Source organism: Propioniciclava flava (assembly GCF_004126535.1).
Classification (GTDB): Bacteria; Actinomycetota; Actinomycetes; order Propionibacteriales; family Propionibacteriaceae; genus Propioniciclava; species Propioniciclava flava.
This window is the reverse complement of record NZ_PPCV01000001.1, coordinates 171,622-229,292: the sequence shown is the minus strand read 5'-3', so window position 1 is coordinate 229,292 and position 57,671 is coordinate 171,622. Positions and strand designations below refer to the sequence as shown.

General features: G+C 66.6%; 53 protein-coding genes and 2 tRNA genes (3 of these 55 cut by a window edge). 16 read left to right on the top strand and 39 right to left on the bottom strand.

The features are described from left to right. On the bottom strand, positions 1–23 hold the 5' portion of the coding sequence (locus C1706_RS01055; protein WP_129457355.1) for a phosphoketolase family protein. 2,359 nt of this gene lie to the left of the window's left edge; only the first 23 of its 2,382 coding nucleotides appear in the window; its start codon is at positions 21–23; its stop codon lies beyond the left edge, outside the window. A gap of 89 nt (positions 24–112) precedes the next feature. Then, positions 113–1,048, bottom strand: coding sequence for an AEC family transporter (locus tag C1706_RS01050; protein ID WP_129457354.1), 936 nt, complete (start codon positions 1,046–1,048; stop codon positions 113–115). A 152-nt stretch (positions 1,049–1,200) separates the two neighbouring features. Between C1706_RS01050 and C1706_RS01045 the strand changes: the two genes are divergently transcribed. Continuing rightward, entirely contained in the window at positions 1,201–2,520 is a 1,320-nt protein-coding gene (locus C1706_RS01045) for an acyltransferase family protein (protein WP_129457353.1), read from the top strand. Next, positions 2,517–3,023 carry a DedA family protein gene (locus C1706_RS01040; protein ID WP_241653354.1) on the top strand — a complete coding sequence of 169 codons (507 nt, stop codon included), beginning with the start codon at positions 2,517–2,519 and terminating at the stop codon, positions 3,021–3,023. Before C1706_RS01045 ends, C1706_RS01040 begins: the two co-directional genes overlap by 4 nt. Positions 3,024–3,080: 57 nt before the next feature. Here C1706_RS01040 and C1706_RS01035 read toward each other — a convergent pair whose 3' ends face one another. From C1706_RS01035 to C1706_RS01025, 3 genes are all read right to left on the bottom strand, one after another. Continuing rightward, on the bottom strand, positions 3,081–3,941 hold the full coding sequence (locus tag C1706_RS01035; RefSeq protein WP_129457352.1) for an amino acid ABC transporter ATP-binding protein: 861 nt from the start codon (positions 3,939–3,941) through the stop codon (positions 3,081–3,083). Between the two features lies 1 nt (position 3,942). After that, entirely contained in the window at positions 3,943–4,761 is an 819-nt protein-coding gene (locus C1706_RS01030) for an amino acid ABC transporter permease (protein WP_129457351.1), read from the bottom strand. A gap of 62 nt (positions 4,762–4,823) precedes the next feature. Beyond that, a complete protein-coding gene (locus tag C1706_RS01025) occupies positions 4,824–5,627 on the bottom strand; it encodes a transporter substrate-binding domain-containing protein (RefSeq protein ID WP_129457350.1) in 804 nt (267 codons plus the stop codon). Between the two features lie 191 nt (positions 5,628–5,818). On the opposite strand from C1706_RS01025, the gene C1706_RS01020 reads away from it, so the two are divergent. Further along, complete coding sequence (locus tag C1706_RS01020) at positions 5,819–6,640, top strand: inositol monophosphatase family protein (RefSeq protein WP_129457349.1); 822 nt, start codon at positions 5,819–5,821, stop codon at positions 6,638–6,640. Positions 6,641–6,645: 5 nt separating this feature from the next. Here C1706_RS01020 and C1706_RS01015 read toward each other — a convergent pair whose 3' ends face one another. Beyond that, positions 6,646–7,503 carry a MurR/RpiR family transcriptional regulator gene (locus C1706_RS01015; protein ID WP_129457348.1) on the bottom strand — a complete coding sequence of 286 codons (858 nt, stop codon included), beginning with the start codon at positions 7,501–7,503 and terminating at the stop codon, positions 6,646–6,648. Between the two features lie 98 nt (positions 7,504–7,601). Between C1706_RS01015 and murQ the strand changes: the two genes are divergently transcribed. From murQ to C1706_RS00995, 4 genes are all read left to right on the top strand, one after another. After that, a complete protein-coding gene (murQ, locus tag C1706_RS01010; protein ID WP_431830680.1) occupies positions 7,602–8,504 on the top strand; it encodes an N-acetylmuramic acid 6-phosphate etherase in 903 nt (300 codons plus the stop codon). Positions 8,505–8,548: 44 nt separating this feature from the next. Beyond that, complete coding sequence (locus tag C1706_RS01005; protein ID WP_129457346.1) at positions 8,549–10,036, top strand: PTS transporter subunit EIIC; 1,488 nt, start codon at positions 8,549–8,551, stop codon at positions 10,034–10,036. Between the two features lie 71 nt (positions 10,037–10,107). Further along, on the top strand, positions 10,108–11,145 hold the full coding sequence (locus C1706_RS01000) for a MupG family TIM beta-alpha barrel fold protein (protein ID WP_164987371.1): 1,038 nt from the start codon (positions 10,108–10,110) through the stop codon (positions 11,143–11,145). Between the two features lie 107 nt (positions 11,146–11,252). Beyond that, a complete protein-coding gene (locus C1706_RS00995) occupies positions 11,253–11,549 on the top strand; it encodes a GNAT family N-acetyltransferase (RefSeq protein WP_129457344.1) in 297 nt (98 codons plus the stop codon). Positions 11,550–11,685: 136 nt separating this feature from the next. On the opposite strand, the gene C1706_RS00990 is transcribed toward C1706_RS00995, so the two are convergent. From C1706_RS00990 to C1706_RS00980, 3 genes are all read right to left on the bottom strand, one after another. Continuing rightward, positions 11,686–14,544, bottom strand: coding sequence for a vitamin B12-dependent ribonucleotide reductase (locus C1706_RS00990; RefSeq protein ID WP_129457343.1), 2,859 nt, complete (start codon positions 14,542–14,544; stop codon positions 11,686–11,688). Between the two features lie 84 nt (positions 14,545–14,628). Next, positions 14,629–15,129 carry a transcriptional regulator NrdR gene (nrdR, locus tag C1706_RS00985; RefSeq protein WP_129457342.1) on the bottom strand — a complete coding sequence of 167 codons (501 nt, stop codon included), beginning with the start codon at positions 15,127–15,129 and terminating at the stop codon, positions 14,629–14,631. A 307-nt stretch (positions 15,130–15,436) separates the two neighbouring features. Then, entirely contained in the window at positions 15,437–15,808 is a 372-nt protein-coding gene (locus C1706_RS00980) for a hypothetical protein (protein ID WP_129457341.1), read from the bottom strand. Positions 15,809–16,017: 209 nt separating this feature from the next. Here C1706_RS00980 and lexA point away from each other — a divergent pair, with 209 nt between their 5' ends. Beyond that, entirely contained in the window at positions 16,018–16,800 is a 783-nt protein-coding gene (lexA, locus tag C1706_RS00975) for a transcriptional repressor LexA (RefSeq protein WP_129457340.1), read from the top strand. Positions 16,801–16,840: 40 nt separating this feature from the next. Here lexA and C1706_RS00970 read toward each other — a convergent pair whose 3' ends face one another. Genes C1706_RS00970 through miaA form a run of 5 tightly spaced genes read right to left on the bottom strand, consistent with a single transcriptional unit; the run spans position 16,841 to position 22,445 of the window. Beyond that, positions 16,841–18,862: an ATP-dependent DNA helicase gene (locus C1706_RS00970; protein ID WP_431830679.1), complete on the bottom strand. Its 2,022-nt coding sequence runs from the start codon at positions 18,860–18,862 to the stop codon at positions 16,841–16,843. After that, positions 18,840–19,223 carry a DUF952 domain-containing protein gene (locus C1706_RS00965; RefSeq protein ID WP_129457339.1) on the bottom strand — a complete coding sequence of 128 codons (384 nt, stop codon included), beginning with the start codon at positions 19,221–19,223 and terminating at the stop codon, positions 18,840–18,842. The genes C1706_RS00970 and C1706_RS00965 overlap by 23 nt, the downstream gene beginning before the upstream one ends. Continuing rightward, positions 19,216–20,649, bottom strand: coding sequence for a GTPase HflX (hflX, locus tag C1706_RS00960; protein WP_129457338.1), 1,434 nt, complete (start codon positions 20,647–20,649; stop codon positions 19,216–19,218). Before hflX ends, C1706_RS00965 begins: the two co-directional genes overlap by 8 nt. Then, entirely contained in the window at positions 20,642–21,502 is an 861-nt protein-coding gene (gene dapF / locus C1706_RS00955; RefSeq protein WP_129457337.1) for a diaminopimelate epimerase, read from the bottom strand. The genes hflX and dapF overlap by 8 nt, the downstream gene beginning before the upstream one ends. A gap of 4 nt (positions 21,503–21,506) precedes the next feature. Continuing rightward, a complete protein-coding gene (gene miaA / locus C1706_RS00950) occupies positions 21,507–22,445 on the bottom strand; it encodes a tRNA (adenosine(37)-N6)-dimethylallyltransferase MiaA (RefSeq protein WP_206660918.1) in 939 nt (312 codons plus the stop codon). Between the two features lie 104 nt (positions 22,446–22,549). Between miaA and C1706_RS00945 the strand changes: the two genes are divergently transcribed. Then, the gene (locus tag C1706_RS00945; RefSeq protein ID WP_129457335.1) at positions 22,550–22,738 is read left to right on the top strand and encodes an antitoxin; all 189 of its coding nucleotides are present in this window, start codon (positions 22,550–22,552) and stop codon (positions 22,736–22,738) included. A 128-nt stretch (positions 22,739–22,866) separates the two neighbouring features. Here the strand turns inward: C1706_RS00945 and miaB are convergent, their stop codons facing one another. The 12 genes from miaB to C1706_RS00885 all read right to left on the bottom strand — a co-directional run bounded on the left by miaB (position 22,867) and on the right by C1706_RS00885 (position 32,308). Beyond that, complete coding sequence (gene miaB / locus C1706_RS00940; protein WP_129457334.1) at positions 22,867–24,360, bottom strand: tRNA (N6-isopentenyl adenosine(37)-C2)-methylthiotransferase MiaB; 1,494 nt, start codon at positions 24,358–24,360, stop codon at positions 22,867–22,869. A 14-nt stretch (positions 24,361–24,374) separates the two neighbouring features. Beyond that, positions 24,375–24,836, bottom strand: coding sequence for a regulatory protein RecX (locus C1706_RS00935; protein WP_431830678.1), 462 nt, complete (start codon positions 24,834–24,836; stop codon positions 24,375–24,377). A gap of 89 nt (positions 24,837–24,925) precedes the next feature. After that, positions 24,926–25,981 (bottom strand): recombinase RecA, encoded by a 1,056-nt coding sequence (gene recA, locus C1706_RS00930; protein ID WP_129457332.1) that lies wholly within the window; start codon positions 25,979–25,981, stop codon positions 24,926–24,928. Positions 25,982–26,188: 207 nt separating this feature from the next. Further along, positions 26,189–26,383, bottom strand: a complete 195-nt coding sequence (locus C1706_RS00925) for a DUF3046 domain-containing protein (protein WP_129457331.1) — start codon at positions 26,381–26,383, stop codon at positions 26,189–26,191. A 2-nt stretch (positions 26,384–26,385) separates the two neighbouring features. After that, positions 26,386–26,679, bottom strand: coding sequence for a helix-turn-helix domain-containing protein (locus tag C1706_RS00920; protein WP_129457330.1), 294 nt, complete (start codon positions 26,677–26,679; stop codon positions 26,386–26,388). Positions 26,680–26,799: 120 nt separating this feature from the next. Next, positions 26,800–27,291: a CinA family protein gene (locus C1706_RS00915; protein ID WP_129457329.1), complete on the bottom strand. Its 492-nt coding sequence runs from the start codon at positions 27,289–27,291 to the stop codon at positions 26,800–26,802. After that, entirely contained in the window at positions 27,284–27,889 is a 606-nt protein-coding gene (gene pgsA / locus C1706_RS00910; protein WP_129457328.1) for a CDP-diacylglycerol--glycerol-3-phosphate 3-phosphatidyltransferase, read from the bottom strand. Before pgsA ends, C1706_RS00915 begins: the two co-directional genes overlap by 8 nt. Continuing rightward, complete coding sequence (gene rimO, locus C1706_RS00905; RefSeq protein ID WP_129457327.1) at positions 27,886–29,331, bottom strand: 30S ribosomal protein S12 methylthiotransferase RimO; 1,446 nt, start codon at positions 29,329–29,331, stop codon at positions 27,886–27,888. Before rimO ends, pgsA begins: the two co-directional genes overlap by 4 nt. Positions 29,332–29,383: 52 nt before the next feature. Beyond that, positions 29,384–29,704, bottom strand: a complete 321-nt coding sequence (locus C1706_RS00900; RefSeq protein ID WP_129457326.1) for a putative quinol monooxygenase — start codon at positions 29,702–29,704, stop codon at positions 29,384–29,386. A gap of 49 nt (positions 29,705–29,753) precedes the next feature. Beyond that, a complete protein-coding gene (locus C1706_RS00895) occupies positions 29,754–30,653 on the bottom strand; it encodes an aldo/keto reductase (protein WP_129457325.1) in 900 nt (299 codons plus the stop codon). 13 nt (positions 30,654–30,666) lie between these two features. Next, positions 30,667–31,635: an NADP-dependent oxidoreductase gene (locus C1706_RS00890; RefSeq protein ID WP_129457324.1), complete on the bottom strand. Its 969-nt coding sequence runs from the start codon at positions 31,633–31,635 to the stop codon at positions 30,667–30,669. Positions 31,636–31,651: 16 nt separating this feature from the next. Continuing rightward, entirely contained in the window at positions 31,652–32,308 is a 657-nt protein-coding gene (locus C1706_RS00885) for a MerR family transcriptional regulator (protein WP_164987370.1), read from the bottom strand. A gap of 114 nt (positions 32,309–32,422) precedes the next feature. Here C1706_RS00885 and C1706_RS00880 point away from each other — a divergent pair, with 114 nt between their 5' ends. From C1706_RS00880 to C1706_RS00865, 4 genes are all read left to right on the top strand, one after another. Next, on the top strand, positions 32,423–33,613 hold the full coding sequence (locus C1706_RS00880) for an aminotransferase class I/II-fold pyridoxal phosphate-dependent enzyme (RefSeq protein ID WP_129457322.1): 1,191 nt from the start codon (positions 32,423–32,425) through the stop codon (positions 33,611–33,613). 1 nt (position 33,614) lies between these two features. Next, entirely contained in the window at positions 33,615–37,946 is a 4,332-nt protein-coding gene (locus C1706_RS00875; protein WP_129457321.1) for an SDR family NAD(P)-dependent oxidoreductase, read from the top strand. A gap of 788 nt (positions 37,947–38,734) precedes the next feature. Further along, entirely contained in the window at positions 38,735–41,434 is a 2,700-nt protein-coding gene (locus C1706_RS00870) for a beta-ketoacyl synthase N-terminal-like domain-containing protein (protein ID WP_129457320.1), read from the top strand. A gap of 41 nt (positions 41,435–41,475) precedes the next feature. Further along, positions 41,476–43,011 (top strand): MFS transporter, encoded by a 1,536-nt coding sequence (locus C1706_RS00865; RefSeq protein WP_129457319.1) that lies wholly within the window; start codon positions 41,476–41,478, stop codon positions 43,009–43,011. A gap of 21 nt (positions 43,012–43,032) precedes the next feature. Here the strand turns inward: C1706_RS00865 and C1706_RS00860 are convergent, their stop codons facing one another. The 6 genes from C1706_RS00860 to leuC all read right to left on the bottom strand — a co-directional run bounded on the left by C1706_RS00860 (position 43,033) and on the right by leuC (position 50,487). After that, positions 43,033–43,707 (bottom strand): SDR family oxidoreductase, encoded by a 675-nt coding sequence (locus C1706_RS00860; RefSeq protein ID WP_129457318.1) that lies wholly within the window; start codon positions 43,705–43,707, stop codon positions 43,033–43,035. A 1-nt stretch (position 43,708) separates the two neighbouring features. Next, positions 43,709–46,183 carry an FtsK/SpoIIIE family DNA translocase gene (locus tag C1706_RS00855; RefSeq protein WP_129457317.1) on the bottom strand — a complete coding sequence of 825 codons (2,475 nt, stop codon included), beginning with the start codon at positions 46,181–46,183 and terminating at the stop codon, positions 43,709–43,711. A 60-nt stretch (positions 46,184–46,243) separates the two neighbouring features. Beyond that, a complete protein-coding gene (locus C1706_RS00850; RefSeq protein WP_129457316.1) occupies positions 46,244–47,203 on the bottom strand; it encodes a thiamine-phosphate kinase in 960 nt (319 codons plus the stop codon). Beyond that, a complete protein-coding gene (locus C1706_RS00845) occupies positions 47,203–48,324 on the bottom strand; it encodes a D-alanine--D-alanine ligase family protein (RefSeq protein ID WP_129457315.1) in 1,122 nt (373 codons plus the stop codon). Before C1706_RS00845 ends, C1706_RS00850 begins: the two co-directional genes overlap by 1 nt. A 148-nt stretch (positions 48,325–48,472) precedes the next feature. Next, positions 48,473–49,078 (bottom strand): 3-isopropylmalate dehydratase small subunit, encoded by a 606-nt coding sequence (gene leuD, locus C1706_RS00840; protein ID WP_129457314.1) that lies wholly within the window; start codon positions 49,076–49,078, stop codon positions 48,473–48,475. Between the two features lie 2 nt (positions 49,079–49,080). Continuing rightward, positions 49,081–50,487 carry a 3-isopropylmalate dehydratase large subunit gene (gene leuC / locus C1706_RS00835; protein WP_129457313.1) on the bottom strand — a complete coding sequence of 469 codons (1,407 nt, stop codon included), beginning with the start codon at positions 50,485–50,487 and terminating at the stop codon, positions 49,081–49,083. A 103-nt stretch (positions 50,488–50,590) separates the two neighbouring features. Here leuC and C1706_RS00830 point away from each other — a divergent pair, with 103 nt between their 5' ends. Next, entirely contained in the window at positions 50,591–51,316 is a 726-nt protein-coding gene (locus tag C1706_RS00830) for an IclR family transcriptional regulator (protein WP_129457312.1), read from the top strand. Between the two features lie 62 nt (positions 51,317–51,378). Here the strand turns inward: C1706_RS00830 and C1706_RS00825 are convergent. From C1706_RS00825 to cimA, 6 genes are all read right to left on the bottom strand, one after another. Continuing rightward, positions 51,379–51,454 (bottom strand) — tRNA-Glu (locus C1706_RS00825). Positions 51,455–51,522: 68 nt separating this feature from the next. After that, positions 51,523–51,594 (bottom strand) — tRNA-Gln (locus tag C1706_RS00820). A 113-nt stretch (positions 51,595–51,707) separates the two neighbouring features. After that, complete coding sequence (locus C1706_RS00815) at positions 51,708–52,751, bottom strand: CPBP family intramembrane glutamic endopeptidase (RefSeq protein WP_129457311.1); 1,044 nt, start codon at positions 52,749–52,751, stop codon at positions 51,708–51,710. Then, positions 52,748–53,563: a fumarylacetoacetate hydrolase family protein gene (locus tag C1706_RS00810; RefSeq protein ID WP_129457310.1), complete on the bottom strand. Its 816-nt coding sequence runs from the start codon at positions 53,561–53,563 to the stop codon at positions 52,748–52,750. The genes C1706_RS00815 and C1706_RS00810 overlap by 4 nt, the downstream gene beginning before the upstream one ends. Positions 53,564–53,619: 56 nt before the next feature. Further along, positions 53,620–54,282: a DUF1707 SHOCT-like domain-containing protein gene (locus C1706_RS00805; RefSeq protein WP_129457309.1), complete on the bottom strand. Its 663-nt coding sequence runs from the start codon at positions 54,280–54,282 to the stop codon at positions 53,620–53,622. A 9-nt stretch (positions 54,283–54,291) separates the two neighbouring features. Continuing rightward, positions 54,292–55,896: a citramalate synthase gene (gene cimA / locus C1706_RS00800; RefSeq protein ID WP_129457308.1), complete on the bottom strand. Its 1,605-nt coding sequence runs from the start codon at positions 55,894–55,896 to the stop codon at positions 54,292–54,294. A 180-nt stretch (positions 55,897–56,076) separates the two neighbouring features. On the opposite strand from cimA, the gene tpx reads away from it, so the two are divergent. Continuing rightward, positions 56,077–56,574: a thiol peroxidase gene (gene tpx, locus C1706_RS00795; RefSeq protein WP_129457307.1), complete on the top strand. Its 498-nt coding sequence runs from the start codon at positions 56,077–56,079 to the stop codon at positions 56,572–56,574. A gap of 67 nt (positions 56,575–56,641) precedes the next feature. Continuing rightward, positions 56,642–57,671 carry the 5' portion of a hypothetical protein gene (locus tag C1706_RS00790; protein ID WP_129457306.1) on the top strand. 56 nt of this gene lie beyond the right edge of the window, so 1,030 of the gene's 1,086 nt are visible here — the first part of the coding sequence; its start codon is at positions 56,642–56,644; the stop codon falls past the right edge of the window. Beyond that, on the bottom strand, positions 57,650–57,671 hold the 3' end of the coding sequence (locus C1706_RS00785) for an N-acetylmuramoyl-L-alanine amidase (protein WP_241653389.1). It continues 920 nt past the right edge of the window; the window shows 22 of its 942 coding nt (coding positions 921–942); its start codon lies off the right edge, out of view; it ends in the stop codon at positions 57,650–57,652. The two genes, C1706_RS00790 and C1706_RS00785, sit on opposite strands and share 78 nt — an antisense overlap.

The window sequence follows — 57,671 nt, the reverse complement described above, 5'->3', positions numbered from 1 at the left end:
AGGCTGGGTAGCTGGACTGCCATGCCGCAAACGATACTGGGACGCCGCCTTGCAGGGCAGGTTCGAGCCCCGGGTTTGTAGGGGTTGCCGCCAAGGGGAAAGCGCTCGCCGGCTACGAGCCGCCGAGCAGGGCCGCGATCACCAGCAAGGTGCCCACCGACGCGATGGTCGACCAGAACACCACGTCGCGGGCCATCAGTTCGCTTTGGTGATAGCGCGTCGCGATGACATGGACGTTCTGGGCCGCCGGCAGAGCACCGAGCACGACGACGGCGTACAAGTCCTGGCCGGTCAGCCCACACGCCACACCGATGAGCCACGCAGCCAGGGGGTGCCCCACCGTCTTCAACGCCACCACCGTCCACGTCTGCCCTTGGTGCTCGCCCTTGCCGGGGAGCGGGTCGAGGCGCAGTGAGACACCGAAGGCGAGCAGCATCAAGGGGACGGAAATATCGCCGATCATGCTCACCGGGCGCATGACCCACTCGGGCAAGGCCAGCCCGGTCAGGTTGCAGACGAGACCCGCCAGGATGCCGAGGGTGATCGGGTTACGAAACGGCAAGATGAGGTACCGGGCAGGAGCCAGGGCCGTCCCCGTCGCGCGGGCAGCCTGCGCGTCCAGCACCGCCAGGCACACCGGCATGAGCACGGCGACCTGCATCAGCAGGATCGGGGCCATCCATGTGGCATCGCCAAGGAGAGCAAGGGCGACCGGCAATCCGAAGTTGGCCGCATTGGTGTAGGCCGACGCCATGAATGTGACCACGTTGTCGCCGACCCCGCCACGAAACACGAAACGTGCCAGCACCAGTGCCACCCCACCGGTCACGAGGATCGCGAGGGCGCTCACGATGACCGTCCCGGAGAACAGATGGTCCAAGGACGCCCGCGACACCATCGCAAACAACAGGGCTGGTGAGCCGACCGAGAAGGCGAGCATGGACATCAAACGCCGACCCCGGGTGTCGACCAGCCCGCGATGAGCGATCAGCCAGCCGACACCGATGACGATCCAGATCGTCGAGATGCCACCCAGTGCGCCTGCCACGCCGTGAGCCTAACCCGCGAGACCCCGCCCAGTTCCCTGGTTGCCAGCCCAGGCGCAGGTTGGCTGTCCGGAGGAAGTTGGGGTCGGCCTCGCTAGGGCATCGGCCCGCAGACGTGTCTTTCGCGTGGCGCGTACTGCCTTAGGATGACGCGGTGAGTACGGGCACACCACGCAACCATGTCATCGACGTGGCGCGCGCCCTGTCCGTCATCGTGGTCGTGGTCTTCCACACCCTCCTCTACCGCATCAGCATCGTCGACGGTGCGGTCACCCTCATCCCCTGGGCCGCGCCGTCGTGGTTGTATCCGCTGACGTGGGTCTTGATGATCATGCCGCTGTTCTTCGTGGCGGGGGGCTTCGCCAACGCACTGACGGTGGACCGGATGCGACGCGAAGGCACCGGCCTTGGTCACTACCTCGCAGGCCGCGGACATCGACTCGTGGGGCCGCTCTCGGTTTTCGTGACCTTCTGCGCGGTCATCTTCACCGCGGCAGCCTGGCTCGGCTGGTTGGGTGCGGCCGTCGAGTTGAGCCGACAACTCATGCAACTGCTGTGGTTCATCACCGTCTACCTGGTGATCGTTGCCCTGGCGCCCTGGCTGGTTCGGCTGCACGACGCCTACGGAGTGTGGCCCATGATCGCCATGGCGGTCGTGGCCGCAGCCGTGGACGCCTGGTCCTTCCACGTGGGGCGTCCAGAGATCCGCAATCTCAACATGATCGTGGTGTGGCCGCTGGTCCACCAGTTCGGCATCGCCTATCAGCGCGGATGGTGGCGCTCCGGTTCCCGGTGGGCGGCACCCACCGCGATCCTGCTCGGCGTGACGGGCGTCGTGTTCCTGGTCTTCGTCGCCGGTTATCCGCCCACCTCGGTCGGCTTTGCGGACATCCCCTTTGCGAACCTGCAACCCCCCACCGTGGCCATGGCGTCACTCGCGCTCGCCCAATGCGGTGTTTTGGCCCTGATCGAGCGAGCGGGCTGGCTGGCCCATCTCTCGGGGCGCACCGAACGGCTCATCGGGGTCCTCAATGCGGTCATGATGAGCGTGTACCTGTGGCACATTCCCTGCATCGCGGTCGCCGGGGCAGGGCTTCTGCTCCTCACGGCGCTCCTGCCCTCCTTGGCGGGCATCATGCTGTCTCCGCCGGTGCTGGCGCTCGCTGCGCTGGCGGTGGTGGCTGCCGTGGTTCCCCTTCTCGGTCAGCTCGAGCTACGAATGATCCCGCCCTTGGGGCCCACACAAGATACGGCCGGGGCGATCATGGCCTACGGCACGCTCGTCTTGGGTACTTTGCTCGTCTGGCAGTATGGCACCGTGCTCCATCCGACCAGGGTGGGGTCATCGCTTGGGGTGGTCCTCATCTGGGTGGGGTCCTGGCTGATGGGACACGCCGCCGATCGCACCCAAGCGGCGCACCGCACGGGCCGGGCCTTCCTCCGGGCCCGCGACGACAGAAACGGCCGCACATGAACCCGATGACCTGGGATGCTCCCTATCTCGTCGTCATCGCTGCGCTCTTCGTCATCGTCATGCTGCGTGCCAACGGCACCTACTGGGTAGGCAGACTCCTGCAACGCGGCGCCCTGCACACCAGGCTCGCGCGCATCATGTCCACCCCTGGCTACGCGCGCGCCGTCGACAAGGTGACGTCCTGGGGGCCACCGCTGGTGACCGTGTCCTTCCTCACCATCGGATTCCAGACCCTGGTCAACCTCGCCTCTGGGGCGACAGCCATGCCGCTGCGCCGCTACCTGCCTGCGGTATCGTTGGGGAGCCTGTTGTGGGCGTTCATCTACGGGACGGTCGGATTTGCTGGCTTCGAAGCCCTCGCCTTGCTGTGGGAACGCAGCCCCGCCGCAGCCGTCACGCTGGGCGTCGTGAGCGTGCTCGCCCTAGCCGGCTTCCTGGGCTGGCGGGTCCGCGTCGCGCGACGGACGCCGCCCCACGAGCCACCCTCGGCCGTCGCGAAGTAGCCCCGCTCCCGGATGATCGGGGTGGCCTCGGCGCCCCGTACACCAGGCGCCGAGAACTCAAAACAACCGTGAACGCCGACGAGGCTCAGCCTCGTGCTCGGCCGGTTCATCGTCGGCCTCGGGCTCTGCGGGCACGTGAGTCGGATCGAGAACGCGCTGCAGGAAGGCGCGGGTCCGTTCATGCTGCGGATTGCCGATCACGAGATCGGGGTGCCCCTCCTCCACGATCACCCCGTCATCCATGAAGATCACCCGGTCGGCCACCTCGCGGGCGAAGGCCATCTCGTGCGTCACGACCATCATCGTCATGCCTTCTTGCGCCAAGGCCCGCATGACGCCCAGCACGTCCCCTACCAGTTCGGGATCCAGCGCCGAGGTGGGCTCGTCGAACAGCACCATCTCGACATCCATGGACAAGGCGCGCGCGATCGCGACGCGCTGCTGCTGCCCGCCCGACAACTGGGCGGGATACGCCGAGCCCCGATCGCCCAGACCGACCTGCTCGAGGTAGCCCTGGGCGATGTTTTCCGCCTGGGCCTTGTCGATCTTCTTCACCACCGTCTGACCGATCGTGCAGTTCTCGAGCACGGTCAGGTGGGGGAAGAGGTTGAACTGCTGGAACACCATGCCCATCTGACTGCGGATCGCGTCCACGTCGGCGTCAAGATCGGTGATCTCCTCGTTCATGATGAAGACTCGCCCCGAAGTTGGGACTTCGAGCAGGTTGACGCAGCGCAACAGGGTCGATTTCCCCGAACCCGAGGGCCCGATGACGCAAACAACCTCGCCTTGATGGACGGTCAGGCTGATGCCCTTGAGGACTTCGCGTTCCCCGAAGCTCTTGTGCAGGTCGTAGACCTGGATCTCATCCTCGCGGCGGCCGGTGGGGATCGCGTCCGTGGTGGGGGTCTGGCTCATGTCAGCGCGCCTTCTTCTGCTTGGATTCCATCCACCGGACGAGGAACGTCAGCGGCAGGGTGATCAAGAGGTAGCAGAACCCGGCCACGACCAGCGGAGTCAGGTTGCCGTTGCTATTGGACAGGTCGCGGCCGAACTTGGTGAGTTCGAAGGCCGCCGTCGTCAACCCGAGCACGTAGACCAGCGAGGAATCCTTGGTCAGCAGGATCAACTCATTGGTCAGCGGCGGGGTGATGATCCGGAACGCCTGCGGCAAAACGATGCGCCGCATGGAGGTGCTCACCGGCATGCCCAGGCTCCGGGCCGCCTCGACCTGCCCCTTGGGAACCGCCTGGATGCCAGCACGGATGGTCTCGGCCATGTAGGCCCCCGAGACCATGCCCAACGCCGCCCACACCGTGCCGTAGGGATCCAGGGGGAAGCGCAGCCCGGGGAAGGCCACGGGGAGCAGCCCAAAGGCCAGTAGGACGATGATCGCGGGGACGCCGCGGAAGAACTCGATGTAGATGCCCGCGAGCCACCGGTAGGGCGCCACCTGGGACAGCCGCATGAGCGCTAGCACGGTCCCCAGCACCAAGCCGACGACAAAGGCGCCCGCGGTGTAGATCAGCGTGTTCAGCAGATGCTGCGGAATCCCCAGCAGCGTCTCCCCCACCAGATCGGGGCGCAGGAACACGGACTGGACTTGTCGGGCGTCCATCGTGACGATGAGCCACACGATCACCGCGAGGAGGACGGCGTATTGAACCAGGCGGACCGTGCGGGCCCGTCTGCGCGGCGACATACGACGACGCGTGGGGGCTGCGGTTGGCGTGCTCATCGACTACCTCACTGGCTGGAAACGGAAAGGTGCCGGGGCAACGCCCCGGCACCCAGGGGATGTCACTCGGCGGGTGCGTCCACCCCGAACCACTTCTTGTAGATGGTGTTGAAGGTGCCATCGGACTTCGCCGTCTTCAGCACGTCATTGATCGTGGACAGCAGCGCGGGGTTGTCCTTGGAGACATTGAAACCGTAGTGCTCGTTGGTGTCGATCTCCTGGACGACCTTGGTCGAGGTGTTCTCGCGAGCAAAATCGAGCAGGACGCCGTTGTCGTTCAACGTCCCGTCGACCGTCCCGGCGAGGACCGCATTGGAGGCGGTCGGCATGTCGTCGAACACCTTGGTGCTGTAGCCGAACTCGCCTTCGTGCCCTTCGGCGTACACCTTGCCGGAGGTGTCGGTCTGCACGCTCAACACCTTGCCCTTCATGTCCGACAGGCTCGTCACCGGGGAGTCAGTCTTGACCAGAAGGGCCTGCTTCGACGCGAAGTAGGGCGTGGAGAACGGAGCAGCCTTGTCCCGCTCGGGGGTGATCGTGATCGCTGCGGCGCCCGCGTCACACTTCTTGGCGGTAAACGCTGCGCCAGAGGTGATCTGACCAAACTCAATGTCGATGACCTCTTGGCGGACGCCCAGCTTCTTCGCCACGAGATCCATCAGGTCAACGTCAAAGCCGACGATCTTGCCGCCTTCGGTGAACTGGAACGGCTTGTAGGCCAGATGCGTGCACACGGTCAACACGCCCGGGGTCACCAAGGAGACGCCGCCCGGGGTCGTGGCGGCCGCGCCTGAATTGTTGGCGCAAGCGCTCATGGTGAGCGCTGCTGCGGCAGCGAGCGCGGCGACGACGTAGGGCTTCTTCATGAATTCCTCCCAGGGATGACGATGGGGAATCTTCTCATCTCCCCAGGTTCGGTGCCCAACGCTAGCGCCGTGGCGTCACCAACGTGTTACATCGTGTCCCGCACCAGCACACCGGCCGTCGTGTCGCGTCGAGCCGTACGGGATCCGAACAGGCGCCCGTCCAGCAGGGTGTGCTGTGCCAGGGTGGTGGCATGGATGTGTCTCGGCTCCCACTGCCCGCCACCACGCCGTTGCTCGACCTTGCCCGCGAGATTGCCGTGGCATGCGGACGGCTGATCACTCAGGAACGCCCCGCTCATGTCGACGTTGCCGCGACCAAGAGCTCGCCGGTCGATGTCGTCACGATCATGGATCGCCGCTCAGAGGAATTGGCCACGTCCTTGCTGCGCGCCGCACGCCCTCATGATGGGCTGTTGGGCGAGGAGGGCACGTTCGAGGAGGGCGACAGCGGCGTGTCGTGGCTCATCGACCCGATCGACGGGACGGTGAACTATCTCTATGGGATCCCCGAGTACAGCGTGAGTGTCGCGGCCGTCATCGGCGACCCTCGTGGCGAGTTTCGGCCCGTCGCCGGGTGCGTGTACCAGCCCGACCACGAGGAACTGTTCTGGGCTACCGCCGACGGTCCGGCCGTCGCGGTGATCGGCGGACGAGAACGGATCTTGCACGCGAACCCGGCGACTGACCTGAGCCTGAGCCTCGTCGCCACAGGGTTCAGCTACCGCGCCGAGGTGCGCGCGGAGCAGGCGCAGATCCTGACGCGCATTCTCCCTGCCGTGCGCGACATCCGCAGGCACGGCTCGGCGGCGCTGGAGTTGTGTTCGGTGGCCGCGGGCAGGCAGGACGCGTACTTCGAGCGGGGGCTCAACGCGTGGGACCTTGCTGCCGGCTGGTTGATTGCCGAGCGCGCGGGAGTCACCGTGCGTGGGCGTGCGGGCGGTGTCCCGAACGCGGATCTGCTCCTGGCAGGACGAGACTCCACCCTCGACAGTCTGGAATCACTCCTGGGCTGAGGCTCTTACAGGCGCTGACCGCGGACGGCGTCGCGGGTCTGGGTGAGCAACGCATCCAGGTCACGCCCTCGGCGCTGCGCGGTGAGGACGAACAGGAAATCGACCACCGCGAGTTGCGCCATCCGGCTGGCCAGTGCCCCGACGCGGAGTTCATCTTCGCGGGCACTGATGGCGAGCACCAGGTCGGCTGCACGGCCGATGGGCGATTCAGGATCCCCCGTGACCGCAACCAGCAGCGACCCTTGCTGCCGGGCCAGTTCCATGCCCCGATGGACCTCAGCGGTCCGCCCGGAGAAGGAGAACGCGATCACCACGGATGCGGGAGCCGCTAGCGCAGCGAGGGAAAGCTGCATGTGCGTGTCAGTGGAAAAGACGCTGACCAGCCCGATGCGCTGGAGTTTTTGATTTAGATCGCTGGCGGCCAGGGCGCTGGCCCCGACGCCCAACAGCAAGGTGGGTCGCCCTTCGGCGATGGCGTCGGCGACGCGCACGAGACCCTCTTCGTCGATGAGGCGTCCGGTCTGCTCGATCGTGCGGGCCTCATGGAAGGCCAACTTGCCGATCAGGTCGCCTGGCGAATCGTCTCCGTCGAGGCGACCGTGGGAGAGCCCTGACTGTTCACGCTCGAGCGTGCGCCGTGTGAGTTCCTGGGTCAAGGAGACCCGAAGGTCGGGGAATCCGGAAAACCCCAGCGAATGGGCCAGGCGGACGACACTGGCCTGGCTCACCTTGGCCTCACGAGCCAGGGAGGCGACCGTGGCGGCGCTCGCCGCGTCCGGGTCCGCGAGGATCGCCGTAGCCACGGCCTGCTCGGCCGGGCGCAGGTGCTCCTTTGTGGTGCTGATGCGGCCCAGGATGTCCATGGCCGTCTCCTTCCTCGGGGGAACTCCAGTGTGTCCCGAAGTCGATTGTGTTACAACGCTTCACACAGGCGTGCAACTGTGTAAGGATGCGTCGCATGATCGATGCAGGCATCACCTCCCCCACGACGGAGGCGCGCAATCCCGGCTCCGCCCATCTCGACGAACTGTCTCCGCTCGCACTGCTCACGCTCATGAACAACGAGGATCGTGGCGTGGCCGACGCCGTCGCCGACGCGCTGCCCGCCATTGCCGAGGTGGTCACGCTGGCCACCGAACGGCTCAGCCAAGGCGGACGGCTGATCTACGCCGGAGCAGGCACCAGCGGACGCCTCGGCGTCCTGGATGCGGCCGAATGCCCGCCCACCTTCGGCACCCCACCCGGTCAGGTCGTCGGCGTCCTCGCGGGCGGTCACCAAGCCATGTTCGAGGCCGTCGAAGGCGCCGAGGACTCCGCAGAACTGGGTGCCAGCGACATGAGGGCCCTTGCCGTGGGGCCCCACGACGTGGTCGTCGGCATCGCCGCGTCCGGTCGCACCCCCTACGTCATCGGCGCGCTCGACCACGCTCGTAGCGTGGGCGCGGCCACGGCGGCACTGTCCTGCAACGCCAACGCTGTCATCAGCAAGCACGCCCAGGTCGCGATCGAGGTCGACAACGGGCCCGAGGTCTTGACCGGATCGACCCGCCTCAAGGCAGGAACCAGCCAAAAAATGGTGCTCAACATGATCTCCACCGCCACGATGGTCGGGTTGGGGAAGGTGTTTGGGAACCTCATGGTCGACGTTGCCCCCACCAATGAGAAACTGCGCGACCGCGCGCAGCGGATCGTCATGGCTGCCACGGACTGCACCCGCGAGACCGCTCGCGACGCCCTAGCCGCCGCCGACAACCACGCCAAAACAGCCATCGTCATGATCTTGTGCGGAATCGACGCCGCGCAGGCCACCCAGCGCCTCACCGACCATCGTGGATTCGTCCGCGGGGCCGTCGGCCGCCCCTGAAACACCTCACCGTCCACCGAGAGAAGAACCTGAAGGAGATCGCCATGGACTACAACGCCCTCAGCCGCGACATTTTGTCCGCGGCCGGGGGGAACGACAACATCGCGTCGTTCACCCACTGCATGACCCGGCTACGGCTCAACGTCGCCGACCCCGATGCCGTCGACGTCGACCGCATCAAGCAACTCGACGGGGTCTTGGGGGTCGTCCCCGGCCAACAGGTCCAGATCGTGGTCGGGCCGGGCCACGCTGACCGCCTCGATCAGGCCTTCGCTGCGGTGAGCAGCGCCTCCCACGTCAGCTTCGATGACGAGGACGAGGACGAAGAGGACGCCGTCGCATCCCTGCTCGGGGGCGGTGATCGCGTCCGTGACGTGGCCTCCGAAACCCGCGCCAAAGTGAAGGCCCGCCAAAACACCGGCGTCCACGCGGTGTTTAGGCACATCGGCAACATCTTCATCCCGGTCATCCCCGGCTTCGTGGCGGGCGGCATCATCGCGTCCATCGCGAACTTCTGGAAACTGGCCGATCCGACCATCGTCAAGAACCCGTGGTTCCTGGCCTTCGCCGCCCTGGGTGCCATCGTGACCGGGGCGCTGAACTTCATCGTCGGCCACAACACGGCCAAGGAGTTCGGCGGGACGCCCGTCCTGGGCTTCATCGCCGGCGGCGTTCCCTACATGACTGCCCTGGCCGGTATCGCAGCCGTCAAGGGTGCCGACGGATCGATCACCACCCCCGCGCAGCCGCTGGTCCTGCCCCTGTTCGGGCAACTCAGCCCCGGGTTGGGTGGTGTCATCGGCGTCATGGTGACGGCCTGGGTGTTCACCCTGATCGAGAAGCAGCTACGCAAGGTGATCCCCGCGTCGCTCGAACTGTTCATCATCCCGGCGCTCACCGTGATGCTCGGCGCCGTCGCGGCCGTCATCATCATCATGCCGCTGTCGGCGCTGCTCATGCAGGGCCTCACGTGGCTGCTGGTGGACTTCGGTCTCAAGCAAGGCGGCGTCATCGGTGGCTTCCTCATGTCGAGCCTGTTCCTCCCGATGGTCATGCTGGGCGTCCACCAGGGCCTGACGCCCCTGCACGCTCAACTCATCGCCGATCACGGGTTCACCGAGCTTTTGCCGATCTTGGCGATGGCCGGTGGCGGTCAAGACGGCATGGCGATCGCCGTGTGGCTGAAGACCAAGAGCAAGAAGCTGCGCACCATCATCAAGAGCGCCCTCCCGTTGGGGTTGCTCGGCATCGGCGAACCGCTGATCTACGGCGTCTCCCTGCCCTTGATCTACCCGTTCATCACCGCCTGCCTCGGGGCAGGCTTCGGCGGGGCTTTCATCGCCTGGGGCATGCAGCAGGGCGGCAGCTTCGGCGCCCAAACCCTGGGCCTGTCCGGGCTGTTCATGACCGGCGTCATCACCCCCGGGCACTGGTTCTGGTACCTGGGCGGTCTGGGGATCGCCATCCTCATGGGCTTCGTGTTGACCTACTTCTTCGGATTCAAGGAGAAGATGGTCGAGCGGCTCGGCTGAGTTCCATCCTCGGGGGTGGGTCGCAAAAGCGGCCCACCCCCTCCGCATCTCTCCCTGTGCCAGGAGGTCCCGTGTTCTTCTCCCTCTACCCCACCGACCCGCCCGACGTTCGCGATGCGGTCGTCGCCGCAGCCCGCGATCACTCGCAGGAGCATGCGGTATTCACCTCGCTGCACATCCCCGAGGCGCAGCGCCTCACGGCCTTCGTGGACGATCTGCGCGACCTGCACAAGCGCGAAGGCCTCACCTTCTGTGCAGACATCTCCCCCGTCACGTTGCAGCGACTGGGTCTGGGGCTAGAGGATCTGGGTCAACTGCGCGACGCCGGGGTCCGCTGGGTTCGCATCGATTTCGGTTTCGCCCCCGACGAGATCGCCCGCATCGCGCTCACCGGTGGATTCCGCGTCGCCGTGAATGCCTCGACCGTGACCGACGCCGAACTAGACGCGCTCAGTGGTGTCGATCTCGTCGGATGGCACAACTTCTACCCCCGCCCAGAGACAGGCCTGACCACCGAGTTCGTTGCGGCGCAGAATGCACTGTTTGCCCAGCGCGGACGAGACGTGTTCGTGTTCCTGCCCGGGGAGCGAACGTTCCGCGCCCCCTTGCATCTGGGATTGCCCATGTTGGAAGAACACCGGCACCGCAACGCCTACGTCACCTACCTGCACCTCGCCGACGCCTTCCCGACGGCCCACCGCGTCTTCGCAGAAGGCGTGCCCCACCCTCAGCACCTGGCGTGGATCGAGCACTTCGAGGCGACCGGGGAGGTCACTGTGCCCCTCACCGGGATCACCCCGGCCGCGTCGACGCTCCTGGAAGGAACCTGGCGCGTTCGCATCGAGCAAACTGGCGTCTCCGAGAGGCTCGAAGGCACCCGTGGGCTCACGCCCCCCACAGAATGGATCAACGCCGACTATCGCGAACGCGGCAGCCTCCAGATGGACCTGGATTCCTACGGGCGCTACGCGGGCGAGGTGCACCTCATGCTGCGGGACGCACCCCTCGACCCACGCCAGGCACGAATCGCCGACATTGCCGCCCCCTACCGCGGTGTCGTCGATCGCCTTCGCCTGACGCGGACCGTCCGCTTCGTGACAGCCCCATGAGCTGCCCACAGGTCGTCCGCGAGGTCCTTTGGCTTGCGCAGGGCCAGGCCTAGACTCGACCCACCCCGACCGTCCCGGCCGGCGGCACCACCACGCCCAGGAGTGACATGGCCGACATCGCGATCCGTAACCATCCCGAAGCGCAACGCTACGAGATCACCCTCGACGGCCACCTGGCCGGGTTCGCCGACTACATGCTCACCGACGGGCTCATCACCTTCACCCACACCGAAATCGACCCGGCCTACGAAGGACAAGGGCTGGGCTCACAGTTGGTGCGCGCGGCACTGGACGACGTGCGCGCCACCGGAGAACGGACCGTTTTGCCGCTGTGCCCGTTCGTCAAGGCGTGGATCCAACGTCACCCCGACTACATGGACCTCCTGTACGGGCAACAGTCCTAAACCCGGGACGCCATCCCCGCGCGTAGGCCCCGGCCCGCGCCCGTGGCCCTGAGATCGTGAACCCGCGTCGGGCCCACGCCCCGGCATGACAGTGGCCCCCGAACCTCATCGGTTCGGGGGCCACTGCGTTGACTGACTAGCTGCAGCCGCTCGTGGAGCCGCAGCCCTCGCAGACGTAGCAGCTACCGGAGGGGCGCATCTTCGTGCCGCAGGTGAGGCACAGCGGTGCATCCACGGCGTGCCCGGTGACCCGCTCCATCAACTCGGCCGTCGTGTGCGCACCACTCAGGTCAGGTGCCACCGCCAGCAGCGTGGGCTGGTTGGGGCCCGACTCATCGAACCGCATGTCGTCCACGGCGTCGTTCTTCAGCGACTCCGACTCGATCAGTTCCGCCTCGTCCTCCTCGGACAGGTAGGAACCCGTCTCGACATAGCGGGCCCGCTCCTTGGCGGTGTAGATGCCCAACTCAGACCGCTCATCGAAAGACAGGTAATCCAGCGCGAGCCGCTTGAAGACGTAGTCGATGATCGACTGAGCCATCCGCAGATCCGGGTCGTCGGTCATGCCCGCCGGCTCGAACTTCAGGTTGGTGAACTTCTGGACGTAGGTCTCCAGCGGGACGCCGTACTGCACGGCGATCGAGATGGCGATCGAGAAGGCGTCCATCACCCCGGCCAGGGTCGAGCCCTGCTTGCCGAGCTTGAGGAACAGTTCGCCCAAGCGACCGTCTTCGTACTCCGAACTGGTCATGTAGCCCTCGGCCCCACCGACGCTGAAGGACGTGGTGCGCGAGAGACGCGTCTTGGGCAGCCGCTGGCGACGTGGCCGGTACTCGACCCGGACCTCAGCTGCGGGCTCGGCCTTGTCAGCCTTGCTCTCTTCCTTCTTCTTGCCGTCACTGAGGGGCTGGCCGACCTTGCAGTTGTCCCGGTAGACCGCCAGTGCCTTCAGGCCCAGCTTCCAGCCCTGCAGGTACACATCGGCAATGTCCTCCACGGTTGCCGTCTTCGGCAGATTGACCGTCTTGGAGATCGCCCCGGACAAGAAGGGCTGCACGGCCGCCATCATCCGCACGTGTCCCATCGGCTTGATGGCACGTTCCCCCATCGCGGTGTCGAAGACCTCGTAGTGCTCGGTCTTGAGCCCGGGAGCACCCACGACGTGGCCGTTGTCGGCAATGTAGGCAACGATCGCCTCCGCCACCTCGGCGGAATAGCCCAGCTTGTCCAAAGCACGCGGGATCGTCTGGTTGACGATCTGCATCGACCCACCGCCGACCAGCTTCTTGAACTTCACCAACGAGAAGTCGGGCTCGATGCCGGTGGTGTCGCAGTCCATCATGAAACCGATCGTCCCGGTCGGGGCGAGCAGTGACGCCTGCGCGTTGCGGAAGCCGTTCTTGGCACCCAGATCGACGACCTGGGCCCATTCGGCGGTCGCCGCGGCCTGCACCGGAAGGTCGGCCGCCTCGGTCAGCGTCAGTTCGTCGTTGGCGACCTGGTGCTTGCGCATCACCTTCTGGTGGGCGGAGGCGTTCGGCGCGTAGCCCGCATAGGGGCCCACGACGGCGGCGAGTTCGGCCGAGCGGCGGTACGCGGCACCCGTCATCAGCGAGGTGATCGCGGCCGCCAAGCCACGGCCCCCTTCGGAGTCGTATCCGCGGCCCATGGCCATCAGCAGCGCGCCCAGGTTGGCATACCCGATCCCGAGTTGGCGGTAGTCCCGCGTCGTCTTCGTGATCGCCTCAGTCGGGAAGTCGGCGAACGTGATGGAAATGTCCATGGCGGTGATGATCAGCTCAACGGCCTTGACGAACGTCTCGGTGTCGAAGGTGTCATCCTCGCGCAGGAACTTCAGCAGGTTCAGGCTGGCCAGGTTGCAGGAGCTGTTGTCCAGGCTCATGTACTCCGAGCACGGGTTTGAGGCGGTAATCGGCCCCGTGACCGGGTTGGTGTGCCAGGCGTTGATCATCCCGTCGTACTGGATGCCCGGATCGGCGCACTCCCAGGCCGCCTTGGCGATCTTGGTGAACAGTTCGCGAGCATCGACGGTCTCGATGACCTCCCCGGTCATCCGCGCCCGCAACCCGAACGGCTTGCCTGCCTCGACGGCCTCCATGAAGGTGTCGTTGACGCGCACAGAGTTGTTCGCGTTCTGGTACTGGACCGAGACGATGTCCTTGCCGCCCAGGTCCATGTCGAACCCGGCGTCACGCAGGGCGCGGATCTTGTCTTCCTCGCGCGCCTTGGTCTCGACGAACTCCTCGATGTCGGGGTGATCCACGTCCAAGACGACCATCTTTGCCGCGCGCCGCGTCGCGCCCCCGGACTTGATCGTTCCTGCGGACGCGTCGGCGCCGCGCATGAACGACACCGGCCCTGAGGCGGTCCCGCCCGAGGAGAGGAGTTCCTTGCTGGAACGGATGCGGCTCAGGTTCAAGCCGGCGCCCGAGCCACCCTTGAAGATGAAGCCCTCTTCCTTGTACCAGTTGAGGATGGAGTCCATGGAATCATCCACCGACAAGATGAAGCAGGCGCTCACCTGCTGAGGGCTCAGCGTCCCAACGTTGAACCACACCGGCGAGTTGAAGCTGAACACCTGATGCAGCAGCATCCACGTCAGCTCTTCCCCGAACACGTCCGCATCTGCGGGCGTAGCGAAGTAGCCGTTCTCCTCGCCTGCCGACTGGTACTTGCCCACGACGCGATCGATCAGCGTCTTGAGGCTGTCCTCACGTGCGGGGGTACCGACGGCGCCCCGGAAGTACTTCGTCGTGACGATCGTGGAGGCGTTGACGCTCCAAAAGTCCGGGAACTCCACCCCCTTTTGCTCGAACACGGTGGCGCCGGTCTTCCAGTTGGTCTGGACGACGTCGCGTCGTTCCCACGTCACCTCGTCGTAGGGGTGCACCCCGGCGGTCGTGAAGACTCGCTCGATGGTGAGACCCTTGCCCTTCGCGGCTGCCTTGCGGGGCGCCTGCTTGGTTGCGGTCACTCTTCCTCCTGTGTTTGACGCGCGTGCGTGTCTGTGTGGTGATGCCGATGGAAAGAACAAACGATGTGGGGTGGTCGATGCGACTCAGAAGAGTTGGTCGACCAGGGGCTGCGGTTGCGGGGTGAGGGCCGGGGACGCTGCTCCGCTGGCCTTGAGTTGCTCGATGGCCGCCTCAAAATCCTCCACCGATTCGTAATGGTGGTAGACGCTGGCGAACCGGAGATAGGCGATGGCGTCGAGGGCGCGAAGGGGACGCAGAATCGCGAGGCCCACCTCGTCGGCCTCGACCTCCCCTTGGCCTGCGGCCCGCAAGGACTCCTCGACCTGCTGCCCCAGCTTCGCGAGATCCGTCTCGGACACAGGACGCCCCTTGCACGCCTTCCGGACCCCGGTAATGACCTTCTCGCGGGAGAAGGGCTCCATGACGCCGGATCGCTTCACCACGACCAACTGCATCTGCTCCAGCGTCGTGAATCGCTTCCCGCAGGAACGACATTCACGGCGCCGTCGAATGGAGCTGCCGTCCTCCGCGACTCGCGAATCCAGGACCCGGGAGTCCTTATAGCGGCATGCTGGACAGTGCATGACTCCCCTCCTCCCAGCTTTTCTCGCGTGCGCCTCACCATGAGTGATGGTGATCGTTGATGTAGGGAACTCAAAGGGCCCTTAACCACTACCTGTGGGTTAGGCGGCCGCTCATCGCCACTACATGTAGAGGTTAGGCCGATCGCGAGACACAATCAACCTCGGCGCGCCGCCGTGTCGCTGCCACGAAAAACACCCCACCCCGAGTATGGCTGCGGGATGGGGCGTCAGAACGTGGCGTGGCTACCACCTCACAACGGCGGCGTAGGCGCGACGCCGCCGCGATAGACGGGAAGCGTGCCAGGCTTCACCTGGCTGCCCCCTGCACCAGCACGGCAACGGCCGGGGCCGGTTGCAATGGGGCGTCACTGACAGCGAAGAACGCGGACACCAACGTGATCACCATCGCGACGCCCAGCCCCATGACAGCGCAGACCATAAGGAGCAAGGCCCTCGGCGTCCAGTGGAGGTTGTCCAAGTCGACGCTGACGACGGGCGTGCCTGCGCCACCTTGGCCGCCGCCGGTGGGTGTTGCGGCGCCCCTCACCCATGAGTGGCGCGCGGGACCCAGCGGGCGCCTCGCGGCGTCGCGATGCGGGGCCACCGTCACGCCTGGCTTGCGCGCAGGTGCGATCCGGACCCGCGAAGCAGTGGGGTAATCGAGCAGCTGTGCGGTCATGGTCACTCCTTCTTCGGCGACGCCCATCGAACGTCTGTTCGAACAGTATTATCGAACACTCTTACGATTGCAACGGTTTCGGCGTGCGTGCCGCCCCTCGTTTCCTCGACTCACAGCCTGACCGCCCCCTCTGACACTTTGGTTCACGACGCTCCGACACGGTCGAACAGGTGTTTGATTGATCCGCCGAGGTGCCCTAGGTTGCTGGTATGGCGAAGAAGGACGGTGGCGAAGGCGACGCGACGACCCCGCGACGGAACCGGCGCGGTCGACCCAGCGAGGACGATCTCGCCCAACTCGGCGTGGTGCACTCCCTGCCGGATGGCCCTGCCGACGCGCACGGGCTGACGTTGCGGCAACGCCTCATCCTGGAGACGATCCAGGCCGCCATCGCGGAGCGGGGCTACCCTCCGACCATCCGGGAGATGGGCGAGGCGGTCGGCCTGGCCTCACCGTCCAGCGTCACGCACCAGTTGAAGGCTCTTGAGGCCAAGGGATTCTTGTCGCGCGACCCCAAGCGTCCGCGTGCGCTGGTGGTTCACCTGCCTCGCAGCGAGCACGCCGCCGCCGAGGTGGCGTCCGCCAGCGATCCCTTCGAGGGCGACGTCCATGTCTCCCGCTCGGTCGACGTCCCCGTCGTGGGCCGTATCGCCGCCGGTGGTCCCATCTTGGCCGAGCAACACGTGGAAGACGTCTTCCCCCTCCCCCGCGACCTCGTCGGCGAAGGCACCCTCTTCTTGCTCGAGGTGCGGGGCGACTCGATGATCGACGCCGCGATCTGCGACGGCGACTACGTCGTGGTGCGCCAACAGCCCGACGCGAACAACGGCGACATTGTCGCGGCGATGATCGACGGCGAAGCGACCGTGAAGACCTTCAAGCGGACCTCCGATCAGGTGTGGCTCCTGCCTCACAACGAGGCCTACGCGCCGATCGACGGAAATGAGGCCACCATCCTGGGCAAGGTAACCGCCGTCCTGCGGCGCGTCTGAACCGGACGCCCGCGCCCCCGCGTCCGGGGGGAGCCGACGCTTACGCGTCCGCGTCGGGGTTGAGTCGACGCAGGGCGCCGATCGCTACCTCACGGTCTGTCGTCGACCAAAACGGCGGTAGCGAAGCTCGCAGGAAGCTGCCATAGCGGGCCGTCGTCAGCCGCGGATCCAGCACAGCGACGACGCCTCGATCAGTCACTCGTCGGATCAAGCGGCCACTGCCCTGGGCCAAGAGCAAGGCCGCATGCGTGGCGGCCACCGACATGAACCCGTTTCCGCCTGCCTGGTTGACCGACGCCTGACGTGCCTGCATCAGCGGGTCGTCGGGGCGCGGGAACGGGATCTTGTCGATGACCACCAGCCGACACGTTTCGCCGGGCACATCGACGCCCTGCCACAACGACAACGTGCCAAACAGGCTCGTCTCCGGTTCGGCGATGAAGCGCTTGGTCAGCTCACTGAGTTGCGCCTCGCCCTGACACAAGATGGTGTGGTGGGGAAGCTCTGCACGGCAGTGGCGGGCCGCAGCTTCCGCATTGCGCTGCGACGCAAACAAGCCCAGCGTCCTGCCGCCCGCAGCCCAGATGAGTTCGGCGAGTTCTCCCAAAGCCGCCGCGGAGATGCCCTCCCGCGAGGGCGCGGGAAGCCGGTCGGCGACATACAAGATCCCTTGACGCGCGTAGTCAAACGGGGAACCCACATCGAGCCCGCGCCACGCCTCGCCCTCGGCAGGCTTCTCCGCCTCACCGTCGAGCCTCTCGCCGCGACGCAGGCCGACGGCGTTCGCCGCCGCCTCGAACTGTCCGCCCAACGTCAACGTGGCCGAGGTCAACACGGTGGGAGTCTGCGCCAGCACGCGATCGCGCAGCAGGAACGCGACATCCAGCGGTGCGCACACCAGCCAGCGCCCGAACCGCTCCCGCTCCGACACCCAGACCACGTCGCTGTCCTTCATCGCGGCCATGGCCTCGGCCACGTCGAAGATCTCCTTGGCCGCGGCGGATGCCTGCTTGGCGTCGGGATCGTCCCCCTTGGCCTGGCTCACCACTCGACGGGCTGCATCGCGGATGCGGGCCACCACGGCGATCACCTCGGCCTCGGGGTCGGTGATGCGTTCCAGGGCGGCTCGATCCAGCGCCTCGGTCAGCGCCTCGCCCAGATCCAAGAACTCGATCCCGAGGTCGTCGTCAATGTAGGGCAGGCACCGTCTCGCCACCCGCTCCACTTGCTGCGCGCTCAACTCGTGCGATGCGGCACCGGTGACACGCGCGGTCAGCTCGTGGGCTTCATCGATGACCAAGCGGTCGTGCTCCGGCAAGACGGTGTTGCCGTGCATCGCGTCGATGGCCAGCAGCGCATGGTTGGTGACGACGACATCCGCTTCGCGCGCACGGGCACGTGAGCGTTCCACGAAGCACACCTCCCCGAACGGGCATTGCTGGGCACCCAGGCACTCCCGCACCGGGACCGATACCTGCGCCCACGCGGCCGCGGTGTGGGTCGGGGCGTCGTCACGGTCGCCCTCGCCTTCGGCGTCCAGCTCTTCGCGAGCCCATTCGCGCAAAGCCAAGACTTCTGCGCCCAGCACGGAGGTGGCATCGGCGCGGGAACGACGCAACTCGGTGACCATCTCGGCCCCGCCGAGCAAGGAGTCTTGTTCGCTACCTGCCCCCTCGATGACGCGATGAAGGCAGGCGTAGTTGGTGCGTCCCTTGAGGATCGCATGCGTGACGCGGCGCCCCGTCACCTTTTCCGCAGCGGTGACCGCGGCAGGAATATCGGTGTGCGCCAGTTGCGCCTGCAAGGCGAGCGTCGCCGTCGCGATCACCACACGCTGGCGAGGATTGCTGGCCACATAGGACAACGAGGGAGCAAGATAGCCCAACGACTTCCCCGTGCCCGTACCCGCCTGCACCAACAGATGCTCGCCGGTGGCGAAGGCATGGTCGATCGCCGCAGCCATCGCGTCTTGCCCAGGACGTTCGCTCCCAGCGATCCCGGCGACGGCGGCGTTGAGGATCTGCTGGCTGAGGGTGTGCTCAGCCACGGGACAACTGCTCAGGCTCTCCGATGCGCACCGCTCCGTCGGGCAGCACCTGCAGTGAACGCACCGCCACGACCGCATCCAGAGGCAGAGGGTCATACAGGTGCGGGAACCGCTCCCCGGTACCCGGGGCTTCCTCCACGCGGACCACAACCCCACCCAGGGCTTGACGGTCGATCTCCACGACGATCAGGTCCTCTGTCACGTCGGCGTAGAAGGCGCGCGCCACCGTGGGGGCCTGCTCCGGAGCGCAGCAGTGCACGAACCCCTCCTCAGCAAAGGTCACCCCACGCGTCGACCACGGGTAGACCCCTTGGCGCCTCGCCTCGTCCCAGGCCAGCCGACCGGTGATGTGCCACAACGGGGACGCCTCAGCCATCGCTACCGTCCGTGCTGTCCGCAGGCACGTGCCGATACTGCTCGAGTTCCCCAGCGAGATCCTCGTTCACGCGGGCGTGGACGAGCGTTCCCTCAGGGGTGTGCTCGGTAGCGAGCAACTCCCCCGCCTTGTGAATGCAGTCAACGAGATCGTGACGGGCGTACGGGATCAGGACGTTCACCTCGGACGCCGGCCGCGGCAATCTGGCCTCGACCCGGGCCCGAAGCTCCGCGACCCCGTCCCCGGTGCGGGCGGACACGAAGACCGCGTCCGGGGCGAGCGTCCGCAACGGCACCAAGGCCGCTTCGGTGACCAGATCGATCTTGTTGAAGGCGATCATCTCGGGCAGGGAACCAGCGCCAATCTCGTTGAGCACGGTCCGGACGGCGGCGATCTGCCCTGCGGGGTCGGGATCACTGGCGTCCACCACGTGCAGGAGAAGGTCGGCCTGCGCCGACTCTTCCAGCGTCGAGCGGAAGGCCTCCACAAGATCGTGCGGGAGGTGCCGGACGAACCCCACGGTGTCGGTCAGCGTAAAGACGCGCCCATCGGACGCCTCCGCCCGACGAGTGGTCGGATCCAGCGTCGCGAACAGCGCGTCCTCGACCAGAACGCCCGCGCCGGTGAGCCGGTTGAGCAGCGAACTCTTGCCCGCGTTGGTGTATCCGACGATCGCGACGGACGGCACCTGGTTGCGGCGCCGCTCTGCGCGTTTGGTTTCCCGCACCCCGTCGAGATCGCGCAAACGCTTGCGCAACTGCGCGATACGGGTACGGATCCGTCGGCGATCCGTTTCGATCTTCGTCTCGCCAGGGCCGCGGCCACCGATCCCGGCACCGCCAGCAGCACGGCCACCGGCCTGACGAGACAGGTTCCCGCCCCAGCCCCGCAAACGCTGACGCAGGTATTGCAGTTGCGCCAACTCCACCTGGGCCTTGCCTTCGTTCGACTTTGCGTGCTGAGCGAAGATGTCCAGGATCAACGCGGTGCGGTCAATGACCTTGACCCCGATCCGATCCTCGAGGTTGCGCAACTGAGCGGGCTCCAGTTCGCCGTCCATGATGACGGTGTCGGCTCCGGTGGCGATCACGACCTCACGCACCTCGTCGACCTTGCCACGCCCGATGTAGGTAGCCGGATCAGGGGAGGAACGCCGCTGAACCAGGCCGTCCAACACCTCCGAGCCTGCCGTTTCGGCGAGCAGCTTCAGTTCCGCCATCGCGTTGTCGCTGTCGGCTTCTGAGCCGTGCGTCCACACCCCCACCAGGACCACGCGTTCAAGTTGCAGTTCGCGGTACTCGACCTCAGAAATGTCCGCCAGCTGGGTCGACATCCCGGGCACGCGCCGCAAGGAGATCCGTTCCGCCAGGTCGAGTTGTTCCCCGTCCGCCTCGAGGATGTCGTCTTCACCGTGATGGTCAGTCATTGCCCTCCTCTTCCCGACGCTCACTCGCGACGGGCCACTCCATGTCTCCGTGGGCCACGATTACCGCTGGCCCTGTCAACCACGCCTCATCGCCGACGAATGCCACCTCGACTTCGCCGCCGGGAACCTCGACCGTCCACACGCCGTCGCGTTCACCAGCCGCATTCGCCGTCGCCCGCGCGGCCGCGACCGTTCCGGTGCCGCAGCTTTCGGTTTCCCCCACACCACGCTCGTAGACACGCATCCGGATGCGATGGTCGCCGTGCGGTGCCACAAACTCGACGTTGACGCCGTAGGGAAACGCATCCGCCGGTTCCCAGCGGGGCGAAACGCTCAGATCAAGCGCCGCCACACTGTCGGTCGTGGGAAGCAGAACGACCGCGTGTGGGTTCCCGACGTCCACCGGCGCGGCGTCCCACGACTGGTCCTCCAGGCTGACGCACACCGTCTCGTGGGGGGCTTGGACGCGTCCCATGGCGACCCTCACCCGGCCGTCACCCACGATCCAGGCCGTGCGCAGGCCAGCGCGAGTGCCGATATCGATGTGGTCGGCATCCTCAGGGACTAGGCCCTGCTCGCGAAGATAGTGGGCGAACACGCGCACGCCGTTGCCGCACATCTCGGCCACGGACCCGTCCGCGTTGCGGTAGTCCATGAACCACAGGTCCGGATCGCCGGACCAGCCCTCGATGTGACGCCCCCGAACGGCTCGTAGCACACCGTCGCCCCCGATGCCCCCACGCCGATCGGCCAGGTGGCGCACGTCAGCGGCACTGAGTGGCTGCTGATCGTGCTCATCGGTGAGCAGGACGAAATCGTTGCGCGTCCCATGCCCCTTCGCGAACCTCACCATTGGACTATTCTCCCACGTTCGCTCGCCACGCGGCGATCACGTCGTCGGCCACCCTGTGGGCGGCACCGGGGTCACCAGCTTCATGCCAGGTGATGCGATGGTCGCGGCGGAACCACCCCAACTGCTTGCGGGCGAACCGTCGCGTCCCGGCGGCTGTCGCGAGACGGGCCTGTTCCTCGGTGAGGTTGCCGGCCAGGTAGTCCAGCACTTGGCGGTATCCCAGCGCTTTGCTCGCGGTGCGGCCCGAGCGCAGCCCGACCCCTTCCAGGCGCCGCACCTCATCGACCAGACCCTGCTCCCACATGGCAGCGACCCGAGCGTCGATCCTGGCGTCCATCTCGGCTCGTTCCACTGACAACCCGTGAGTCAGGACCCCCTCAAGTGCGAAAGTCCACTCCGGCAAGGTGGGACGGTGGTCACCTGTCAGGTCGAGCACCTCCAAGGCCCGCACAATCCTGCGCCCGTTGCCGGGATTGAGCTCGGCGGCCGCCTCAGGGCTTCGCGCGGCGAGGAGCCGATGCAACGCGGGGGCCCCGATCTGGTCCAGTTCCGCCTCCCAACGGGCCCGCACGGCTGGGTCGGTCCCGGGGAAGTCGAACTGGTCCACGATGGCGCGCATATAGAGCGCTGAACCCCCGACGAGAATGGGGACCACACCCCGGTCACGCACCTCAGCGATCACGTCCCGCGCCAACCCTTGAAAGTCGGCGACAGTGGCGCTCCTGGTCACTGGCCAAATGTCGATCAGATGGTGCGGGACGCCCTGCCGCTCACGGGGCGTGGGCTTGGCCGTCCCAATATCCATTCCTTCATAGACCAGCATCGAATCCGCGTTGACCACCTCGGCGGGGATGCCGTGGGACCGCAGGAGCACGGCAACCTCGACCGAGAGGGAGGACTTGCCGCTCGCGGTGGGGCCATTCAATGCCAACAGGGGAATCACCGGTCCATTCTCCCCGCTAGCCGTATCGCCGCGCGACCACACCCCACTACCCTGGTGCCGTGCCGCGCCGTATGGCGCGGGCTAGACGAGCGAAAGGAGGCCACATGGGCATCTTTGACGACATCAAGAACGCCGCCGACGCCAATGAGGACAAGGTGGAGACCGCGATCGACCAGATCGGCGACGTCGTCGACGAGAAGACGGGCGGCCAGTACGCAGCCCAGGTCGATCAGGCCCAGGACTTCCTCAAGAGCCAGGTGGGTAAGCCCCACGACGAGGGCCAGCCAGCCTGATTCTCGGCGTCACGACGGCGTTTGATCGTCAAGACGCGATCTATCTCGGCGCGGGCCGATCCCCACTGGGGGTCGGCCCGCGTTGCGTCGCGTCCGCGTTTCGCCAAACTGGGTTGCCTGAGCCGGCGTCAGCGGGTGGCGCACCCTGACGTCGAGGGGGGCATCGGCTCGGGCCGCCGCAACGGCATGCCAAGCCCGACCGACGCCGGGGAAGCGTCCGGCTCGTGCCACCGCTCCCAGGCATCCCCGCCCGCGGTACGCCGCACGTTCGTCACGGCCCCGTCCGCGTTGAGGTAGTGCGGTGCGGCGTAGGTGATCTCCACGTCAGCCAGATCCCCTGGCCGGGGCGTCTCCATACCTTCGGGAATGGTCACGTGCACGAGGCGGTTGTCGCGCGCACGGCCCGAGACTCGGTGCGTCGCACCATCCTTGCGGCCCTCACCGTCGGCGAACATGACCTCGACCGTGCTGCCCACCAGCGCCTTGTTTTCCTCCCATGCCAACTCGCCTACCAGCTCGATGAGCCGCTCGTAGCGCTCCTGGACCACGGCCTTCGGCACCTGGTTGGTCATCTCTCCCGCGGGCGTACCGGGACGGATCGAGTACTGGAAGGTGAAGGCGGCCGCGAACCGGCTTTCACGCACCACGTCGAGGGTGGCTTGGAAGTCCTCTTCGGTCTCTCCCGGGAACCCCACGATGATGTCGGTCGTGATGGCTGCGTGCGGCATCGCGGCCCGCACTCGGTCCAAGATCCCCAAGAACTTCGTGCTGCGGTAGGACCGCCGCATCGCCCTCAGGACCGTGTCCGACCCGGATTGCAGCGGCATGTGCAAACTCGGCATGACGTTGGGAGTCTCGGCCATGGCAGCGATCACGTCATCGGTGAACGAGGAGGGGTGCGGCGACGTGAAGCGCACCCGCTGAAGACCCTCAATGTCGCCACAGGCCCGCAACAGCTTGCTGAACGCCTGGCGATCCCCAAACTCAACACCGTAGGTGTTGACGTTTTGGCCCAGCAGCGTGACCTCTTGGACACCCTCGGACACCAACGCGCGGATCTCCGCGAGGATGTCACCGGGACGCCGGTCCGTTTCCTTGCCGCGCAACTGGGGAACGATGCAGAACGTGCAGGTGTTGTTGCATCCCACCGAGATCGACACCCACGCCGAGTACGGGGACTCCCGTCGGGTCGGCAACGTCGAGGGGAACCGCACGAGCGCTTCCTCGATCTCGACCTGGGATGCCTGCTCGACGCGGGCACGTTCCAGCAAGGCGGGCAACGAGCCGATGTTGTGGGTGCCGAACACGACATCCACCCACGGAGCCTTCCGCACGACGGTGTCGCGGTCCTTTTGAGCCATGCACCCGCCGACGGCGATCTGCATCCCCGGGCGCCCCGCCTTCACCGGCGCCAGGTGACCGAGATTTCCGTACAACCGGTTGTCGGCGTTCTCCCGAACAGCGCACGTGTTAAACACCACGATGTCGGCCTGATCCCCCTCCGGGGCAGGTTGATAACCCGCCTCGTCCAGGAGCCCGGAAATGCGTTCTGAATCATGCACGTTCATCTGGCACCCGTAGGTGATGACTTCGTACGTGCGAACCTGTGCCTGCGTCGTCATAACGAGGAGAGACTCTACCCGCGGTCGGGGTCGTAGAACTCTTCGCCCTCGGCGGTCACCTCATGCACCACCCTGTGACACAAGCCCGGCGCAAACCCGCGCCGCGCCAATGCCCCCGCCAGACGCCGATAACGCACCTCTGGCGTCAACCCCGTCATGCTCCGTGCCCGCTTCTGGGCGAAGGCGAGCGCGGCGGTGTAGTCGGCATCGTCGGCGGTCTCGTCAAGCGCTTCGGTGATGACGTCATCCGACACGCCCTTGCGGCGCAGTTCTTGGCGTAGGACCCGCCCGGACTTCATCCGGCGTTGCTGCCCTTCCACCCACAGGGCGGCGAATTGCGCGTCATCTACCAAGCCGACGTCCTCGAACCGGTCCAACACCTCAGCGATGACGGCCTCGGGTACGGCCTTCTTTGCCATCGCCTCGACCAGTTCCGCACGCGAGCGGGCACGCGAATCCAACAGGCGTAACCCGATCTCACGGGCGACGCCGTACGGGTCGGCGAGGGGCTGCCCCTCTGTGAGGTCGTCCGGCTCCTCACGAGAGGGGCGCCTGCGGTGCCCGCTCAGAACACCACCTCGCCGGTCACCGGATCGATGCCCTCAGGGACACCCTCACCCTCAGGCTGGACGCCGATGCCCAACTTCGTCTTGATGCGCTGCTCGATCTCGTTAGCCACCTCGGGGTTGTTCCGCAGGTAGTTGCGGGCGTTCTCCTTGCCCTGCCCCAGTTGATCGCCCTCGTAGGTGAACCAGGCACCCGCCTTGCGGATGAGGCCATGCTCCACGCCCAGATCGATCAGGCTGCCTTCTCGGCTGATGCCAGCTCCATAGACGATGTCGAACTCGGCCTGCTTGAACGGCGGCGCGACCTTGTTCTTGACGACCTTGACTCGCGTGCGGTTGCCAACGGCCTCCGAACCATCCTTGAGCGTCTCGATGCGTCGCACGTCCAAGCGGACCGAGGAGTAGAACTTCAGCGCACGGCCACCCGTGGTCGTCTCGGGGGAACCAAACATGACCCCGATCTTCTCCCGCAGCTGGTTGATGAAGATCGCGGTGGTGCCTGCGCCCGACAGCGCCCCCGTCATCTTGCGCAGAGCCTGGCTCATCAACCGGGCCTGCAGACCGACGTGGCTATCGCCCATCTCGCCTTCGATCTCCGCACGGGGCGTCAAAGCGGCGACCGAGTCGATCACGATCAACGCCAACGCCCCCGAGCGCACCAGCATGTCGGCAATCTCCAGCGCCTGTTCGCCGTTATCGGGCTGGCTAACCAGAAGCGCATCGGTGTCGACGCCCAACTTGGACGCGTAATCAGGATCCAACGCATGCTCAGCGTCGATGAACGCGCAGATGCCGCCCGCCGCTTGCGCATTGGCGATCGCGTGCAACGCCACCGTCGTCTTGCCCGAGGATTCTGGGCCGTAGATCTCGACGACGCGGCCGCGCGGAAGGCCGCCGATACCGAGCGCGACGTCGAGCGCGATGGAACCGGTCGGAATGACCTCGACGGGCTGGCGAGTCTCCTCACCGAGCCGCATGACCGACCCCTTGCCGTGAGCCTTCTCAATTTGCGCAAGCGCTGCCTCCAGCGCCTTCTCGCGATCTGCAACGGCCATGACGTGTTCCTCTCGTGTGTACCGGCGTGGACCTGTGCTGGGGAGAAACCTCCCTCCCGACACCGTTCACGTTAGGCAGCCGGTCCGACAATGCGTCATAGCGATGCGGTTCGACCCGTAACCTTCACGGCGAGAACTAGAATACCGAACATACGTTCGAACGGGTAGTTCGGGTTCGCGTGTCGGCCAAACCGGCGGGGGTACGCCTTACCGCTCGCGATCGGGCAGTTCCAAGAAGGACCATACGGCGCGCCAGACCTGCTGTGCCGGAACACCCGAGGCGAGCGCCTCATCGACGGTGCGGTGATCGAGATCCGGGAGCGCCACATCCCGACGCCACACCCCGGCATACTCCGCGCCGACGTGGGCAGCAATCCGACGGAGCAACTCCTGCTCGCGCAAGGTCAGGCAACCGCCCGCTGGGGCGTCAGTGCGCGCACCGGCAGCGTGGTAACCGACTCGTGGGCAGCGACCCGCTCGCTCGTGAGGAGGAGCATGTGGGACAAATCGACATCGAGAGCTCCGCAGATTGCGTTCAGCAACTCGCTGGACGCCTCCTTCTGGCCGCGCTCTACTTCGGAAAGGTAACCAAGGCTCACCCGCGCAGCGCCAGACACTTCGCGCAGCGTCTTACCCGATTCGAGACGCAACTCGCGCAGGGTCTGCCCCACCATGTCGCGCATCAAGACCTCGGCCATGCCCAGACCCCCTCCCTCAGTGAACTCTCCGGTGATCGCCCCGGCCGAGCGCTACTCCCCTCGGCTGACTCTCTAACGTCTCATGGCCTCCCGTTGTTCCGACGTGAGGCGAGGCCCAACCTACACGGGCGAGGCAGCCCGCAAGACGATTCCCAAGGCGGCATCCACGGTTTGACGGCGGATCTCCTCACGATCACCCGCAAAATCGAAGCGCTGCACCTGCTGCACCTGCGGCGTACTGGGAACGCGTGGACCCAGGACGCAGATCCAGACCTCGCCGGGGGCGTGACCGTCTTGCCCATCGGGGCCAGCCACACCAGTGACGGCGATGACCCAGTCGGCGTCAGTACGCTCCTGCAGCCCGACTGCCATGTCGAGGGCTACCTCGGCACTGATGACCGTGTGGCGCCTGATGAGGTCAGGGTCGACGCCGAGCAGCACCGACTTCATCTGCGTGGCGTAGGCGATCATGCCCCCGATGTAGACCCGCGAGGCACCGGGGACCGCCGTGAGGGTCGCCCCGATCAGTCCACCAGTCAGCGACTCCGCCGAGGCCAGGGAGACAGATCGCTCGGCCAAGGTGGCAATGACGCGTGCGGCGAGATCACTCATGGCCGGCTCCTTCTTCGGGGTGTTGCGCGAGGTAGGTCCGGCGCAGCTTGTTCGCCTCGCGCAGGTAGTCCAAGCCGGTCACGACGGTGAGGAGGAAGGCAAGCCCCATAGCGACCCACGCAACCACACCCCAAGCCATCGGAAGGAACTGCAGCCCCGGCAGGAACAGCGCCAAGGCGACCGACTGCATGACAGTCTTCAGCTTGCCCCCGCGGTTAGCGGCCATGACGCCGTACTTGATGATGGCCCACCGCAAGACGGTAATGCCCCACTCGCGTAACAAGACGATGATCGTGATCCACCACGGCAGTTCCTGAAGGATCGACAGTCCCACGAACGCCATCCCGGTGAGCGCCTTATCGGCGATCGGATCCCACAGTTTGCCGAAATCTGTGATGAGGTTGTATTTGCGGGCGATCCGGCCATCGAGGGCATCGGTGGCAATCGCCACGAGGAAGATGGCGGTCGCGACCCAGCGCAGGACTGGATCCTGGGCATAGGCCAACAACACCCAGGCGAAGACAGGCACCAGCACGATGCGCAGGGCCGTCAAGATGTTGGGAACGTTCCAGTTGCTGACCTTTGCTTGCTCGCTCATTGCGGCTGCTCCTCGCGCACGATCAGATCGACTCCCTCGGCTGCTACGACCCTACCCCAGACCAGGTCGCCGACCGCGAGACTCGACGTGGCCTGCGTCACCGTGCAGGTGCCGTCCACCTCGGGGCCCTGGTGCTCGGCACGTCCCGTCGCTACCCCATCCTCGATCGACTCGACTAGGACGCGTACGTGTTCCCCCACACGTTCCTGGGCCCGCTCCTCGACCAGCAATGCGGCCAGATCGCTCACCCGTTCGAACCGCTCCGCGATGACCTCCTCGGGAACGTGATCGGCGAGGCGGAGCCCCTCGGTGCCTTCCTCGTCGGAATAGGCGAACACTCCCAGGGCGTCCAATCGCGCCCGCCCCAGGAAGTCGATGAGCGTCTCGATGTCTTCCTCGGTCTCCCCTGGGAAGCCCACGATCACATTGCTGCGCACTCCCGCGCGGGGACGCAGCGCCCGGATGCGCTCCAGGAGTCCAAGGAAGCTCTCGGGGTCGCCGAAACGGCGCATGCGGCGCAACACACCGGGTGCGGCGTGCTGGAAGCTCAGGTCGAAGTACGGGACGACCTTGTCCACCGAGCACATGGCTTCGATAAGACCGGGCCGGGTTTCGGCGGGCTGCAGATAGGACACGCGGATCCAGTCGACCCCCTCGACGCGAGACAAATCCGTCAGCAACCCCTCCAGCGCCGCGATCTCCCCCAAATCCTTGCCGTAGGAGGACGTGTTCTCGCTGACCAGGAACGCCTCGCGGACGCCGTGATCGGCCAGCCAGGCCACCTCAGAAACGATCTCGGACGCAGGTCGCGACACGAACGACCCACGAAAGCTCGGGATGGCGCAGAACGCGCACCGCCGGTCACACCCCGACGCGATCTTGACTGGTGCGCTGGGCCCTCCCCCGATGCGTCGGCGCGGCGCGCGGGGACCTGATGCCGGGGCGAGCCCCGCAGGAAGGTCATCGGGGCCTCCCAGCCCGGGGATGGAAACCATGCGACTGGCCTCTTGCCGATCGGCGGGAGCTAGTGGCAGCAGGCGGCGACGGTCGGTGGGCGTGTGCGCTTCGAGATGTGCGCCGGACATGATCAGGCGCAGCTTGGCGTCGATGTCGGCATAGTCGTCAAACCCCAAGACGGCGTCAGCTTCCGGGAGCACATCCGCCAGTTCCGTGCCGTACCGCTCCGCCATGCAGCCCACCGCGACGACGCGTTGCGTCACCCCGGTCCCCTTCAGGTCTGAGGCGGCCAGCAGGGTGTCGATCGAATCCTTCTTCGCCGACTCGATAAATCCGCAGGTATTGACGACGACGGCTTCGGCCTCGGTGGGTTCGTCCACCAGGACGAAGCCCCCCGCTTCGAGGCGTCCGGCGAGTTCCTCCGAGTCGACGTCGTTGCGGGCACAACCAAGGGAAACGATATGGACGCGCGTCTGGGAGGTCATTCCTCCAGGCTAGCCCAGAGCTACCCGTGACAGCGGCGGCAGGCGGGGCCCCTCAGCGGACGCGGAACTCCGTCAGGTCGTCCCACTGATCCCCCGGCAATACCGTGTTGCGCACTTGCGGGGTCCGTTGCAGATAGCGCGGAAGCTCGGCTTGGGCACGTCGGAAGTGGTCGCTGTTGACGTGCGCCTCGGCTGCGTCCTCCGCGAACGCTTCGATGAGCACGTACGTGTGCGGATCCTCCAGATCGCGCGACCATGAGAAGAACAGGTTGCCTGGCTCCGCTCGTGTCGCCGCCGTGAAATCGGCGGTCAGTTCGGGCCAACGGTCGGCGTACTCGGGCTTGACCGGCCACCTGACGCAAATGAAGATCATGCGGGAACCCCTTGTCTCGTTGCTCTGACCCTAGGCGTGACGCCAGCCCTCAGCGACTCAGGACAGCAGCGCTGATGCGCTCGCGTTCCGCGTCGAGCAGCGTCAGGCTAGACGCGGCCGCCGAATCTCGGATCGAGGCAGGACGGGACGCGCCCGGAATGGGGATCACACTCTCACTCAGCCCCAACTCCCAGGCCAGCGTGACGCGCTGCGGGGAGACCCCGTGGGCTTCGGCCACCTCAGCGATCACCGGGAATCGCTCCCCCACCGCGACGGCGCCGCCGCCCGTGCCACCCAAAGGAGACCAGGGAAGGAACGCCACATCGTGGTCTGTGCACCACTGCAATTCCGCATAGGACGTGTGATTGAAGCGCGGCGAGAACTCGTTTTGGACGGCGGCTAGGCCGCCAGCTCCCACAACCTCCAGCGCCACCTCCAGTTCCTCGACATTGGCGTTGGATATCCCGATCTCCACGATGATGCCCTCGCGCTGCAATTGCGCCAGGGCTTCGATCGATTCGGCGTAGAGGCGATGTCGATCGGGACGATGCCAGTAGTACAGGTCGATGGCGTCCACTCCGAGGCGTTCCCGCGACGCCAGGGCGGCCTCCCGCAGGTAGGAAAGCGAACCGTCACGGCCAAAGTCGGCCTCGGCGGAGCGACGCGTGATGCCGCCCTTGGTCGCCACGACGACAGAGGATCGATCCCCCTCCCATGTGGAGAGGGCTTCGGCAACGATGCGCTCGTTGTGACCCATCTCATCCCAACGGGGCGCATAGATGTCAGCGGTATCCACCAGCGTGACACCCGCATCGAGGGCCGCATGGACGGTCGCGATCGCCTGATCCCGACTGGGTTTGACGTTGCCACCCATCGAGAAGGGCATCGCACCCAATCCGATGGAGGAGACGGAAAAACGTCCGATTCTGCGCTGCGGTAGCACGGTCATACCCCCAGCCTAATCAGCTGACGTCGACGATGACCTTCCCTTCGCCATGCCCGCCCTCCACCATGGCGTGAGCCGAGGCGATGTCCGCCAAAGGGAACCTGGCGCGAATGATCGGGGTGAGGCGGCCGGTCTCGACCAGGTCGGCGAGGGCCGACAGGCCGTCGCGGCTAGGCCTGACGGAGACGAAGGACACGCTCGGACCAGGCATGATGCTGCTGAGGAAGCTCATCGGCAATCCGGCAGGAGAGATCGTCACCATCGCACCCGTGCGGGCGACGCAGCGGCGCAACTTCCACAGGTGGGCTCCCGTCGTGTCCAAGACGGCCTGGTACTGCCCGGTCATCCGCGTCCACGGAATCGCGTGCGGGTCACAACGCGATGCCACCCCCTGACGCTGCAGGAGATCGGCATAGCGGGGGGCGGCGATCGTGTCGACGACCGCCCCACGAGCCCTCGCCATCTGGACCGCGACGCTACCCACCCCGCCGGCGGCGCCGGTGATCAGAATGCGAGAGCCCGACCCGACGCCGAGGCGGTCGAACGCCTGGCCTGCCGTGAGGCCTGCCAGCGGAAGGGCGGCCAAGTCCGTCAGGTTTCCCGAGGGGGCGGGCGCCACCAGCCCTGCATCGACCGTGATTTGCACGGCGGCGGCACCATGAGCGCCGAGATGCTGCGTTCCGAGGAATCCCCAGACGCGCTGGCCTTCGCGAAGGCCCTCCACGTGTGAGCCCACCTCAACGATGGTTCCGCTGAAATCCAGACCTGTGCGCTGCGGCATGCGGCGTCCGGTGAGGAACTTCTGACGCCCGGCCCGCGCGGCGGTGTCGAGGCGATTGACGCTGCAAGCAGCCACCGTCACGACCACGTCGTGCGGTCCCGGCGTCGGGACCGCAACGGGGATGACCTGCAGCACTGCCGGAGGGCCGAAGGCCTGGTACTCCACCGTAGGGACCTCTTCACGACGGCGCGATGGCTCCTGCATGACCGATTCGTCCTTGTCACTGGGGTTGAGTGGAAGAGAGATGCGCCGCTCGCTCCCGGTGTGCCAAGCGCCGCAATCCCACCAAGATGGGGTCGTAAATCGCCGTGCCGAGGACGGCTGCCTGAGCAGCCTTGCCCGGGGAGTCCAGCGGCAGGTTGTCGAAGTCGGCCGCGGCGCATGCTCGCGCTGCCGCGGCGTAGGTCGCGAGGTGGTCGGCGTCCATCCCCACTCCGCAATCCTCTGCAAGGGAGATGGCGGCGAGCAGTTGCGTCACGTAAGGGACATCCGGCAGGTCGTCGAAACCCGCCGATGCGAGGGCGGCGCGCGCTGAGGCGAGATCGGCGTCCTTGGCCGAGCGCTCCGTCGGGCGCGCCCCCGCCAACGGCAGCACAACGGTGACATCGGTCATCGAAGTTGCGGGGTTGGCAGCGGGATCCTGCACGAGCGCGAGAATCTGGCGCACTTGGAGGATCGACAGGCCGACGACGTGGACGAGCCCCCGGATCAAGCGCAGTTGTTCGACGGTTTCCGCGTCGTCGGCTCGGGGGTCTTGATTGGAACGAATGAGACCCTCGCGGATGTAGTACTTGATCGTCGCAATCGAGACGCCAGATCGTTGGGAGAGCACCGAAATGGGTACAGCCTCTGGGCCTTGCGTCACCTTCACTGACATAAGCGGATAGTAGCACTCTCCACAATCCCGCAGGCCACATTCGAGGAAATCCGACCCGACGGATAGTGCTACTATCGCCGAGGATTCATCGTCCGCACCTGTCTGGAGCCCCCCGTGATAAACGCCAGCTACGCAACTCGATTCCGTGACGTCTCCCATGCCGTCCGCACCGGCATGAGCAACGGCGAGTACCCCTACGGCCAACCGCTTGCCAGCGCACAACGCAACACGGCGCTGCTCCCTGGCGGAGAACCCGTCATCATGCTCACCTCCAACAACTACCTGGGGCTCAGCGTTGACGCGGACGTCGTGGCTGCGGCACAACGCACGGTGCAGGATTACGGCTTGTCCACCTGCGGAGCCCGCCTGCACAACGGCACGACCGTCCTCCATCGCGAGTTCGAGCAGCAACTGGCACAGTGGCTTGGCTTTGAAGATTGCGTCTTGTTCAGTTCCGGATTCCTGGCCAATGTTGCCCCGCTGTCGGCGCTCGGCGGTCCCGGCGTCGTCTTCATCACCGACCAACTCGATCACCAAAGCATCACCGATGGCTGTCAGCAGTCGGGGGCCGATCTGAGGATCTTCCCCCACAACGACATGTTGAAGCTTGAGTACATCCTTCGCCGTACCCAAGATCACGCCTGCCGACTGATCGTCGTCGACGGGGTCTACTCCATGGATGGCGACCTCGCCCCGCTCCATGAGATCGACGAACTGTGCCGACGCTACGACGCCCTCCTCATGGTCGACGACGCGCACGGCATCGGCGTCTTCGGCGACACCGGGCGCGGCAGTTGCGAGCACTTCGGCATTCAGCCCGACATTCTCATGGGCACACTCAGTAAGTCCTTCGGGTCCTCCGGGGGGTTCATCACCGCCAGCCAAGAGGTCTGCGACTACATCCGCCATGCGGCCCACGGCTACATCTTCAACGCCAGCCCACCTCCCGTGCTCATCGGGGGCGCGCTCGCCGCGCTCGACGCTATCCGTACACGGCCAGAGTTGCGCCGGCGTCTGTGGGCCAACACGATCGCCTTCCGCCAGGGACTGCTGGATGAGAGATTTGCTATCGAATCGGGCAGTTCCCCGATCGTCCCGATCCCCGTCGGCGACGACGCCCTGGCCATGCAGATGACCCACGACCTACGCGCCCGCGGCGTCTTCCTCTCCGTGGCCGCCTTCCCGGCCGTTCCTCAGGGAGCCAGCCGCTTCCGCGCCACCGTGACCGCACTGCTCGAAGAGTCCGACATCGAACGTGCAATCACCGTCATCAGCGCCACCGCCCGCGAGAAGGGGATCCTCTGACATGACCACCGACCTGTCCGCCTTGTCCGCCTCGCGCCGCATGCTGCGGCGTGAGGGCGTCTTCCTCTCCGCAGTCCAGGCATCCCCCGCCTATGGCGTCGTCTTCCCCGGCCATGGCAGCCAGTACCTCGACCTCCTTGCCGGCCTACGCTGGAGCGACCCCCTGGTCGCGTCCGTATTCGACCAGGCCGACGACATCTTCGAGTCCCGCTATGGCCACTCGTTGTCCTCCTGCGTCTACACCGAACGCGGGGCGACTCCCGCCACGCTGGCCGAACCCACCGCGATGCAGGGCGCAATCTTCACCGCGAGTCTGGCCCAGTATCGGCGTTTGACGAGCCTCTTCACGCCGCCGGATCTCCTGATCGGGCACAGCCTCGGGGAGTACGCCGCCTATGTGGCCGGAGGGATCCTCAGCTTCCCCGATGCCCTCGACGGGGTGCTGGCCCGCGCAGAGACCGTGTCAGAGCTACCCATCCAAGCCCGGGGAACCATGGTCGCCGTGCGCCTTCGCGGTGACGCAGAACGGCATATCTATCAACGGCTCCTCGTCCTGGCCGCCAACGCGGGTGATCTGTGTGAGGCCATCGCCAACTCCAGCAGCCAGCGGGTCGTCTCGGGCTCGGAGGAAGCGATCGCCTCCTTCCTTCAGGCAGCGACCGACGCGCGCCTGCCCGTGACCCGTCTCCGTGTGACTCACGCCTACCACTCGCCCGTGCTGCGCTCGTGCGTCGCTCCGCTTCGTACTCGCTTGGAGCGACTCACGTTCCGCCCGCCAACGCGCGCCGTCTTGTCCAGCATCACCGGCACCTACCTTGAGGAGTCGGATCTTCGTGACCTGCCGGGCCTCCTGGCGGCACAGTTGGTGCAACCATTCGATTTTGGCGCTCTCCTGGCTCAGGCAGCGGCTTCGGGGATCAGCGACTTCGTTGAGGCTGGCCCCAGCAGCATCCTCTCTGGGCTGATCGAGTCCGACGCCGGAGAGGTGGCCTGCGTCCCGCTCGACTCACGCCAACGCCCCGCAGATGCGGATCGGCGCCGCGTCGAGCTCTACCTGACCAGCGTGGGCGTTCCCCTTCTCCCCACCGACGCTTCGGAATCGGCCTCCCCGGTCACGGCGGCGGACATCACGGCCGTGGTGAGCGCCGTGACTGCTTATCCGAGGTTCGCGGTTCCGCAGGACACACCGCTGGAGCGCATCGGATTGGTCGCGACCATGCGACACGACGTGAGTACCCGCCTGGAAGAGACCTTTGGCCCTCGTTATGGCGATCTTCGTCACAGCATTGAGGAACTCGCCTCGGGCCTCAGCTTTGGCCAGCCTGACCCGGATCTCGGCGGGGAGGCGATGCCCCGCAGGCTCCGAGGCCAAGTGCCTCGGGGAGGAACCGCGCAGCGGCCCGCAGAGCCGGTGGCCCGGTCGGTTGCGCCCACCGAACCAGGCACGCCCACCGACGCCACCCCACACGAAGCCACACTCACCACCACCGACCTGGTCACCGAGTTCATCACCGAGTTCGCCCACGCCACCGGATACCCCGCAGACATCATCGAACCCCACCTCGACCTCGAAGCCGACCTCGGAGTCGACTCCGTCAAACGCGCCCAAGTCATCGGCACCATCGCCACACGCCACACCATCGCCGAAGACACCCTCGACCTCACCGGCGCCGCCACCATCAACGACCTCGCCCACCAACTCACCACCACCGCGACCCCTCAGGCGCCCGTGCCCGACGACGGCGAGATGCACACGGTGAGCGTCAAGGACAGTGCGCACCGCTACGTGCCGCGCGCTCTCGTGCGCGATCTCGCGCAGTCCCCGCGCACCCCCCGTGACCTGCGAGGACGCCGTCTGCTCGTCGTTGCCGCAGACGACGAGGACCTCACCAACCAGACGCGAGCGCTGTTGGAGAATGCGGGCGCCGACGTCCTCATCAGCACGGTTACCCTCCCCAGCGGGGAGGTCGATCACGGCAGCCTCGCTGCGCGCCTCGCCGACGAGCATCACCACCACGGGCCACGCGACGGCATCATCTACCTCGCCAGCTACGGTGCGGCCCGCGACGTGCTGGGCTTGGAGCCTGCCGCTTTTGCGCAGGCCTGGCGGGCCCACTACGCACTCGTGTTCGCCGTGAGTCAGGAGTACTTCGCAGATCTCAGCGATGCGGGTTCGCAGGCGGTGTTCGCCGTACTGACCCGGTGCGGCGGTGCGTTTGGACTCAAGGCCACCGGCGGCGGCGACGCACTGGGATGCCTCAGCGTCGGCTTCGTGAAGAGCGTGGCCAAGGAGATCCCCGCGTTGCACCTGTGCCTGGTCGATGTCGATGGCGATGAGGCGGCTGCGGCCGCCCAGGCCCTCGTGAGGGAACTCGCCGCTGGATCCCACGATGACGAGGTCAGCTACCTCGGCGATCAACGCCACGTGATCAAGGTCGTCCCCGTCGCTGTTCCCGCAGCCTTGGCCGACCGCGAACCCACGTCCGGGGCGATCGTGTTCTCCGGCGGGTCGCGCGGCATCGCGTTGGAATGTGCGCTCGCTCTCGCGAGCAGCGAGGTCAACCTCACGCGATCCGGTCGAAGCCCAGTGGTGATCTTGGGGCGCTCGCGCCTCGACGATCCCGAGTCGCAGCCGTATCTCAACGCCAACGACGACGAGTTCGCCGCCGCCCAACCCGAGATCATGGCGAGCCTCCACCGTGACCACCCTGAGAGCCGCCCCATGGATCTCCAACAGCGGTTGCGCCGGATCGCGAACAATCGCCACCTGCACCAAACCCTCACCCGCCTGTCAGCGGAATCGGCCCCCCTGGAGTACGTCACCTGCGATGTGAGCGATACCGCAGAGGTGGCGCGGGTCATGGCGGGGATCCGCGCTCGTCACGGCGGCATTCGTGGAGTGGTTCACGCCGCCGGGTTGGAGTCCTTGGGGCTCTTGCCGAAGAAGAACTATGCCCTGGCCGAGCAGGTGGTCGACACCAAGCTCGGGGGGTTCTACAACCTCCTGCGAACGATTGATCCCGCCGAACTGGACTTCCTGGTCGCGTTCACCTCCATTTCTGGGCGCTTCGGCATGGACGGGCAGACCGAGTACACCGCAGGCGCGGCCGCCGTGTCGGCGTTGTGCAGTGATCTCGGCCGACGGCATCTCTCCACCCAGATCGTGGCCCTCGATTGGACAGCCTGGGCGGAAGTCGGCATGGCCACCCATCACAGCGTCCAAGAGGTGCAGGAACACCAAAGAGGCCTTCGCTATCTCTCCCCCAGCGAGGGGTGCCGACATTTCGTCGCGGAGTTAGCGGGGGGCGGCTACGACCCACAAGTCATGATCTTTGGCCCACTGGGCACCAATGAGCCACGTTCGGCACTGGACTGTTTGACCCCCGACCGGGAGGCGATCAGTCACCCCATTGACCATGGCAGCATCGTCGACCCGGGCACCTTCCCCCTGGTGGAAACGGCCAACGCCAGCAGCACCGTATTCAGCCGTCGGCTCGATCCCCGACTCGACACCATGCTGGTCGATCACCTCGTGCAGGGGGCACCGACCCTTCCGGGGGTCTTCCATCTGGAGGCCATGGCGGAGGCCGCTTCGCTGGCCGCTCACGGTCGCGATCTCATGATCGATTCCGCCCAGTTCGAGAACTTCTTGAAGTGCCCCAGCGGGCGCGTGAGCGATCTCACGATCACCGTCTCGGGAGAGCAGTCGGATCGGATCGAAACCGCCATCACCGCGGACGTCGTCAGTCCTGGCGGCGTGGTCCTGGTTCCGGGACGCCAGCGCTCGCGCGCCGTGTTCGTCCCGCGGCACCCTATGCCCGCCTTCTCAGAGAACTGGGAGGAGGTGCTGGCCGATCGTGCCCTCACCTTCGATCTGGAGGAGTATTACGCCGCGGCCAGTGCCACCATCACGTTTGGCCCCAGTTTCCGAACCATGAAGGACGCCTGGCGCACCAGCCGGGGCCTGCTGGCGGGACGCTTCTCCACGTCGCCTGACACGCGGGGGCTTGTTCCCGAGGGGAACGCGCGTTTCGTGACGGCGCCGTTGCTGCTGGACAACGTGGGGCGCCTGGCACTGATCGACGTCTTCCACCGGTTCGGTGATCACATCGTCCCGGTGAGCGTCCACCAGGCGGTGATCGATGACCTTCCCGACGACGGCACTGACGTCCTCGGATGCGTGGAGGTCCACCCCGACGGCACCGGGCAGTACGCGATGCGGGTTGATGTCGCCGACCTGCACGGCCGACCGCTGATCCATGTTGACCGGATCCTCCTGCACAGGCTCAACCACGATGCTGCACGTTCACGCCTCGCTCACGCTACGGCGTAGCGAGATCCGACTCGCCACGATGCCCGGCGTCAAGGTGGGTGTCGGTATCGCAGGACGGGTTCGCCCCGTCTGGCATGGACGCGCCCTGACGGACGTGGACGCCGACCCCACCCACGACTGGCCCGTACCGTGCGACGCGGCCGGTCTAACCCGACTGAGGCACCCGCACCGGCGAGCTCAATGGGTAACAGGGCGCCTGTGTCTCCAAGACCTTGTCCTCGCCGATGACCATCTCGCTGCGATCCGCCCCACGGTGACCCGGATGGAATCGGGAGACCCCGACGAACAGGGCCGCCCCCTCATCGTGAACGACCGCGGGGACGCCGTGGCGCAAGCCTCGGTGTCGCATTGCGCAGACTGTTCGGTTGCCGTGTTGTCGCGATCGCCCTGTGCGGTCGACCTCGAGCCCCGCCACGCCGTGGCTCAAGACAGCGTCGCTTCGGTCTTCAGCGACGAGGAGGCCCGTGTCGCGGCTCACACGTTCGCGTCCCTCTCGAGCGAGGACCAAGCCAGCGTCTATTGGACCGTGATCGAGTGTCTCGCCAAACTCTGCGGGCGGCCCAGCTTCGGGTACGGCCGCTTCCGGATTCTCCCCCGGTCACCAGGCGATCCGCCCGACACGGTTCGGTTCGCGTCCGCGAAGGCGACCGGATCCCCGCACGTGCAGGCACGGATCAGCGTCACCCTCTTCCCCGATCACATTTTGTCCGTTGCCACAACGGACCCGCTCGTCGACCCGGACTTGTGGGCGACATCCCCCACCCCCCAGACACCTGAACGGAGTCCTCATGTCCCCCCTTGCCGCTCCTGAGACGCCCATCGCCATCCTCGGTGCTGGGTGCGTCCTCCCTCCCACCTCGACCTCGCTGGTGGAGTATCGGCGCAACTTGCTCGCGGGCACGCCGGGCATCTCCCCGATCCCCGCGAAGCGGTGGGATCGCGATCGCTACTTCAGCAAGGACCGTCACGCTCCCGAGCGCACGTACTGCACCCTGGGCGGGTTCGTCGACGACTATCACGGTGACTTCACCCCCTACGGCTTGACTGCCGCGCAGGCGCGCGTTGTTGCGGAGGCGAACCGGACGCAACTGTTCGCGATCGACGCCGCCCTGCAAGCTCTCCAGGCCGCCGGGTACGACACGGCACGGCGCAGCACGATCCGCGGGGCGATCTATCTGGGCAACATGCTGGGCGATGAGACCCTGGCCAACTATTCGATGCGGCGCCGCGCAGAGGACCATCATGAACGCCTCGCGGCATGCCTCGACACGCCCCAGGGCACCACCGCTGCTGCGTGGCGAGACGCCTGGGCTCAGGCGTCTGACCGTCAGTTCGGCTCATCCCAGCCCGCCCCGCAGCACGTGCTCGCCAGCGCACTAGCTCCCGTGGTGGCCGCAGCACTGGGATTGTCGGGGGAAGCCACCCTCGTCGACGGTGCCTGCGCTTCGGGGTTGCTTGTGGTGGACGCGGCAATTGCCGCTCTGGTGAGGGGCGATCGCGACCTGGTGGTCGCCATCGGCACCATGGCGAACATGGGCGTCGCCGGCAACGTCTCGTTTGCCAAGATCGGCGGCCTCTCCCCCGACGGAAGCCGTCCCCTCTCGGCCTCGGCGAACGGGCTCATCCCCGGGGAGGGTTCCGGTGCGGTCGTGTTGAAGCGGTTGGACCGGGCCCTTGCCGAAGGGGACCCCATCATCGGTGTGATCCGCGGAGCTGCGACGCGCTCGGATGGGGCCGGAAAGGCGATCTATGCCCCCTCCTCGCGCGGACAGGTTGCGGCCATGCAGGCGGCGCTCGATCAGGCAGGGCTGAGCGCCCGCGATCTGGATTACGTGGAGGTTCATGCCACGGGGACGCCCACCGGCGACACCACCGAACTCGAATCCGTGGCGCTCCTGGTGTCCCACGCTCGCCGCACCGATCCTGTGACCATCGGTTCGGGTAAGGCTCTGGTGGGCCACGGCTTCCCGTCGGCTGGCATCGCGAACTTGGTCAAGGTCTTGTTGAGCTTCCAGGGGCAACGGTTCTTCCCCACATTCGGGGTCGATCAGCCCACCTCAGCCCTCGCCGAGCGCGCCGAGAGCCTGCGGTTGCTGCCTGAGGGCGGCCCGTGGCCCCGCCACCCCGATCATCCGCGACGGGCGCTTGCCAACGCCTTCGGCTTTGGCGGTGTGGACTCCTCGGTTCTGGTGGAGGAGTTCGACCCGGCCTATCATCGAGCGCTCCTCGGCAGTGCCCCGGCCACCCCGAAGACCCAGCAGGTCACTTCGTGGCTGGCTGTCGTGGGCGCCTCTGCCTTGCTGCCCGGCCTCCCCGCCGCCTCGGGGCTTCCCGACGCGGTCGCTTTCCAACAGGCCTGGGACGGCCTCGCCGCGCACCCCACCGGGCTCGCCGACGACTTCCGGTTCCCGTTTCGGGAGGTCAAGATCCCGCCCAGCACGTTGCGACAGACCGACCGTGCCCAGCAACTGTTCCTCAGCACGAGCCTGCATGCGCTGCAGCACGCAGGCTTGTTGACGGGTCGCACCGTGTCCATCCCCGAACGAGTCGCGACAGTGGTAGCGACGGCGTCGGGTTCGCAAGCCTCGCTCGATCGCAATGAACGCATCCGCGCTGACGAGTTCGTGGACGTCTTGGAGTCTGCTGCCCGGCTCTGCAGCGTTTCTACCGAAGCCATCACCGGGTGGCGCGCGGGCCTCCAGGACGCCTTCCCTGTAGGCCCCGACACCACGACGGAGGCCGCGTTGCCGGGCTATATGGACAACATTGTCGCCGGACGGGTGGGGAACAGCCTTGACCTGCGCGGCACCAACTACATCGTGGATGCCGACCTGTCGTCTTGGGGTGCTGCGGTCTGGGCCGCGACAGGGATCCTGGACGAGGCGCAGGCGGATGCGGTCGTGATCGGTGGCGTGAACGCACTCGTCGCCCCGGAGATGGCTGACCTGTGGTCCAGGCAGGTGGGCGCGCCGCTGCGTCCGGTGGAGGGTTCGGTGTCCTTTGTCGTCCGCCGTGCTGAAGACCTCTCACCGCACGATCACGTGCTGGGCTATGTTCGGGCTGCTCCTGATGCCACGGGCACAGGCACGGGGCTTGCGGCCGGTGAGGTGACCACGCTGGGGGCAGACGGCGCGTTCTGGGCGCTGACGCGCTTGCTGGCTCTGGCCAGCGATCCAGCAGCCACAGAGCTCACCGCCGCCCTGCCTTCGGTGTTCCACGGCGCGGGCTACACCGTCACGGTGGCACGACACCCCAACGCGGCCCCCCCTGAGGTAGCGGCCCCAGACCTGGGTCACCCCGTGACCCTCGAGGGTGCGGATCTCAACGATCTCCTGGCCCACCTGCGCGCCGCTACCCCTGCCACGACCACCACCTCGGCCTCCGAAGGTGCCCTGCGGCTGGTCTTCGACCTTGACGGCGATCCCACGACGCGCCTGCAGCAGGTCATTGCAGCTCTCGTGGTCGCGTCGGCCCCATCCGCCCAGTAGGCCAGCACCCACCTGTGTCCCCTCACGAGGAAGGAATCATCATGACCTCCACCGATGCCCCCCGGTCTCACCCCGCGCGGCCCGCCGCCAAGCGCCCGTTCGTCGCTTTGGCGATCCTGTGCTTGGCCGAGTTGGTCGGAGTCATGGACAACACGATCATCAACGTCGGCATTCCTACCCTGGGTCGGGCCTTCGACGCGTCGACCACCCAGTTGCAGTGGATCGTGGACGCCTACACCCTCGTGTTTGCGGTCTTGATGCTGCCGGGGGGCTACCTTGGCGATCGCTGGGGCAGACGCCGCGTGCTGATCGCCGGCCTCCTCGGCTTTGCCGCTGTCTCGCTCGCCTCCGCTCTCACCACCCACCTCGGGGTGCTGATCGCTCTGCGCGCCCTCCTAGGGATCTGTGCCGCGCTGGTCTTCCCCGCGACGCTGTCGCTGATCTCGACCATTTTCCACGGCACCAAGCATCATGCGCTCGCGGTGGGCCTCTGGGCTGCGACCGCCGGGTTGGGGATCGCACTGGGCCCGGTTCTCGGAGGCTTGCTGCTCCAAAGTTTTGCCTGGCCGTCCCTGTTCGCGATCAACATCGCGATCGTGCTGCCCGTCGCTGCGGTGACTCCTTGGCTGGTCCCCGAATCCCGTGGGGAGCGCCGGGGAAAGTTCGATGGCTGGGGGGTGTTCCTTGCGGTCGCCGCCCTCGGCCTGTTCGTCGGTGCGATTATCGAGGGCCCGCAATGGGGATGGACCTCCTGGCCGATCCTCGGTGCCCTCGCCGCCTCCATCGCGTTGGCAACGCTCTTCCTCGCATGGGAACGACGAGTAGCTTCCCCTCTACTGGACTTGAGCCTGTTTCGGGCTCGAGGTGTCGCGGCGTGCAGTTCCGCTATCGGTGTGGCGTTCTTTTCCCTGTTCGGGTTCACCTTTGCCATCACCATCTACTTCCAGGCAGTCCGTGGCTATAGCGCGCTCCAGGCAGGGCTGGCCATCTTGCCTTTCGCTGTGGTGATGGCCGCCTGCTCTCCCCTCGCCCCGGTGCTGGCACGCAAGATTGGTCCCGGCCGCTGCATCCCAGCGGGCATGGCGTTGATGAGCATCGGGTTCTTGATCGTATCCTTCGCCGATGCCACCAATCCCTATTGGGCCGTCATGGTGCCAGCCATGATTTTCATGGCGATGGGGTTGGCCCTGGCACAGGGACCCGCCACCGACATCATCTTGTCGGCCTCCCCCAGCGACGAGATCGGCGTCGCCTCCGGCGTCAATGACTCCATCCGGGAAGTCGGCGGCACGATCGGTGTCGCCGTGCTTGGCTCCATCTTGACCCATGTGTACCGCGAACAACTGAGGGCAGCCCTCCCCGCGGGGGCGAGCTATGGGCAGGAAGCCGGGGAGTCGATCATGGCGGCTCAGCAAGTAGCTGCGGGGCTGCCCGAACCGGCCGCGCAGGCGCTGCGGATGGCCTCCTCCGATGCCTTCCTCTCGGCGCTCCACCTCAACTGCCTCGTGTTGACGGGTCTGACGCTGCTGGCGTCCTTCCTCATCACCTTCACGTTTGCCCGACAGGGCGCGCGCTAGCAGAAGGGGTTGGCTGACTGTTCAGCTGGCAGGACGCACCGAGATCATCTCCACGCAGGCGTCCGCTGGCGCTTCCAGCGCGAAGGCCACGGCCTGGGCAACCGCGGCGACGTCCATGACTCCCGTGGTGTCGTACTCTTTGCCTTCGGCAGCCTGGAGGGTTCGCTGCATGTCGGTGTCCACGCGCCCCGGATGCACCGATGTGACGCGCAGCGTCCCGGCCTCCTCAGCCCGCAGCGCGTCCGCCCAGGCACGCAGCGCGAACTTCGAGGCCGCATAGACCGCTGAGCCGGGCCGGGCGTGGAGCCCAGCCCCCGAATTGAGCACGACCACCTGGCCGTGCGCCTCGCGCAGGCGTCCGAGGAGCAGCCGGGTCAACTCGGCCACCGCGATCACGTTGAGGTCCAGCACGTGACGCCACTGCTCCCACGACTGGGTCTCCGCGGCACCGTAAGCGACTGTTCCCGCGCTATGGACGACCGCGTCGACCTCGCCCAACTGTGCGACGGCCGCCCTGACCGCATCCGCGTCGGCAAGATCCGCCACGAAGCCCTGGGCGTGCGGGTAGAGCGCAACCAGGTCCGCGACGGCTTGCGGATCGCGTCCGCCTATCACCACCCGCCAGGTTGGCGCCAACAGTTCGACGACGGCCCGGCCGATGCCCCGGGTTCCTCCCGTAACCAGCACCGTACGCATGTCAGCCTTCCTGCAGATTGCTCAACACCGCGTCGAGGTCGTCCGGTTTGACCAGGACCTCCCGCGGCTTGGAGCCCTCGGACGGCCCGACGATCTCACGGGTTTCGAGGATGTCCATGAGCCGGCCCGCCTTCGCGAACCCGACGCGCAACTTGCGTTGCAGCATCGAGGTCGATCCGAGTTGGAGGTTGACCACCAACTGCGCGGCCTCCAAGACCAGTTCCAGGTCGTCGCCGATGTCCTCAGCGACTTTCGTGGTCTCTTGCGGTGCGGAGACGTCTTCGCGGTATTGGGGAGCCAGTTGCTCGGTGACGTGCTTGACGACCGAGCGAATCTCCTGCTCGGTGACCCAGGCGCCCTGGACGCGCAACGGCTTTGAACTGCCCATGGGCAAGAACAGGCCATCGCCTTGCCCGACGAGCTTCTCCGCACCGGGCTGGTCCAAGATGACCCGCGAGTCCGTCATCGAACTGGTGGCGAAGGCCAACCGGGAGGGGACGTTGGCCTTGATCAGGCCGGTCACGACGTCAGTGGAGGGGCGCTGCGTCGCCAGCACGAGGTGAATGCCCGCCGCTCGCGCCAGCTGGGTGATCCGGACGATGGAGTCCTCCACGTCCCGGGGGGCGACCATCATCAAGTCGGCGAGTTCGTCCACGATCACGAGCAGGTACGGGTACGGCGCCAGGACGCGTTCCGAACCCGGGGGGAGCTTCACCTGGCCGGCCCGGACGGCCTTGTTGAAGTCGTCGATGTGCCGGAAGCCGAACGCTGCGAGGTCGTTGTAGCGTTGATCCATTTCCCGGCACACCCACTGGAGGGCCTCAGCGGCCTTCTTCGGGTTGGTGATGATGGGCGTCACCAGATGCGGGATGCCTTCGTAGTTCGTCAGTTCGACCCGTTTGGGATCGACCAGGAGCATGCGCACCTCGTCGGGGGTGGATCGCATCATGATCGAGGTGATCATGGAGTTCACGAAGCTGGACTTACCCGACCCGGTTGCGCCCGCCACGAGGAGGTGCGGCATTTTGGCGAGGTTGGCGATGACGTAGCCGCCCTCGACGTCCTTGCCCAGCCCCACGGTCATCGGGTGGTGGTCGTTGCGGGCCTTCGCTGAGCGAAGCACGTCACCCAGGGAGACGATCTCCTTGTCCGTGTTCGGGATCTCCACCCCGATCGCCGACTTGCCCGGGATGGGGCTGAGGATCCGTACGTCCGCCGAGGCCACCGCGTAGGCGATGTTCTTGCCCAGCGCGGTCACCTTCTCGACCTTGACGCCTTGCCCCAGTTCCACCTCGTAGCGCGTCACCGTCGGCCCGCGGGTGTATCCCGTCACGGCCGCGTCGATATCGAACTGACGAAATACCTCCGCAAGACGGTCCACGACCGCGTCGGAGGCTTCGGTACGAGCCTTGGGTGCGCTTCCGGGCTTCAACTGTGCAGGGTCGGGCAGCAGGTACTGGATGTCCCCTGAGAGGACCGTTTGCTCAGCGCGCAGCGGCTCGTTGGAATGCACTGGCGGTTGGAGTTCGGCCGGTTCGGCCACGGTCGGCGCCTTGCCGGCGGTGACGGGGAGGGTGTCACCACGTGCGGGGGTGGACTCTTCCTCGCCGAAGAGATCGAAGTTGCTGGATTCCTCGCGCACCGGGGGCAGCGAACGCGGGCGCTCCTCGGCCACGACACGCTCCCCGACCAACGGGGTGTCGTAGGCCTCATCGACGCCATAGGTAGGCTCCGGCTCGGCCGGGGTGCGGCGGTAGCGCTCTTGCAGCGCTCGCGCACGTTCGGGGATCTCGTGCAGCGGGATTCCGGTGATCACCAAGGCGCCGAACAAAGCCGTTGCGACGAGGACCGGCACGGCGACCCACACGTCACCGAGATCCATCAGGAACGAACTGGGGATGAACCCGAGGATGCCGCCTGCCGCACGCATCGCTTCGGGTTCGCTCGGAGTGGGCACCCCGTGCGAGACCGAGAACAGTCCGAGGACTCCCAGCGCGAACACCAACCAACCGACGGGTTGGCGCCCCGTGGGCCCGTTGGCGCGGGGGTCGCGCAGGGTGCGCCAAGCCATGCCGAATGCTGCCAAGGGCAACACGATGGATGGTGCCCCGAAGATCGTGGAGACACCCGCCCGCAGGCCCTCGCCGAAGGCGCCGGGCAGCATGAACCAGAACGCTGCGGCGACGACCACGCCCACAACGATGAGGAGCAGGCCCGTCCCGTCGCGTCGAAGCTCCGGGTCAAGATCGCGGACGCCGACGCCGAGGCTGCGTACCGCGCCACCGATCAGGCCCGCGATCCCCCGCCACAGGGCGGCCAAGCCGCGTCCGAGCGCAGCGAAGAAGCCACCGAGGCCCCCTCCGGACTTCTGGGGAGGTCGGCGGGACTGCTGAGATTTGCTTCCGCCGCGTGAAGCCGCCGAGCGCGAAGATGCATTCGAACGGCTCCGCGAGGGGGAAGACGCGCGGGTCGCCATGTCCCGCAGAGTAACAACCCTCGTCGCGCGGGCCAACCATCCACGCCGGGGTCGCCCCGGTCAGAAGTGACGCCACCCGCCCGCGTCGCTCTCCCAGGGGCTCCCACCCACGGTCACACCGGGCGCCTCACCCTCGTCGAGGCTGCGCACATTCCCGATCGTTGTCCACCCTTCGGGCACCGCTGTGGTGGCCGGGAAGGTGGCGAGCAAGGCATGGTCATCGCCGCCGGTGAGGATGTACACCAGCGGATCTCCCCCACCGATCGCGGCCGCGACCGTCTTTTGCGCCTCATCGACGTCGAGGCGATCCGCCAGCAGATCGATGCTGACGCCGGACTCCTCCGCGATATGACCCAGGTCGGCCAACAGCCCGTCGGAACAATCGATCATCGCTGTAGCGCCAGCGGCGAGCGCGAGGGCACCTTGGCCATAAGGCGGCTCTGGCACCCGATGGGCGCGCACCACCGCCCCCGGTGAGCGGAATCCACGCGTCAGCACGGCGAGGCCCGCGGCGGCCATGCCGAGGCGCCCGATGTAGGCGACGACATCGCCGGGGCGAGCTCCCGACCGCAGCACGGGCGGGCGTCCCTCCAGATCCCCCAGCGCTGTGACCGTGACACCGATCACCGGCGCCTTGGTGAGGTCGCCACCCAGGAGCGCTGCCCCGGAGGTCTCGCACTCGGCGCGGACCCCCCGCCCAAACTCCAAAGCCCAGTCGTGGGGCGTGTCGGCCGGGAGCGCCAAGGCGACCACAACGCCGGTCGGGCGAGCACCCATAGCCTCAACGTCAGCCACGGCAGAAGCGATCGCCTTGCGTCCGACATCGCCCGCGCCCGACCAGACCCGCTTGAAATGGACGTCCTCGATCATGGAATCCGTGCTGACCACGACGTCGCCCCGGGGAGTGAAAACGGCGCAGTCATCGCCCGGTCCCACCGAGACCCCCACCGGCATCTCCACGCCGTGAGTGAACTCCGCGATGAGCCCGAACTCCCCGGCATCGGCCACGGTGCGCGCCATCAGCGCAGCCCGGTCGGCCGGGACAGGGCCAGGTCGACGAGTTCGGCGATCAGGTCGGCATAGGACAGCCCCGTGGCCTCCCACAGGGCCGGATACATCGACAGGTGCGTGAAACCGGGCATGGTGTTGAGTTCGTTGACGAAGACCTCTTCGTCGGCCGTCACGAACAGGTCGACCCGTGACAAGCCTTCCGCGCCCATCGCCCGGAAAGCTCGGGCCCCGGTCTTCTGGATTCGTGAGAGCAGAGCGGCATCCACCGGCGCCGGGACGACAAGATCGACCTGCCCCTGCGGCAGATACTTGGCCTGATAGTCGTAGAAGGCGTCATCGGTATGCATGACGATCTCACCGGCGAGGGACACCCGCGGGGCGGTGCCGTCGCGGACGTCCAACACTGCCACTTCGATTTCACGAGCGCCGACGAATCCCTCCTCCACGATCACCTTGGGATCCCAGCGCAACGCCTCTTCAATGGCGCCCGGGACATCCTCGGAGGTCGCCGCGCGGCTGATCCCGACGCTGGAACCACCGCGGGCGGGCTTCACATAGACGGGGAAAGTCAGGTCAGCTTCGATCCGGCGCAGAATCGAGGCTTGATCGCCGCGCCATCCCACTGCCGTAATCGTGACCCAGGGACACACCGGCAGGCCAGCCGAGCGCAGTTCCGACTTCATGAGGTCCTTGTCCATGCCGATCGCCGACGCGGCAACACCGGCCCCGACGTAGCGGATCCCCATCATCTCGAAGAGGCCTTGAATCGTGCCGTCCTCCCCGAACGGACCGTGCAAGAGAGCAAACGCCACATCGAAGTCACGGGCATCGACCAGTCGGTCGCCCTGCACGGTCGCGATGCGGCCTCCCCCATCTCGGCGGATGAGGACGGCCTCAGGGCGGGACTCATCCAACCGCGGGAGCCCATCCTCGGAGACGTTCAAGGCGAGCAGATCGGCGGTATCGACCTGCACCCAGCGCCCCGATGGGGTGATCCCGATGCCGATGACCTCGAATCGCTGCGGGTCGATCGCGCGAACCACGCCGCCTGCGGTCAGGCAGCTCACGTCGTGCTCGGAACTCACACCCCCGAAGATGATGGCGACACGCGTCCGAGTGGACTGTTGCATGGGTGGTTCCTCCGTCGAAGCTCGGGTGAGCACCAGCCTAGCGAGGGACGAGCCTGAGCGTGCACCGCCACCGGTCACAGGAAGGGCCCAGACAGCGATGTGGGGGCAGGCGCCGCTGGCACCTCCCCCCCCACAGGGGATCGCTACGTCAGTTAGCGACCTTGGCCGGAATCGTCTTCACCTTCCAGGACGGACGCTGCGCCTCGTAGGCGGCGATCTCCGCTTCGTGCTGCAGCGTGAGGCTGATGTCGTCGAGACCATTCAGCAGACGGTGCCGTGTGTAGTCATCAATCGTGAACGGGTAAGTATCGCTCCCGGCAACGATCGTCTTGTCCTCCAGGGATACGGCGATCTCAACGCCCGGGGAGGCCTCGAGGTAGTCCCACAGCGCCTCGACGACGTCCTGATCCACCACGGCGACCAGAAGCCCAGCCTTGCCGGAGTTGCCCCGGAAGATGTCGCCGAAGCGGCTGCCGATGACGACCTTGAAGCCGTAGTTCTGGAGGGCCCATACCGCGTGCTCGCGTGAGGACCCCGTACCGAAGTCGGGACCGGCCACCAGCACGCTGCCCGCGCGATAGGCGTCGTCGTTGAGCACGAACTCCGGATCCTTGCGCCAGGCGGCAAACAGCCCGTCCTCAAAGCCGGACCGCGTGACCCGCTTGAGGTAGACGGCGGGGATGATCTGGTCGGTGTCAACATTGCTGCGACGCAGCGGAACGCCGACTCCTGCGTGGGTGGTGAACGCGTCCATGCTCAGTTCTCCTTCAGGTCGTCGGGGGCACTCAGGGTGCCGCGCACGGCTGTGGCTGCGGCGACGGCAGGACTGACCAGGTGGGTGCGCCCACCCTTGCCCTGGCGCCCTTCGAAGTTGCGGTTGGACGTGGACGCGGACCGCTCCCCAGGCTTGAGCTGGTCGGGGTTCATGCCCAAGCACATGGAGCATCCGGCCTCGCGCCATTCGGCTCCGGCCTCGGTGAAGATGGCGTCCAGGCCTTCTTCCATCGCCTGCATCCGCACCCGAGCCGACCCCGGAACGACCATCATCCGGACGCCGTCGGCGACCTTGCGACCAGCGATGACCTCGGCAGCCAATCGCAGGTCCTCGATGCGCCCGTTGGTGCAGGACCCGAGGAAGACCGTGTCCACGGCGATGCTCTTCATGGGCGTCCCCGCCGTGAGGTCCATGTATTCCAGCGCTCGCTCAGCGGCGGACTGCGCGACCGGGTCCGCGAAGTCGTCCGGCGAGGGCACGACATCCCCCAGGCCGATCCCCTGCCCGGGATTGGTTCCCCACGTCACAAACGGCGTCAATGCGCTGGCATCGATGTCCACCTCCGCGTCGAAGACCGCGTCGTCGTCGGTACGCAGCGTCTGCCAGTAGGCGACGGCAGCGTCCCACTCAGCACCCTCCGGCGCGTGCGGACGCCCCTTGAGGTAGGCGAACGTGGTCGCGTCGGGGGCGATCATGCCCGCCTTGGCGCCCCATTCGATGCTCATGTTGCAGATGGTCATCCGGCCCTCCATCGACATGTTCTCGATGGTGGTGCCGCGATACTCGACGATGTAGCCCTGGCCGCCGCCGGTGCCGACCTTGGCGATCAGCGCAAGGACGACATCCTTGGGGGTGACGCCCTCGGGCAGGTCGCCGTTGATGTTGACCGCCATCCTCTTGGCTGGGGCCTGGCTGAGCGTCTGCGTTGCGAGGACATGCTCGACCTCAGAGGTGCCGATCCCGAACGCCAACGCGCCAAAAGCCCCGTGCGTGGAGGTGTGGGAATCCCCGCACACGATCGTCATCCCGGGCTGGGTCACACCCAACTGGGGCCCGATGATGTGGACGACCCCTTGGTCTTTGTCGCCGAGACTGTGAATCCGGATGCCGAACTCAGCAGCGTTCTTGCGCAGGGTGTCCACCTGCAGGCGTGAGACGGGATCCGCGATGGGCAGCAGGATGTTCTCGGTGGGGGTGTTGTGGTCTTCGGTGGCCAGCGTCAGTTCAGGACGGCGGACGCGTCGTCCGGCCAGGCGCAGGCCGTCGAACGCTTGCGGGCTGGTCACCTCATGGACGAGGTGCAGATCGATGTAGAGAAGGTCCGGCTCTCCCGCAGCGCTGCGCACCACGTGGTCTTGCCATACTTTATCGGCGAGGGTTTGGCCCATCGGTTACGTTCCCTTCTCCTCAGGATCTCCGCGAGCGAGTCCCCGCGGTGGGAATCACACAGTACAACTTGCGTGTCACATAACGAGACGGCAGTATCAGAGTATGGACAGTTCATCGGGAGTCGGCGTCCTTGACAAGGCCGCTCAGGTGCTCACCGCCCTCGAACAGGGCCCTACCACTCTAGCCGGGCTCGTGACCGCCACGGGCCTGGCCCGCCCCACCGCTCATCGCCTGGCGGTGGCGCTGGAACACCATCGCCTCGTCAGCCGCGACCTTCAGGGGCGGTTCGTTTTGGGCCCGCGCCTGACTGAACTCGCCGCAGCCGCCGGGGAGGATCGCCTTCTGGCCACCGCGGGGCCGGTCTTGGCTCGGCTTCGGGACATCACTGGCGAGTCGGCTCAACTCTTCCGCCGCCAGGGCGATTTCCGCATCTGTGCGGCCGCTGCCGAGCGTCCTGTGGGCCTGCGGGACACCATCCCCGTCGGCACCCAGCTGACCATGAACGCGGGTTCGGCCGCCCAGGTGCTCCTGGCGTGGGAGGAACCGGAGCGCATTCAGCGCGGGCTGACGAATGCGACGTTCTCCGCCGTTGCTCTTTCGACCGTCCGGCGCCGCGGCTGGGCGCAATCCGTCGGGGAGCGCGAGGCGGGTGTCGCGTCGGTGTCCGCACCGGTCCGCTCCCCCGCCGGCAAGGTGATCGCAGCCGTGAGTGTGTCCGGCCCCATTGAACGCCTGACCCGCCAGCCTGGCCGGCTGCACGCGCCCGCTGTCATGGCTGCTGCAGAGCGGCTCTCCGAAGTCCTGCGCCGCAGCGGTGGGGAATCCTGAACGCTTCGCGCTCAAACGTCGAACGGCCCGACTGGACGAAAGTCCGGCCGGGCCGTTCAAGCTGGTAGCCCCGACGGGATTCGAACCCGCGCTACCGCCTTGAGAGGGCGGCGTGCTAGGCCGCTACACAACGGGGCCAGCTCGCACCGTTCTCGGTGCCCGGGAGAGATTACCAGAGCCCTGAGGCTCACGCGAATCACTCCCAGCAGGGGTACTAGGACTCGAACCTAGACTGACGGAATCAGAATCCGGCGGGCTGCCAATTACCCCATACCCCTTCACACACCACTCGTTCTTCTCGATTGAGCGGGGCTGACCAGGCTGAGCCAGCGAGGTAAGACCTTACTGCACACCCAGCCGTTGCTCCAAACCGGATGCCAACCGGAGACCGCTAGGGCGCTGGCGTCAGCGTCTGCGGCTTGACCCCACGCGACAACCAGACGATGAGGACCGCGAAGACGGCGAACCGGGCAATGTCCCAGCCAGCCGCCACCCAGGTGATCTCGCTGATCGCCTTGACCTGTGCCACCGAGGAGGTCAAGGCGGCGAGGCCGAACGAGGTGACGTTGTTGGCCACGTGAGCGGCGATTCCCGCCTCCAGCCCTCCCGTACGCACCACCAGCCAGCCTGCCAGCACCCCGAAAGCGAACCGGTCAACGATCAGGGCTGGGTCCAGGGATCCATGGAACAGGGTGAAAACCGCTGCCGAGGTCACAATCCCGAACCACGGGGAGATGATCATCGAACCCAACGACTGCATCAGATATCCGCGGAAGAAATACTCCTCCGCCGCAGCCTGCAACGGCGTCGTCACGAGCATGATCAACAGGAACCACACCGCCCCCGACTGTGGGTTGAGCGCAAAGTTTGTTCCGCCAGATCCGAGGAGGCCTTGCACCGCGAGCACCACCCACAGCGACACGAAGGCGATCACGAGACACAGCGCCAGCCACCGCCAGCGCAGCCCGATCGCCACGGAACTCAGGATGCCGGGGCGGACCCGATGAACGAACAACACCAAGGCGAACGAGATGGGGATCAGGCTCGCCAATCCCAGGTGTCCCACCACGAGCCCAAAGGGCAGTTCGTAGGACACCAGCGCCTGGCGGGTGGTCGAGAACTCCCCGGGAGAGCCGACCGCGAGCCAATAGGCGCGCGCGAGGGCCTCCACGAGCAGGGGTGTGAGGATCATGAACGACACCAGGCCCACGGTGACGCCCAGCAGCGACGTGAACGGATTGGCGGTGGTGGTCCGCAGAGCATGCGGATAGTCGACTCCCGCCGGGATCTTCTCGGTCGCGAACGTCGCGACCCATCGAGCCAGCGGTCCGCGTGATGCGCGGACAGCCGAGGTCCGCTTCTGCGGTGGGGCTGCCTGAGCCTGCGTGTTGGCAGCGGGATTGCCCCGGCGACGCCGGTTCCGCCGCGCGCTCATGCCTCGTAGGCCACGACCGGATTGGACAGCGTCCCGATACCCTCGATCTCGACGTCGACGACGTCGCCGGGCTCGATACGCCCCACACCCTCGGGGGTTCCGGTCAAAATGACGTCCCCGGGCAGCAGCGTCGTGAACGCTGACACGAAGGAAACCAGGTCAGCGATGCCATGGACCATGTTGGCGGTCGTCGAATCCTGACGCTCGATGACCTGCTCACCACGCCGGACGACCGCGCGCACCCCCAGGTGCGAGGCCTCCTCGATGCTGAGGTGGGTCACGATCCACGGCCCCAGGGGGCAGAAGGTGTCGAAGCCCTTCGCCCGGGCCCATTGCCCGTCGGATTCCTGGAGATCGCGGGCGCTGACGTCGTTGGCGGCCGTGTAGCCAAAGATCACCTCGGCGGCACGCTCGGGAGGCACGTCCTTGCAGATGCGCCCGATGACGATCGCCAACTCCGCCTCGTGGTCCACCGCCGTGGTCTGCGTGGGGTAGATGATCGGCTCACCGGGGCCGATTACCGACGTGTTGGGCTTGAAGAACGCCATCGGGACCGCGGGGACTTCATGATCGAACTCGGCCGCGTGCGCCGCGTAATTGCGCCCGATAGCGACGATCTTGCTGCGAGGGATAACCGGGGCGACCAGGCGCACATCATCGAGATGCCAGCGCTGACCGGTGTAGCTGACGGGCCCCACCAGCGGGTCCCCGCTGAGCACCTGAAGGGTGTCGGGATGCTCCCCGGCGTCGTCGGCGAGTTCGACGGTGCCGAACCCGATGGTGTCGTCGTGGACGAATCGAGCGATGCGCATGGGGTCAGGCTACCGACCCGGCTCCCGATCCACCGTCTCCCCGCAGGGCGAGACGCTCAGTTCTTCGACACGATTCCGCCGCCACGCCCCAACCGGCGCTCACGCTGTTTGGTGTCCCACCAGTTCGGGTGCCGCACCCGAATCGACCCCAGTGTCGTGCGACCACGCACCACCAGGAGCGGGAAGGTTCCCGACGGCCGGGCGTCCACCGACGACTTCACCGAACCCAAGCCCTTATCCATACGTGACACGTCAGCACCCCAGCCTCCGGGGACGACCAGGATCGCGTCCCCTGCTCCCCCGATGATGTTGACGTCAATGACCGGCGTGGAGGTACGCGCGTCCACGAAATCGAGTTTCACGTTGCCAGCCACAGGATTCAGCTCAAGAAAGGGCGGGACCGCCCAGGGGCCGCCACGAAACACGTCATCCCAGCGTGCGGTAAGGACCAGCGGATCCTGCCAACTCCACCCCGGCTCCCCGGCCGAGACGAGGAGCGCTGCAGGATTGATCGCGGCCTCCAATTGCTGGTGGGGCAGCAGGTCGGCCAGCAACAGACGCAATTCGTCACGGGTCCGGGCTGCCAGCGCGGACCCGATCCGGCCCTCCAGTTCGTCCAGCGTCAGCCGCCCCTCAGCAGCCGCGTCACGCAGTTGCGCCACAGCGGCGTCACGCTCGGCATAGCCGATCCGCAACTGCCCATCTGGAGCGTTCGTCATGCGCCCAGACTACCGAGCCCGCTGCATGGACTGCGGAGCGTCGAGGAGTCCCCACAGGTAGGCGTCATGCAACGCCTCCCAGGACGCCTCGACCACGTTCGTGCCGACGCCGACGGTCGTCCAACTGCGCTCGCCATCGGTCGTGTCGATGAGGACGCGGACGATGGCGTCGGTCCCATGCCCCGTCTCCAGAATCCGCACCCGGTAGTCGGTCAGCTCGAACCCGGCCACTTCGGGGTGGCTGGGCTCCAGGGCGGCGCGCAGCGCATGATCCAGGGCATTCAACGGGCCAAAGCCCTCCCCCACGCGGGCCAGCACCTGGTCATCCACGCGGACCTTGACGGTCGCCTCGGAGTCGCCGTCGTCGGTGACGTCATCCGAGGTGAGAGCCCGCCAGCGCAGCACCTCGAAAGCAGGGTCGAGGGCCCCTGTCTCCTGACGCAACAACAGATCGAAGGACGCGTCGGCGGACTCGTAGGAATAGCCTTCCATTTCCCGCTGCTTGACGACCTCGGTGATGCGTGCGGCGAGGTCGCGGTCGGACAGGTCGAAGCCCAGTTCGTCGCCCTTGAGTTGGATGTTGGCCCGGCCTGCCATGTCGGAGACCAGCATCCGCATGTCGTTGCCGACCCGGCGCGGATCGATGTGCTGGTAGAGGTTGGCGTCCACCTTGATCGCCGATCCGTGCAGGCCCGCCTTATGGGCGAACGCTGACGCCCCCACATAGGGCTGGCGAGGATTGGGGGCTACGTGCGTGATCGCGGCGACGGCATGGCTCACTGCCGTCGAGCGGGCCAGGCTCTCGTCGCTGAGCACAGGCCAGCCGTACTTGAGGCTGAGGTCGGCTGCGACCGTGATGAGGTCTGCGTTGCCTGTTCGCTCACCGTGGCCGTTGATCGTCCCCTGGACATGCATGGCACCCGCCTCGATGGCGGCCAGCGAGTTGGCTACGGCGCAGCCGGTGTCATTGTGGCAGTGGATTCCGATGTGGGCTCCCCCCTGGACTGCAGCGGCCACCACTTCGCCCATCTGGGAGGGCAGCATGCCCCCATTGGTGTCGCACAACACGACGACCTCAGCGCCCGCCTGGGCAGCAACCTCGACGACCTGGAGCGCATAGGCGGCATTGGCGCGATAGCCATCGAAGAAATGCTCGGCGTCGACGAAGACCCGTCGTCCCTCGCCCGTGAGGAACGACACCGTGTCTGCAATCATGGCGAGGTTCTCAGACAGATCGGTGCGCAGGGCTCGCAGGACGTGCTCGTCATGGCTCTTGGCCACCACGCAGACGACCTCGGTTTCCGCGTCGAGGAGCGCTCGGATCAGGGGGTCGCTGGACGCGGTGCTACCCGCCCGTCGCGTCGCCCCGAATGCCGCGAGTGTGGCGTTGCGCAGCGACAGTTCCCCGGCCGCCGCCGCAGCGAAGAACGCCGTGTCGGTGGGGTTAGCTCCAGGCCATCCTCCTTCGATGAATCCCACACCCCAGTCGTCGAGGACCCGTGCAATCTTGAGCTTGTCACTCACCGAAAGCCGCAGGCCCTCTTGTTGGGCGCCGTCGCGGAGTGTGGTGTCGTACAGATGGAAGGTGGGGGGCGCTACTGGCAGCACGGTCATCGGCTCCTTCGTCACGGTGTCCGGCCGGCGTTCCGCAGGCCAATCGCGAAAGTATGGTCACGTCCCACCTCGCGGACGCAAGTCTCTCAGCGAACGAGATGGGAGTTCCCGACTGCAGCCACGCCCCGGTGACAGGTCGAGCATCGACCCGATTGGGACCGGCGTGCTAGAAACGGGGGCATGGCTGAGACTGCATTCAAGGGAACTCCCGTCCACACCGTGGGCGATCTGCCGACCGTCGGTCAGCAGGCACCTGACTTCACCCTCACGGGCGCCGATCTCGGTGACATCGCGCTGAGCGATCTCACCGGCAAGCGCGTCGTCTTGAACATCTTCCCCAGCGTCGACACCGGCGTGTGCGCCACCAGCGTGCGCCGCTTTAACGAACTGGCCGCCTCCCTCGAGAACACCGCAGTGGTCTGCGTGTCCGCCGATCTCCCGTTTGCGCTGGGTCGGTTCTGCGGCGCCGAGGGCATCGAGAACGTCGCCACCGGTTCCACCTTCCGGTCCTCGTTCCCCCAGGCCTACGGCACCTTGATGACCGACGGCCCCCTCGCCGGTCTCAATGCGCGCTCCGTGGTCGTGGTAGGCGCCGACGGCGCGGTGCTCTACACCGAAGTCGTGCCTGAGATCACGACCGAACCTGACTACGACGCTGCCGTAGCGGCACTGGCCTGAGACCCTCGCGCTCCCTTCGCCAAGCGGCGCGCCACTATGCTGACGATGACGAAGGGAGCGCCCAGCCATGCCCGACCTCGCTGATCGGATCAGCCGTGCCGCGGTGACGGCTTTGGATCTCGCGCCGTTCGACGAGAGGTTCGCCGCCCTCTCCCGCCAGGTTCTCACCGGGGGTGCGTCGCGGTTCACCAAGGTGATCGACGAACGCCAAGCCATCTCCTACATCATCCCTGTCGGTGTCGCCGGGGAGCGCATCGACTACGGGGCATTGGTCCTCCAGCCCGAAGCCGCTGGCCTCGTGTGGCGCGACGCCTCGGGGACAGACCAGCACGCCACCGTGTCCGTCACCCCGGGTACACCTGCGACCTACAGCACCGTGCAGTTGGGCGGGGAATCCTGGGTGCGGTTCAGCATCGGGCTGGCCTCGCGGCTGACGTTCCTGGTCCCCCCAGTGCGCAGTCAAGCCTTGCTGCCCACCTTGGTGCACCACTTCCAGGCCACCCCTGGCCCGGCGCCGGCGACGGTGCTGCGTGAGCCACCCCTGACCACGGAGGAAGCCACCTCCACCATCGTGCTTCCCCTCCACGCCCTTCCGACGGCGCCCGCCTTGGCGGCGCCAGATCCCGTCGAGGAGACAGGCCCGATCCCGCGGCTGCCAGAGCGGGTCCACGTCCCCGACCCGCCGGTCGAGGAGACGAACCAGGCCCCGCTTTCTCCCCAACCCGCTGCCCTCGACCTGGGCGCCACGCAGCCCTTCGCCGCGCCAGACGTCGATCATGAGCCGACTCGGTCGCTCCCGTCCTCGCCGCATGACGCAACGTCACCCTTCGACGCGACCCAGGCGCTCCCGCTGCCCCGCGAGGAGGAGTCGGTTGCACCCTGGGGTGCAGCCGCCCCGTTTGCCCTCTTCCGGGAACCGGCGGCCACGCCGGAGCGCACGCAAGTTCTGCCGGACGTGCCGCCCTACCCCCACTCTCTTGGCGGTCAGGACGCCTGGGCGCCCGTCCCCGGGCCCAGCCCCACACCCGTGGTGGCCGCCGTGTCCGCTCCCCCTGCGCCGAGCGGTTCGTCGACGTTACGCGCGTTTGTGATCGGCC

Bases quoted from the DNA above. Each gene is read 5' to 3' on its own strand.
- C1706_RS01040 (WP_241653354.1), top strand. From the start codon at position 2,517: ATGAACCCGATGACCTGGGATGCTCCCTATCTCGTCGTCATCGCTGCG.
- C1706_RS01035 (WP_129457352.1), bottom strand. From the start codon at position 3,941: ATGAGCCAGACCCCCACCACGGACGCGATCCCCACCGGCCGCCGCGAG.
- C1706_RS01030 (WP_129457351.1), bottom strand. From the start codon at position 4,761: ATGAGCACGCCAACCGCAGCCCCCACGCGTCGTCGTATGTCGCCGCGC.
- C1706_RS01025 (WP_129457350.1), bottom strand. From the start codon at position 5,627: ATGAAGAAGCCCTACGTCGTCGCCGCGCTCGCTGCCGCAGCAGCGCTC.
- C1706_RS01020 (WP_129457349.1), top strand. From the start codon at position 5,819: ATGGATGTGTCTCGGCTCCCACTGCCCGCCACCACGCCGTTGCTCGAC.
- C1706_RS01015 (WP_129457348.1), bottom strand. From the start codon at position 7,503: ATGGACATCCTGGGCCGCATCAGCACCACAAAGGAGCACCTGCGCCCG.
- C1706_RS01005 (WP_129457346.1), top strand. From the start codon at position 8,549: ATGGACTACAACGCCCTCAGCCGCGACATTTTGTCCGCGGCCGGGGGG.
- C1706_RS00995 (WP_129457344.1), top strand. From the start codon at position 11,253: ATGGCCGACATCGCGATCCGTAACCATCCCGAAGCGCAACGCTACGAG.
- nrdR (WP_129457342.1), bottom strand. From the start codon at position 15,129: ATGCACTGTCCAGCATGCCGCTATAAGGACTCCCGGGTCCTGGATTCG.
- C1706_RS00980 (WP_129457341.1), bottom strand. From the start codon at position 15,808: ATGACCGCACAGCTGCTCGATTACCCCACTGCTTCGCGGGTCCGGATC.
- lexA (WP_129457340.1), top strand. From the start codon at position 16,018: ATGGCGAAGAAGGACGGTGGCGAAGGCGACGCGACGACCCCGCGACGG.
- C1706_RS00965 (WP_129457339.1), bottom strand. From the start codon at position 19,223: ATGGCTGAGGCGTCCCCGTTGTGGCACATCACCGGTCGGCTGGCCTGG.
- hflX (WP_129457338.1), bottom strand. From the start codon at position 20,649: ATGACTGACCATCACGGTGAAGACGACATCCTCGAGGCGGACGGGGAA.
- dapF (WP_129457337.1), bottom strand. From the start codon at position 21,502: ATGGTGAGGTTCGCGAAGGGGCATGGGACGCGCAACGATTTCGTCCTG.
- C1706_RS00945 (WP_129457335.1), top strand. From the start codon at position 22,550: ATGGGCATCTTTGACGACATCAAGAACGCCGCCGACGCCAATGAGGAC.
- miaB (WP_129457334.1), bottom strand. From the start codon at position 24,360: ATGACGACGCAGGCACAGGTTCGCACGTACGAAGTCATCACCTACGGG.
- recA (WP_129457332.1), bottom strand. From the start codon at position 25,981: ATGGCCGTTGCAGATCGCGAGAAGGCGCTGGAGGCAGCGCTTGCGCAA.
- C1706_RS00920 (WP_129457330.1), bottom strand. From the start codon at position 26,679: ATGGCCGAGGTCTTGATGCGCGACATGGTGGGGCAGACCCTGCGCGAG.
- C1706_RS00915 (WP_129457329.1), bottom strand. From the start codon at position 27,291: ATGAGTGATCTCGCCGCACGCGTCATTGCCACCTTGGCCGAGCGATCT.
- pgsA (WP_129457328.1), bottom strand. From the start codon at position 27,889: ATGAGCGAGCAAGCAAAGGTCAGCAACTGGAACGTTCCCAACATCTTG.
- rimO (WP_129457327.1), bottom strand. From the start codon at position 29,331: ATGACCTCCCAGACGCGCGTCCATATCGTTTCCCTTGGTTGTGCCCGC.
- C1706_RS00900 (WP_129457326.1), bottom strand. From the start codon at position 29,704: ATGATCTTCATTTGCGTCAGGTGGCCGGTCAAGCCCGAGTACGCCGAC.
- C1706_RS00895 (WP_129457325.1), bottom strand. From the start codon at position 30,653: ATGACCGTGCTACCGCAGCGCAGAATCGGACGTTTTTCCGTCTCCTCC.
- C1706_RS00890 (WP_129457324.1), bottom strand. From the start codon at position 31,635: ATGCAGGAGCCATCGCGCCGTCGTGAAGAGGTCCCTACGGTGGAGTAC.
- C1706_RS00885 (WP_164987370.1), bottom strand. From the start codon at position 32,308: ATGTCAGTGAAGGTGACGCAAGGCCCAGAGGCTGTACCCATTTCGGTG.
- C1706_RS00875 (WP_129457321.1), top strand. From the start codon at position 33,615: ATGACCACCGACCTGTCCGCCTTGTCCGCCTCGCGCCGCATGCTGCGG.
- C1706_RS00870 (WP_129457320.1), top strand. From the start codon at position 38,735: ATGTCCCCCCTTGCCGCTCCTGAGACGCCCATCGCCATCCTCGGTGCT.
- C1706_RS00865 (WP_129457319.1), top strand. From the start codon at position 41,476: ATGACCTCCACCGATGCCCCCCGGTCTCACCCCGCGCGGCCCGCCGCC.
- C1706_RS00860 (WP_129457318.1), bottom strand. From the start codon at position 43,707: ATGCGTACGGTGCTGGTTACGGGAGGAACCCGGGGCATCGGCCGGGCC.
- C1706_RS00855 (WP_129457317.1), bottom strand. From the start codon at position 46,183: ATGGCGACCCGCGCGTCTTCCCCCTCGCGGAGCCGTTCGAATGCATCT.
- C1706_RS00850 (WP_129457316.1), bottom strand. From the start codon at position 47,203: ATGGCGCGCACCGTGGCCGATGCCGGGGAGTTCGGGCTCATCGCGGAG.
- C1706_RS00845 (WP_129457315.1), bottom strand. From the start codon at position 48,324: ATGCAACAGTCCACTCGGACGCGTGTCGCCATCATCTTCGGGGGTGTG.
- leuD (WP_129457314.1), bottom strand. From the start codon at position 49,078: ATGGACGCGTTCACCACCCACGCAGGAGTCGGCGTTCCGCTGCGTCGC.
- leuC (WP_129457313.1), bottom strand. From the start codon at position 50,487: ATGGGCCAAACCCTCGCCGATAAAGTATGGCAAGACCACGTGGTGCGC.
- C1706_RS00830 (WP_129457312.1), top strand. From the start codon at position 50,591: ATGGACAGTTCATCGGGAGTCGGCGTCCTTGACAAGGCCGCTCAGGTG.
- C1706_RS00815 (WP_129457311.1), bottom strand. From the start codon at position 52,751: ATGAGCGCGCGGCGGAACCGGCGTCGCCGGGGCAATCCCGCTGCCAAC.
- C1706_RS00810 (WP_129457310.1), bottom strand. From the start codon at position 53,563: ATGCGCATCGCTCGATTCGTCCACGACGACACCATCGGGTTCGGCACC.
- C1706_RS00805 (WP_129457309.1), bottom strand. From the start codon at position 54,282: ATGACGAACGCTCCAGATGGGCAGTTGCGGATCGGCTATGCCGAGCGT.
- cimA (WP_129457308.1), bottom strand. From the start codon at position 55,896: ATGACCGTGCTGCCAGTAGCGCCCCCCACCTTCCATCTGTACGACACC.
- tpx (WP_129457307.1), top strand. From the start codon at position 56,077: ATGGCTGAGACTGCATTCAAGGGAACTCCCGTCCACACCGTGGGCGAT.